Raw genomic sequence first — 44854 nt, 5'->3', positions numbered from 1 at the left:
CACCGCGCGAGGAAGCAGGAATCCACCCGGACGCCGCGTGTTCCACGCGCAGCGTGGAGGGAATCTCCGTCCTTCAGGGCGGAGAGATCGTCAAGGTGGCAGCGTGCGACTTGTGATCACCGCGGACACCCACGTGCCGAAGCGCGCGCGGGATCTGCCGGACCCGCTCTGGGACGCCGTGCGCAGCGCCGACGTGGTGGTGCACGCGGGGGACTGGGTCGACGAGTCACTGCTGGACGCGATGCAGGACCGGGCACGGCGGCTGGTCGGGGTGTACGGCAACAACGACGGGCCCGCGCTGCGCGCCCGGCTGCCCGAGATCGCCCGCGTGGAGCTGGCGGGGCTGCGGATCGCGGTGGTCCACGAGACGGGCCCGGCGGCCGGGCGCGAGGCGCGCTGCGCCGAGCGCTTCGGCGACTGCGACGTGCTGGTCTTCGGCCACTCGCACATCCCGTGGGACACCGTCGCGCCCGGTGGGCTGCGGCTGCTCAACCCCGGCTCGCCGACCGACCGGCGGCGGCAGCCGTACGCCACCTTCCTCACCGCCGAGCTGAGCGACGGCCGGCTCGACGCGCTCACCCTGCACAGGCTGCCCCCACGGACCCCGCGCCGGTAGCGCCCACGGTCACCGCTCGGGTGCCGGCAGTCCGGTCATGGTGCCGTCGGTGCGCCGGTGGGCCCGGTCGAGAACCTGCATCACCGGGGTGCCGAGCACGCCGTGCACCACCACCGACACCAGCACGACGAACCCGCAGCCCGCCCAGACCAGCTCGGCCCCGGGGAAGTGCGCGTGCGACATCGCGTAGGCGACGTAGTAGAGCGTGCCGATGCCGCGGATGCCGAACGCCGCGATCACCCAGTGCTCCTCCCGGTACCCCGGCGCACCCCACATGGTCAGCCACCCGATCAGCGGGCGGACGACCAGCAGCAGCGCGAGCCCGACGGCCGCCACCTTCCAGGTGAGCGGGGCCAGCACGCCGGCCACGATCGACCCACCGAAGAGCACCAGCATGAAGACCGTCAGCAGCCGTTCGATCTGCTCCGAGAAGTCGTGCAGCACCTGGTGGAAGTGGTCCGGACGTTGCGCGGCGCGGATCATCCGGGCGGCGACGAAGACTCCGAGGAACCCGTACCCGCCGACCACCTCCACCAGGCCGAACGTCAGTAGGCTGGAGGCCAGCGCCAGGAACCCCTCGGAGTGCCGGGCCAGCCGCAGCGTCTCGGAGTGCGCCCGGAAGAACAGCCGGCCGAGCGCCCAGCCGACGGCGATGCCGCCGAGGATGCCCATCACGCCCTTGTAGACCATGTCCACCGTCGCCCACCGGGCCAGCCACTCCAGCGACGGCGCCGGCACCGCGACCAACGCGATCGCCAGGTAGACGAACGGGAACGCGGTCCCCTCGGTGAGTCCCGCCTCGGAGGTCAACGCGAACCGCACCTCGTCCTCGGAGTCCGGCACGTCGGTGGGTTCGCCCACCTGCACGTCCGAGGCGAGCACCGGGTCGGTCGGGGCCAGCGCGCCGCCGAACAACAGCGCGGCAGCGGGGGCGAGACCCGCCCATGCCCAGCCGAGCAGCGCGACGGTGGCGACCGTCAGCGGCATCGTGATGAGCACCAGACGCCAGGCCGACATCCACGACCGGAAGCCGAGCGGACGGTCGATCTTCAGCCCGACGCCCATCAGCGCGACGATCACGACGATCTCGGCGAGGTGCGCCGCGAGTTCCGGGTGCGCGCGGGGATCGGGGCGCGGCAGCCCGGTCGGCAGGGCGAACACGATCATGCCGATCCCCAGGAACACGATCGGCATGGAGAACGGGCGCCGCTCCATCACCCGCGGCAGCACGCCGGCGAGCAGCGCGCCGAGGCCGAGCAACGCGTAGGTCAGGTCCACCGGATCCCACGTCACGGCCGCTCCCGCCTGCCTCGTCGCCCCCGCCCAGTTCATCAGCTCCACGCAGGGCCGAGGGCGCAATGCGGCGAACTTGGATCGCCGCGGCGGCGGTCGCGGGCCGGTGGCCGGGAGGCGACGGTCGGCGGTCAGCCCAGCGACGCGATCGGCGAGGTGTCCAGCTCGCTGAGCAGGGCCGCCGGGTCGTCGTAGACCGCCACCGCGCCGGCGTCGGCCAGCTCCGCGTGGCTGGTGCCGCCGCAGGCCACCGCGACGCACGGGATGCTCAGTCGGCCGGCGGCCGCCACGTCCCAGACCGAGTCGCCGACGAACACCACCCGGTCGGCGTCGAGACCCGCGTCGGCCAGCGCCGCCTGCACGATGTCCGGGGCGGGTTTGCTGTGTGCGGCGTCCGAGCCCGACGTCGCGCCGGCGAGCACGTCGTCGACGTCGAGCACGGCGCGCAGCACGTCCACCTCGCGTCCGGTCGCCGACGACGCGAGCACGACCCGCAGCCCCCGCTTCGCGCAGGCGCGCAGCAGGTCGGTGGCGCCGGGCAGCGGGCGCAGCCGGGGCCAGTACTCGGCGTACAGGGCGGAGTGCGCGGCGCGGAGCCGGTCGTCGGCGCCGCGGTCGCGGCCCGCGCCGAGCAGGTGATCGAGCAGGTTGTCCGCGCCCATGCCGATCGCCCGGTGGATCCGCGACATCGGCACCACGTGGTCGGACTGGCGTAGCGCCTCCCACCAGGCGACGGTGTGCAGGTAGGTGGTGTCGACGAGAGTGCCATCGACGTCGAAGAGCACCCCGGCCGGGCGGTTCTGCTGTGTCATGCCGCCGCTACTACCCACCGGAAGGCGGCGCGACGCCCGCCGCGTCGACGGGTTCGTCACCGCCGGGCGGCACCAGGATCTCGAACCACACCGTCGACCCCCGTACCGCCGGGTCCGTGCCCCAGGCGTCGCTGAGCTCCTCGATCAGCCCGAGCCCCCGGCCGCGACTGCTCAACGTGTCGGTGCGGGTCCGGGTGACCGTGCCGCGGGTGCCACTGTCGGCCACGGAGACCAGCAGCCGCTCGGAGCTCAGGTCGAGCTGCACGATCGCCGGCGTGCCGGCGTGCAGCAGCGCGTTGGTGGTCAGCTCACTGGTGCAGAGCACGGCCGGCCCCACCACCGACTCCGGCAACTGCCACGCGGTCAGCTGCGCGGTCATCCAGTGCCGCACCCGTCCGGGCGCCGTCGGCTCGGCCGGCATCTCCATCACCGCCGAGCGGCTGGGCGCGGTCGCGTGCTCGACGGCGAGCACGGCGACGTCGTCCTCGGTCGAGCCCGGCACCGCGGCGCTGGCCAGCGCGCAGAGCGTACGGGGATCGCCCCGGGTCGCCCCGCCGATCACCGTCGCCAGGCCACGCATCCCGGCGTCGATCTCGGCGTCCCGCCGTTCGATCACCCCGTCGCTGAACAGCAGGAGCGTGTCGCCCGGCAGCAGCGGGAACTCGGTCGCGCGGCGCTGGCCGCCCAGCCCCAGCGGCGGCCCGGGCGGCACGTCGACGTAGCGCGCCCCGCCGTGGCCGCGACGCAGCAGCGGCGCCGGATGTCCGGCGCTGGCCAGGCGGAGCCGGCCGGTGCCCGGGTGCAGCATCCCGTAGAGGACGGTGACGAACAGCTCGTCCGTCGGGGTCTCGGCACTGAGGCTGGTCACCAGCGCGTCCAGCCCCCGCAGTACCGCCGCCGGGTCGGGGTCGGCCAGGGCGAGCGCCCGCAGCGCGGCGCGCACCTGCCCCATCAGCGCTGCGGCGCGCACGTCGTGCCCGGCGACGTCGCCGAGGACCACGGCGAGCAGCCCGTCGTGATCGCCCGACGGTGGGAGGGTGAACGCGTCGTAGAAGTCGCCGCCGGCGGAGTTGCCGTCGACGCCGGGGTCGTAGCGGGCGGCGATCCGGAAGCGCGGCACCTCGGGCAGGCGGTGCGGGAGCATGCTGCGTTGCAGCAGCTGCGCCGTACCGTGCTGGGTCTCGAACCGGCGCGCCCGCTCCGCGGCCTGCGCGACCAGCTCGGCCGCGGCGGCCAGCAGCGCCCGCTCCGGCGGTGGCCAACGGTGCGCGACCCGGTAGCCGAAGGTCAGCGCGCCGCGCAGCGACGGCGTGCGCAGCGGCAGCGCGGCCAGCGCGCGGACCTTCTGGTCGTGCCGGTCCAACGCGGTCGCCGCCAGCGGCTGCCCGTCGACGGTGAACTCCGCGACCCCCTCGGTGGCGGCCACGACCAGCGGCGCCGGCGAGCCGGCCGAGAAGCGACGCCAGACCGGCGGCAAGCGCTCGTCGGCGTCGTCCAGCAGTTCCCCGCGGACCCGGCGGACCACCCGCCAGCCGCCGCCGTCGTCCACGCCGAAGGCGACCTGGTCCACATCGAAGGTCGACAGCCCGTAGCGCAGCGCCACCCGGGCCACGTCGTCCAGGGTGAGCGTGCCGGCCAGCGCCGCGGTCAGCTCGCTGAGGCTCTGCAACCGGCGGGTCACCGCGGACTCCGCGGCGACGCTCAGCGTTCCGATGATCCGGCCCGTGCCGTCCCGGACCGGCGAGCAGCCGCGGCTGACCGGACTCGGCTCGCCGCCGTCGCCCGGATCGCGCGGGCCAAGGATCAACCCCTCGGTCTCCAGGTACGGCTCCCCGGTGCGGTACACCCGCTCCACGAACTCGCCGATCCCGGCGTGCCACGCGTCGCCGAAGACCGCCGCGGCGGGTTGCCCGAATGCGGCGGGATGACGGGGGCCGAGCAGCGTCGCGAAGGCGTCGTTGTAGACCATGGTGAAGTCGTCACCGAACGTGAACGCCATGGCGATCGGCGACGCGAGCACGAGATCGATCACCGCGCGCAGCGCCGGGTCCCAGCCCTGCCGCGGTCCCAACGCCGTGTCCTGCCAGGGTCGAGGGGCCCCGGGCGCCGTGCCGCGCCCTTCCCCGTTCCGGGCGGCGGGTACGGCGGAGGGGGTCGTGTGGGTGTGCCCTGCCGTGCCTGGCATAGCAGCAGAGTAACGGGCCAGACCCGACCGTGTGGGATTAGGCCCCATCAAAGCCTTACCGTGGGTGATTGCCGGGCGGATCGGTGCGGCTCCGACGCGCTGACCGGGGCGGGTCCGCGGGCGCGACGGGCATGAATGGTCGCGGCGCGGGGTATGTGGGCGGCCATCGACGACCCCGGAGGGGACGATGACGGAGGGGACGATGGCCCACGTCGAGGACGGTCCGGACGCCGCGCACCAGCGGCCGGCGGGAGTGGACGACGCCACGGTACGCGCGCTGGGCAAGCTCAGCGAGGCGCTGGAGACGGTCGAGCGGGCGCGCGGGCACCTGTACTCGGTGCACCAGCTGATCGGCCACGCCGACCTGATGCTCGACGAGGCCGTCGAGCTGTTCCGGGCGGCCGGCCACTCCGGGTTCGCCGACCGGATCGGGCGCGAGCTGATCGGCCGCAACGTGATCGCCGGACGGTGGACGTTCCAGATCGTCGAGGACTTCGACGACGGCTACTACGGCACGTTCCGGACGCTGGAGACGCAGGCGCGCGACGAACTCGCCGGCGGTCGACGCCACCTCTACGAGGCGGAGATGAAGGAGCGGCGCCGCACCCGGGGCCTGCCCGGGCACGAGGCGCGCCCGGCGTGCTGAGCGGTTCCCCGACGGCGCCGGTCGTTACTCCGGGCTGCTGTCCGTCGCGGGACGACGCCGCATCGCGTCGTCCGCGAGGATGACCGTGGCGACCATCATCGCCACGCAGACGCTGAACAGCCACGACTCGTCGGGCAGCAGCCGGGCGGACACGGGAGCCTGCAGCGCGGTCAGCACGAAGCCGAGCCAGGCCAGGCGGCGCTGGCGCGCGGAGAGGAAACCGGGAGCCTGATGCATCCGGAAAGTCTTGCTCGCGGCTCCGCCTCCGCCGTCAGCCGATCGGCCGATTCTGCCTGACCTGTCCGGTTTAGATGACGTCGCCGCTATCGCGCCGTCCCTCCTGGCGATGGGAAACATGCCGTGCCGACGGCGTTGGCGGGCGGCGCGGGCCATCGGGGATGATCGCCGACTGTGTCCACATCTACCGCGGCCGCTCCCCGGGCGTCGCTGCTCGCCCTCGCATACCTGGCCTTCGTCAGCCTGGGCCTGCCCGACGGCCTGCTCGGGGTCGGCTGGCCCTCGATCCGCGCGGAACTCACGGTGCCGACCGCCGCGGTCGGCCTCCTGCTGACCGCCGGCACCGCCGGCTACCTGACCTCGAGCGTGGCCGCCGGCTTCATGCTCACCCGGCTCGGCGTCGGCGGACTGCTCGCCGCGAGCACCGCGCTGGCCGCGTCCGCGCTGACCGGCTACGCGATCTCGCCGACGCTGGCGCTGATGGTCTGCTGCGCGCTTCTGCTCGGCCTCGGCTCCGGCGCGATCGACTCCGGGCTCAACGCGTACGCCGCCGGCGCCTTCGGACCGCGCCACATGAACTGGATGCACGCCTTCTTCGGGCTGGGCGTCGCGATCGGCCCGCTGATCATGACCGGCGTACTCAACCTCGGGCTCTCCTGGCGCTGGGGGTACGGCATCGTCGCGACCGCGCAGCTCGCACTGGCGGCGGCGTTCGTGCTCACGGTACGGGCGTGGGCGCGCGGCGGCGACGCGGCGCAGCCGGGGGAGCGCGCGCCGGCGGTCGCCCCGGTCCGGGCGACGCTCGCGCTGCCCGCCCTCTGGCTCGGGGTGCTCGCGTTCGCCGTCTACGTCGCGATCGAGGTGGGCGCCGGGCTCTGGGCGTACCTGCTGCTCACGCAGGGACGCGGGATGGGGGCCAGCGCCGCCGGCATCTGCGTCTCCGGCTACTGGGCGAGCCTGTTCGTGGGACGGGTGGTGCAGGGGGTGGTCGCCGAGCGGCTCGGCACCCGCCGGATCCTGGTGGGGAGCCTGGTCGGCATGGCCGTGGGGGCGGGGCTGGTGGCCGTGCCGGGGCCCGCGGCGGTGGCGGTCGCCGGCCTGGCACTGATCGGCTTTGCCGCCGCGCCGGTCTTCCCGCTGCTCACGCTGACCACCGCCGAGCGGGTCGGCGCGGCCCACGCGGACCGGGCGATCGGCCTGCAGATCGCCGGGGCCGGCCTCGGCGGCGCCCTGATCCCCGCCGGCATCGGCGTGCTCCTCGGCACCGACGTCGAACGCCTCGGCCCCGCGCTGCTCGCCCTCGCCGTCCTCCTCCTCGCCCTCTACGCCGCCACCACGAAGATCCGCGTGATCAGGGAGCCCAACGGCGGCGCGCCGACGACACGCCGGAGTTAGTCCCTGATCACGCGGACAGTGGGGTCAGTGGGGGCCGTTGCGGCCGGTGGTGGAGGGGCGGTACGCGCGGTGTTCGTCGGTCTGGCCGCCGGCGCGTTCGCCGTGTGCGCGCCCCACCTCGCTGGCCTCGGCGTTGTGGCCGTACGCCTGCTCCTGGCCGGCGTCGTTCCCCGTCACGTCGTCGAGCTGACCGTCCAGCGCGGGCGCGGACATCGCTCTCTCCAGCTCGTGCACGGGCAGCCGTTCCTCGTCCCGCCAGATGCCACTTCCGGTATCACTCATACCCCGGTTCCTACCCGCCCCCCGGAAGCGCAAACGATCGCCGGGCGGCGCACACGCCGACCGCCCCGGACCGGCGGGGTCCGGGGCGGTCGACGGCGAAGGGGGTTACGGCTGGGGGCGGCTGACCTCGCCGCGCCAGGCGCCGGTCTCCTGTCCGCCGCGGCTCTCGATGAACTCCTTGAACCGCTTCATGTCGCCCTTGACACGCCGGTCGACGATTCCGAGCTTGTCGCCGGCCTGCTCGGCGATGCCGTCCGGCTCGTACTCCAGCTGCGCGGTGACCCGGGTGTGGCTGTCGTCGAGGCGGTGGAACGTGATCACACCGGCCTGCTTGACCCCGCCCGTCGAGGTCCAGGCGACGCGCTCGTCGGGAACCTGCTCAGTGATCTTGGCGTCGAACTCCCGTGCCACGCCGGCGATCTCCGTCTTCCAGTGCGTCATGGTGTCCGAGATCTGCCGGACCTCGGAGACCCCCTCCATGAAGTGGGGGAACTCCTCGAACTGGGTCCACTGGTTGTACGCGGTCCGCACCGGCACCGCGACGTCAACGTGCTCGGTAATCGTTCCCATCCTGGGCATCCTCCTTCGGGGGGTGAGTGACGGTCAGGGGGCCGCCGTCACCACCGTCGTGTCTCGTTCGCGTGCCCCAGCGCGGCCCACACCTCGGACACGGTCTCGAACGTCGTGTTGTCGGGCAGCTGGTCGAGCTGCGCCAGAATCTCGTCGGGCGCGTCGTTCTCCTCGGCGTTGAGCCGCAGCACCGCCCGGTCGCCCGGTAGGGCGGAGAGGCTGATGTAGCGACCCAACTGGCTGCGCTGCTCGACCTCCTCAGTGGTCATCCCCTGAGGAACGCCGGTGCGATGTCCGGGTGGCACCACGTTGGCCGCCGGCTGGTCCTCGCCCGCGGGCTCCGCCTGGTGCCACTCCTCGGCGCGCGATCCGGCACCACCGTGCGTGGTGCCCTGCACCTCGGCGACCATCGCGTCGTCGGTACGCGGCCCGTGTTTGCTGTTGCCCCGCTGCGGTTCCATGCCCTTTTGGCTACCCTGCCCCGGAGTGCCCAAACCTTCCCGGCGGGCCCGGCTGGGCTCAGTCCTCTTCCGGCGCGACCTTCGGCGGCAGCGGCTCGTCCGGCTTCAGCTCGCCGGCCTGCATGGCGCGGCCGCGCTGCAACTCCGCGTTCACCTCCACGCCGAACAGCAGCGCGCAGTTGGACAGGTAGAGCCAGACCAGGAAGGCGATGATCGCGCCCAGGCTGCCGTACGTGGCGTCGTAGGAGCCGAAGTTGGCGACGTAGATCCCGAACGCCACCGAGGCGAGCGCCCAGACGACCAGGGTGACCGCGCCGCCGACCGTCAGCCACCGGAAGCGCGGCGGTTCGACGTTCGGCGCGAACCAGAAGAGCAGCGCCAGCACCAGCATCATCACCGCCACCAGCAGGGGCCACTTGACGATGTTCCAGGCCGTCCGGGGCGCGTCGCCGAGGTGCAGCGCGTCGCCGACCGCGTTGGCGACCGGGCCGCTGACGATGAGCAGGGTCGCGACGACCGCCAGCAGCACCAGCACGAGGGCGGTGACGCCGAGCTGCAGGGCCCGCAGGCGCACGAACGACCGGCCCTCGTCCACTCCGTAGATCCCGTTGGAGGCCCGGCTGAAGGCGCCGACGTAGCCGGAGGCGGACCAGAGCGCGCCGAGTACACCGAAGCTGAGCAGCACGCTCGCCGAGCTCTGCTGGTTGACCACCCCGTTGATCGCGTCCACGACGCCGGGGTTGCCGACCACCGAGCCGGCGCCCATCTCGCGGGCCAGCCCGATGATCGTGCCGACCGTCTTGCTCCCCTCCGAGACCAGCCCGACCAGGGCCACGATCACGATCAGCGCCGGAAAGAGCGCGAGCACCGCGTAGTACGTCAGCGCCGCGGCCCAGTCGGTGCACTTGTCCTTCATGAACTGCTGCGCGCTGCGCACCGCCACGCCGCGCCAGGTCGCGAGGGTCAGCTGTCGCAGGTGCAACGGGCGTCGGCCGGCGGCGTACGGGGCGCCGGAGCGCGTTGTGGTCGTCATGGGTCGCCTCCTGGCTCCGGACGCGGCCGGTGAGAGCGGGCACGCCGATGGCTGGTCAGCACCGGCTACCCGGCGGGGAAATCCCACAAACCCCGACGCGGTTTACGGTCACCGCCGGCGGGCACGCAGTCGGGATAGGCGACGACACGACAGGAGGCGCACCATGCCGCAGGAGCGCGACGACATCCCGAGCACGTTGCAACGGTCGCCGGAGAAGGCGCAGCGCACCTGGAAGAAGACGCACGACTCGGCGGTGGGGACGTACGGCGAGGGGCAGCGGGCGCACCGCACCGCGTTCGCGTCGCTGAAGCACTCGTTCGAGAAGGTCGGTGACCGGTGGGAGCCGAAGGAGCAGAAGGGCCCGAGTGACCCGCAGGCGGAGCGCGGGGCCACGCAGGAGCGCGGTCCGACGGCCGGCGGCGTGGACGTGAACGCGTCCCGGCAGCACCTGGAGGAGGTCGCCGGGCGGCTGAACATCCCCGGCCGCTCGTCGATGAAGAAGGCGGACCTGGTCGACGCGATCGGCAAGGCCAACCGTCGGGAGACGGCCGAGGCCCGCGAGGCGGACAAGGGGCGCGGGCGGTAGCGCCTGGAATGGGCGCGGGCGGTAGCACCTACCAGTGGGGGTGCGGGCCGCCGGGCGGTTCGAGGTGGACGGCCTTCGTCACGGTGAGCTCGTCGAGCAGTTCGGGTCCGTACCCGAAACCCTGGCCGCTGCCGCGCCGCGGATGCGCGGCTCCGCCGGGCGCGCCGCCGAAGACCGCGTTGATCTTGACCGTGCCGACCGGCAGCTCGCGCCACGCGCGCTGCGCGTTGCTCATCGAGGCGGTGAGCACGGAGGCGGCCAGACCGTACGGGGAGGAGCAGGCGCGTGACAGCGCCTCGTCGAAGGAGTCGACGACCATCACCGGAGCGACCGGGCCGAAGGTCTCCTCCCGCATCACCGCCATCGCGTCGGCGCAGTCGGCGAGCACGGTCGGCGGGTAGAACGCGCCTGGCCCGTCCGGCACGGCACCGCCGTGCAGCACCGTCGCGCCGTCGGCGACCGCCGCGGCGACCTGGGCGTGCACGTGCTCCCGGTGTCGCCGGTCCACCAGCGGCCCCAGCTCCGTCCGCGGGTCCCGGCCCGGACCCACCCGCAGGTCCGCGCAACGCTGCACGAGCTCGCCGAGGAACCGGTCGGCCACGGACCGGTGCACGTAGATCCGCTCCACCGCCACGCAGATCTGACCCGAGTTGGCGAACGCGCCGGTCGCGGCCTGCTGCGCGGCCCACACCGGGTCCACCTCCGCGTCGACGATCAGCGGGTCGCTGCCCCCGTTCTCCAGCAGCGCCTTCGCGCCGGTGGCCGCGCAGGCCGCGGCGATCGCCCGTCCGGTCGCCGTGGAGCCGACGTGGGCCACCACATCCACCTCCTGGCCGGTCAGCGCCGCCCCCACCGCGCCGTCGCCGGTCAGCAGCGACAGCACCCCCTCGGGCAGGTGCTCGGCCAGGATCCGGGCCAGCAACCACCCGGTCGCCGGGGTGCGCTCGCTGGGCTTGTAGATCACGGTGTTGCCGGTGACCAGGGCGGCGCCGAGCAGCCCGCAGGAGACCGCGACGGCATCGTTCCACGGGGTGATCGCGGCGACCACGCCGCGCGGCTCGTACGCCATCAGGTCGATCGCGTCGCTCGCTCCGGCCAGCGTCCGGCCGCCGTGCACCGGGCCGAGCTCGGCGTACTGGCGCAGCGTCGCCACCCCGGCCTCGACCCCGCCGCGGGCGCCGCCGACCGGCCGTCCCATCTCCGCCGTCTGAGCCTCGGCGAGCCGGTCCGCCTCCGCCTCCAGCGTGTCGGCCGCGCGCCGCAGCGCCGCGGCCCGCTCGGCGGCCGGGGTACGCGCCCACCGGGGCGCCGCCTGCCGGGCGGCCTTGACGGCGGCGTCGACATCGGCGGCGGTCGCCACCGGCACGTCGCTGACCGGCGTGCCGTCGGCCGGATCCACCACCTCGAACCGACCGTCGCCGCCGGCGACCCACGCTCCGGCGATGAGTTGCTCCACTCGATACATGGGCCGCTGCATCCCCCGGTGACACGACGCCAAACCTGCGATCTTCGTGCCCGGATCGGTGGAGAATCGACACCGTGCACGATGTGGATGCGGTGGTGGTGGGGGCGGGGCACAACGGCCTGGTGGCGGCGAACCTGCTCGCCGACGCCGGCTGGGACGTGGTGGTGCTGGAGGCGACGGGGGCCGCCGGCGGCGCGGTGCGCTCCGCCGAGGTGACCGCCCCGGGCTACCTCAGCGATCTCTACAGCTCGTTCTATCCGCTCTCCGTGGCCTCTCCCGTGCTGCGGGGGCTGCGCCTGGACCGGCACGGTCTGCGCTGGCGGCACGCCCCCGACGTGCTCGCCCACCTGCTGCCCGACGGGCGGGCCGCGGTGCTGAACCGGGATCCGGCGGTGACCGCGGCGAGCCTGGAGGAGTTCGGGGACGGCGACGGCGAGCGGTGGCTGTCGGCGTACGCCGAGTGGCGCGCGTTGTCGCCGCGCCTGATCGACGCGCTGTTCACCCCGTTCCCGCCGGTCCGCGACACCCTGGCGCTGCTGGCGCGGCTGCGCACCGCCGGTGCGCTGCGGCTGGCGCGCCGGATGGTGTTGCCGGTGCGCGCCCTCGGACGGGAGCTCTTCGCCGGTGAGGGCGGGCCGGTGCTGATGGCCGGCTGCGCGTTGCACACGGACCTGTCGCCGGAGGAGGTCGGCTCCGGGGTGTACGGCTGGCTGCTGACGATGCTGGGTCAGGAGCTCGGCTGGCCGGTCCCGGCCGGCGGCGCACAGCGGCTCACCGACGCGCTCGTGGCCCGGCTCACCTCCCGGGGCGGTCGGATCGTCTACGGCGCCCGCGTCGACCGCGTCCTGGTCGCCCGCGGCCGGGCGATGGGGGTACGCACGCTGGGCGGGCAGGACTGGCGGGCGCGCCGGGCCGTCCTCGCCGACGTGCCGGCGCCCGCGCTCTACCTGGACCTGGTCGGCCAGCGATGGCTGCCGCCGCGGCTGGTCGAGGACCTGACGCACTTCCGGTGGGACGGCGCGACGGTCAAGGTCGACTGGGCGCTGTCGGGCCCGATGCCGTGGAAGAACCCGGCGGTGGCCGGCGCCGGCACCGTGCACCTCGGCGCCGACCTGGACGGGCTCACCGGCTACGCCGCCGCGTTGGCCCGCGACGAGATCCCGCGCGACCCGTTTCTGCTGGTGGGGCAGATGACGGTCGCCGATCCGGCGCGGTCGCCGGCGGGGACGGAGTCGCTCTGGGCGTACACGCACCTGCCGTTCCGGCGGCAGTGGCGGGACGAGGAGATCGCCGCGCACGTCGAGCGGATGGAGGCGGTGCTGGAGGAGCACGCGCCGGGCTTCGGCCGGCTGGTGCGCGCCCGGCACGTCGCCGGACCGGCGGACCTGGAGCGGGCGAACCCGAGCCTGGTGGCCGGGGCGCTCGGCGGCGGCACGTCCGCGGCGTACCAGCAGCTCGTCTTCCGGCCGGTGCCCGGGCTCGGCCGCGCGGACACCCCGATCGACCGGCTCTTTCTGGCCAGCGCGTCCGCGCATCCCGGCGGCGGCGTGCACGGCGGCCCGGGATCGAACGCCGCCCGGGCGGCGCTGATCCGCGACCGCGGGCTCGGCGGGGGCGTCTACGCGGGGGTGATCCGGGCGGCGCACCGGGCGGTCTACCGCTGATGCGCGGCGTCACCCGTACGACGGATCGGCGGGTGTTATGGACGCGGCGTGATGTAGGCGGCGTGGAGGGCTGCTGCTAGAAATTCTTCAAGGCCGGCCTTGGTTTAGCAAAAAATCGTCCGTCCCCCCGCGAACGGAGACCACCATGCCAGCACCCCGCCGCCCGCTCCGCCGACGAATCGTCACCGTGTTGCTCGCGGCGTTCGCCGCCACCGTCACCGCTCTCGGCTTCGCGACCCCCGCCTTCGCGGTCAGCCACTCCAGCGCCACCTCGCAGCTGCGCGCCGCGGGGATCACCTGGAGTTCCAGCGGCGGCTGCAGCGACCGCAACACCCCCACCTGCACCTCGTTCGAGGGCATTCGGCAGACCACCATCGACGGGATCATCACGTTCAAACGGGCCAGCGGCTGCGCCGTCAACATCACCGGCGGCACCGAGACGGGCCACGCCAGCGGCACCTACAGCCACTGGAACGGCTACAAGGTCGACACCAGCCTGAGCACCTGCATCGAGAACTACATCAAGGCCCACTACACCTACGTCGGCTACGTGTCCGGCTGGGGCTACCAGTACCGCGCCCCCTCCGGCAACCTCTACACCAAAGAGGGCAGCCACTGGGACGTCCTCTACTACACCTGCGGCTGCTGACCGCCACTGATCCCGGTGCGCCCGCCGACCCGTTCGGCGGGCGCACCCGCGCGTCGGCGCGGCCCGGTTCCACCGCGGCCGGGGCATGAGTTCGGGCGCGTCGGGGCACATGGTGGTCGTGAGTTGCCGAAATCGGGCCGGTGTGGGGTTGCCGGAATAGGGCCGGTGCGAGTTGCCGGAATGGGGCCGGGAGGTGCCGGAATGAACCGCGTGACGAACACGGACGCAGCGGGCCTGGCGGAGATGGCGGGGCTCGATCCCTTCGACGCGCTGGACTGCGAGGCGGCGCGGATCGAGACGTTCTACCGCGGCCTGGCTCCGGCCGACTGGTCGGCCCCGACGCGCTGTGCCGGATGGGACCGGCGTGACCTGCTGGCCCACCTGGCGGCGATCGAGGACTACGTGCGGGCCGGGTTGGACGCCAGCGTCGGGCAGCTGCTGTCCCGGTCCGGCGGCGGCGATCTGGCGCAGCGCAACGCCCGGGGGATCCAGCAGCGCGCCGGGCTCTCCGTCGACGAGCTGCTCGCGCAGTGGCGGGCGGCCTCGGCCGACAACCGGCGGCGGCTGCGCGAGCGCGGCGCGGACGGGCTGATCGAGACGGCCGCGGGCGACTACCCGGTCGGGCGCCAGGTCTTCTACCTCGCCAGCGAGCTGGCCACCCACGCCGACGACGCGGGGGTGCCGGAATCGGAGGGGGAGCGGGAGTTGCGGCTGCAGTGGCGGGTGCGCTTCGCCCGGGTCGCGGTCGCCGAGGCGGAGCGCGGAGTGACCGTCGTGCCGGACGGCGGCGCGCAGCTGGTGCGCTGGTCGGACGGGCAGGCGCGGCTGTCGGAGAGCGACTTCGTGGCCGTCGTCGCGGACCGGCTGGACACCCCGGCGCTGCCGCCCCCGATCCACGACGCGCTGGTCGTGCTGGCCTGAGGCCAGCCCGATCGGCGGCGTCAGCGGCGGGCGCGGGCGACGGTCGCCAGGGTGCGCGCCGCCGCCCCCAGGCCGGCGACCACCATCCCGGCGGTCGGCCTGTGCGTCGCCGCCCACAGCTCGACCGAGCGCGACCGCGCCCGGTCGTCGAAGATGCCGTGCGCCCCCCGGTCCCGCTCCTCGTCCCCGGGCCGGTCGAGGTTGTCGCGCCAGCCGGCGGGGTCGATCGGCGGGTCGGTCTGCTGGGCGTCGAAGCCGACCCGTGCACGCGACAGCAGCCAGTCCAGCAGGCCGGGGGCGAGCACGTCGCCGATCCGGGCCCGCAGCGTCGGCGCGCCGACGTTGAGTTCCCGGACGCCGTGGTCCGCCGCCCAGACGATGGCGTCGGCGGCGACCTCCGGCTGAAAGATCGGCGGCACCGGCTGCGGGTGCCGGGGCAGCCGGGTGCGCACCCAGGAGAACTGCGGGGTGTTGACGGCCGGCAGCTGCACCATCGACAGGGTGATGCCCGGACAGTCGTGCAGCAGCTCGGCGCGGAGCGAGTCGTTGAACCCCTGGATGGCGTGTTTGCTTGCGCAGTACGCCGCCTGCAGGGGGATGCCGCGGTAGGCGAGCGCGGAGCCGATCTGCACGATCGTCCCGCGGCGGCGCGGACGCATGTGTCGCAGCGCCGCGAGGGTGCCGTGCACCGTGCCGAGGTAGACGACCTCGGTGACGCGCCGGAACTCGGTGGCGGTCACCTCCCAGGTGGGGGCGAAGACCGACACCATGGCGCCGTTGATCCAGACGTCGATGTCGCCGAACCGCCCTGCTGTCGCGTCCGCGGCCCGGTCCACCGCCGCCGCGTCGGCCACGTCCACCCGGTGGGTGAGCACGTCCGCCGCGCCCAGGGCGCGGCAGTCCCGTTTGGTCGCCTCGAGTCCGGCGCGGCCGCGCGCGATCAGCCCGAGCCGCGCCCCGCGGCGGGCGTACGCGCAGGCCAGCGCCCGCCCGATGCCGGCGCTCGCGCCGGCGATCACCACTGTCTGCGTCATCAGCGCCCCCACCCGTGCGTCGCCAGGTCCGCCAACCGGCGCAGGGTCTCCCGGTTGCGGTGGTACAGCACGAGGTCGTTGGCGCGGTTCCAGATCGCGCCGAGGGGCCCCGCCGAGAAGTCCTCGGCGAGCGTGACCCGCGTCCCGCCGCCGTCGGTCGGCGCCAGCCGGAATTCCACGGTCGCCTCCCCGGTCGGCCACACCCCGGCGCAGATCGTCAGCTGGTGCGGCTCGTCGCACGACACGACGGTCGACTTGTCCTTCAACGAGAACGGCCACGGGCCGGCCTTGTGGTGCAGGCTCGACCCGGGGCGCGGCCAGTCGGCGTCGACGTCGCGGATGTGTGCCGTCCCGACCACCCAGTCGCCGTACGTCCAGCCGTCCTTCAACACCGCGAACACCCGCGCCGGCGGGACCGGCATGACTTCCTCGACGACTGCCACGAGCCGCCGTTACCCCCGGGCGGCCGCCCCTAACGCGACGCCCCGGACCGCGTCGACGTGAGGTTTACTCTCCGGTGCCCCGGGAACTCGCCACCCGTGCAAAGCGGCCAAATCGGGCGCGGCGGCCCCGACCTCTTCGACGCGGTTCTCTTCGATCGCGACGGCACCCTCGTGCACGACGTGCCGTTCAACGGGGACCCGGCGAAGGTCCGGCCGATGCCCGGCGCCCGGCCGGCGCTCGACCGGCTGCGCGCCGCCGGGCTGCGGCTGGGCGTGGTCACCAACCAGTCCGGCATCGCCCGCGGCCGGTTCACCGCCGACGAGCTGCGCCGCGTGCACGCCCGCGTCGCGGAGCTGCTCGGGCCCTTCGACACGTGGCAGGTGTGTCCGCACGACGACGGCGACGGGTGCGCCTGCCGCAAGCCGGCGCCCGGAATGGTGCTGGCCGCCGCGCGCGCCCTCGGCACCACGCCCGCGCGATGTGTGGTGGTCGGCGACATCGGTCGCGACATGACCGCGGCGGGCGCGGCGGGCGCCGCCGGGATACTCGTGCCGACGCCGGAGACGTCGCCGCGGGAAGTGGCGTCGGCGCCGGCCGTCGCCGGTGACCTGGCCGGCGCGGTCGAGCTGATTCTCCGACGCCAGCGACTGATGAGCGGGGCTCAGGCCGCGGGCGCCCGGGTCGGGCGCCCGCGGCGCGTACTGGTGGCCCGCGCGGACTCCGCCGGCGACGTGCTGGTCACCGGGCCGGCGATCCGGGCCGTCGCCGCCGGCGCCGACCGCGTCGTCATGCTCTGCGGGCCCCGTGGCCGGGCCGCCGCCGAGCTGTTGCCCGGCGTCGACGAGCTGATCGAATGGCCGCTGCCGTGGATCGATCCCGCGCCGGGTCCGGTCGACCGGGACGAGCTGGCGCGCTTGACGGCGCGGCTCGCCGCGGCCCGGCTCGACGAGGCGGTGCTGTTCACCTCGTTCCACCAGTCGCCGCTGCCGCTGGCGCTGCTGCTGCGGATGGCCGGGGTCACCCGGATCGCCGCGATCAGCGACGACTATCCGGGCGCGCTGCTGGACGTGCGGCACCGGGTGCCGCACGGGATCCCGGAGCCGGAACGGGCGCTGTCGCTCGCCGCCGCCGCCGGGTTCGCGTTGCCGCCCGGCGACGACGGGCGGCTGGGGCTGCGCGCCGAGTGCCTGGAGTCGCCGCCGCCGGACGAGGCGGTGGCCGAACCCGGCTACGTCGTGGTGCACCCCGGAACGTCGGTGGAGTCGCGGGCCTGCCCGCCGGCGCGCTGCGAACAGATCGTCGAGGCGCTGGCCGCGGCCGGCCACCGGGTGGTGGTGACCGGCGGACCGGCAGAACGCGAGCTGAGCGCGCGGGTCGCCGGCCGGGCCGGGGTGGACCTGGGCGGCCTGACGTCGCTGACCGGGCTGGCCGCGGTCATCGCCCGGGCCGGCGCGATGGTGGTCGGGAACACCGGTCCCGCGCACCTGGCGGCGGCGGTCGGCACGCCGGTCGTGAGCCTCTTCGCGCCGACCGTCCCGTTCGGACAGTGGGGGCCGTACCGGGTGCCCTGGGTGCGGCTCGGGGACGCCGCGGCGCCCTGCCGGCACACCCGCGCCGCGAGCTGTCCGGTCCCCGGTCATCCGTGCCTGTCCGACGTGGCGCCGAGCAGCGTCGTGGCGGCGGTCCGGCTGATCGGACAGGCGGCGCCGTGAACATCCTGGTCTGGCACGTGCACGGCTCGTGGACCACCGCCTTCGTGCACGGCAAGCACCGGTACCTCGTCCCGGTCACCCCCGACCGCGGCCCGTACGGGCTGGGCCGCGCCCGCACGTACCCGTGGCCGGACACGGTCGAGGAGGTCACGCCCGAACAGCTCGCCACCGCGGACGTCGACCTGGTGGTGCTGCAGCGCCCCGAGGAACTGGCGCTGGCGTCGCGGTGGCTGCGCCGTGAGGTCGGCCGCGACCTGCCCGCCATCTTCGTCGAGCACAACACCCCCAAGCGCGACGTGCCGCATTCCCGGCATCCGCTCGCCGACCGCGAGGACCTGGTGATCGCCCACGTCACGCACTTCAACGAGCTCTTCTGGCACACCGGCGCGACCCGCACCACCGTGGTCGAGCACGGCATCGTCGAGCCGACCGCCACGTACAGCGGCGAGATCGAGCGGCTGGCGGTGGTGACCAACGAACCGGTGCGGCGCGGCCGCGTCACCGGCACCGACCTGATGCCGCGCTTCGCCCGGGTCGCCCCGCTGGACGTCTTCGGGATGGGCGTCGCCGGCCTGCCGCAGTGGCTGGAGCTGCCCGACGGCCAGATCGCCCCCCACGACGACGTACCGCAGGCACGGATGCACGCGGAGGTCGGACGGCGCCGCGTCTATCTGCATCTGTGCCGGTGGACGTCGCTCGGGCTGAGTCTCATCGAGGCGATGGCGATCGGCATGCCGGTCGTCGTGCTGGCCACGACCGAGGCCGTCGCCGCCGTACCGCCGGACGCGGGGGTGCTCTCCACCCGCATCGACACGCTGGTGGACGCGGCCCGGTGGCTCATCGACGAGCCCGCCGCGGCCCACCGGCTCGGGGAACAGGCCCGGGCGGTCGCCCGCGCCCGCTACGGCCTGGACCGGTTCCTCGCGGACTGGGACCGGCTGCTGGAGGAGGAGCTATGCGCATCGCGATGATCTCAGAGCATGCCAGCCCGCTCGCGGCGCTCGGGGGCGAGGACGCCGGCGGGCAGAACACGCACGTGGCGGAGCTGGCCGCCGCGCTGGCCGCCGACGGGCACGACGTGCGGGTCTACACCCGGCGCGACGCCGCCGACGTGCCGGAGCAGGTGCGGCTGACCAATGGTGTGACGGTCGTGCACGTGTCCGCCGGTCCCGCGGAGCCGATCCCGAAGGACGCGCTGCTGCCGTACATGCGGGACTTCGGATTGTGGCTGGCGGGGCAGTGGCGGCGCGACGACTGGGTGCCGGCGGTGGCGCACGCGCACTTCTGGATGAGCGGGCTGGCCGCGCTGGTCGCCGCGCGGCAGACGGAGGTGCCCGTGGTGTTGACGTATCACGCGCTGGGCACGGTGAAGCGTCGGCACCAGGGGACGGCGGACACCAGCCCGCCCCGGCGGATCGGGTACGAACGGGCGCTCGGTCGCGCGGTGGACCGGGTGGTCGCGCAGTCCCAGGACGAGGTCCGCGAGCTGATCGAGATGGGGGTGCCGCGGTCGCGGCTGGTGGTGGTGCCGTCCGGCGTGAACGACGCGGCCTTCACCCCCGAGGGTCCGGCCGCGCCGCGCGAGCCGGACCGACCCCGGATCCTGTCGGTCGGCCGGCTGGTGCCGCGCAAGGGTTTCCAGGACGTGATCAGCGCGCTGCGGCTGGTGCCGGAGGCGGAGTGCGTGGTGGTCGGGGGGCCGCCCGCCCGCCGGCTGGCCGACGACCCGCAGGCGCGGGCGCTGCAGGCGTTGGCGGAGCGGTGCCACGTCGCCGACCGGGTACGGCTGGTCGGCGCGGTGCCCCGCGAGGAGATGCCGCTGTGGTACCGCTCGGCCGACGTGCTGGCCGCGGCGCCCTGGTACGAGCCGTTCGGGCTCACCCCGCTGGAGGCGATGGCCTGCGGGGTGCCGGTGGTCGCCACCGGGGTGGGCGGGCTCAACGACACCGTCATCGACGGGCTCACCGGTGACCTGGTGCCGCCGCGGGATCCGCGCGCGCTGGGGATCGCGCTGCGCCGGCTGCTGGGCGACCGGGTCCGCCGCTTCGCGTACGGCACGGCCGCCCTCGACCGGGCGCGGCAATGCTTCACCTGGCAGCGCGCGGCGGCGCAGCTCGGCGGGGTCTACGCCGCGGTGAGCCAGGTGCGGCACCCGACGGAGGTGGTGGCGTGAACCCGGATCACCTGGAGGTGCTCGACGCGCACCTGGCCGGGCTGACGGCGGCGCTGCTGCCGTACCGGGAGGCGGCCGGCACGCTCGGCCGGTGGGGCAGCGAGCTGGCCTGGACGTTGGCGCACGGGGGTCGGCTGCTGGTGGCCGGCAACGGCGGCAGTGCCGCCGAGGCCCAGCACCTCGCGGCCGAGCTGGTCGGGAAGCTGCGCGAGGACCGTACGCCGCTGTCGGCGATCGCCCTGACCGCGGAGACCTCGTCGTTGACCGCGATCGCGAACGACTTCGGCTACGAGGAGGTCTTCGCGCGGCAGGTGCGCGCGCACGGCCGCCGCGGTGACATCCTGCTGCTGCTGTCGACCAGCGGGGCCAGCCCGAACCTGCTCGCCGCCGCGCGTGCCGCGACCGAGCTCGGGATGCGCTGCTGGGCCTGCACCGGGCCCGCGCCCAACCCACTCGCCGACAGCGGCGCCGACGTGCTGGCGGTGCAGTCGGCCGACCCCCAGGTGGTGCAGGAGCTGCAGCTGGTCTCGGTGCACGTGCTCTGCGAGCACGTCGACCGGAGCCTGCCCGCCGTGCTGGGCGGCAGCGCGCCGCGGCGGCGCCGTCGCGCCGTGGTCGCGGTGCCGGCGCCCGAGGCGGCGTCCCGTCCGGCCGGGGTCGCCGCGAGCGGGGCCGGGGCGTGACCGCGCGCCTCGTGGTCGTCGGTGACGTCCTCCTGGACCGTGACGTGGACGGCGCGGTGCAGCGGGTCTGCCCGGACGCGCCGGCGCCGGTGCTCGACGAGCGGTCCAGTGTGGAGCGTCCGGGCGGCGCGGGGTTGGCGGCGCTGCTCGCCGCCGGGCAGGGTTTCGAGGTGCACCTGGTCACGGCGTTGGCCGATGACGCCGGCGGGGCGCGGCTGAGCGAGATGCTCACCGCGGCCGGCGTGCAGCTGTACGCGCTGCCGCTGACCGGGACGACGCCCGAGAAGATTCGGCTGCGTACCCGCGGGCAGGTGCTGCTGCGGCTGGACCGCGGCGGCCCGCCGACGCCGCCGGGGGAGCCGTCGGAGGCGGTGCTGGAGGCGCTGGCCGGGGCGGCGGCGATCGTGGTCAGCGACTACGGCCGCGGGGTCGCGCGGCAGCCGACGCTGCGCGCCGCGCTCGTCGGCGCCGCCGCGCCGATCGTGTGGGATCCGCACCCGCGCGGCGCGGCCGCGGTGCCGGGGGTACGCCTGGCGACCCCGAACGAGACCGAGGTGCGCCAGCTCACCGGCGAGATCTCCGGGGTGTCCCGGCTCTCCGCGGCGTCGCGGGGAGCGCAGGAGCTGCGGCGCCGCTGGCGGGCGGCGGCGGTCGCGGTGACGATGGGCGGGGAGGGGGCGCTGCTCTGCCATGCCGGGTCGACGCCGCTGGTGGTGGCGACCACCGGGAGCGCGCAGGGGGACACCTGCGGGGCGGGGGACCGGTTCGCCGCGGTCGCGGCGGCCGCGCTGGCCGACGGGGCGGTCGTCTCCGAGGCGGTGCAGGCGGCGGTCGAACAGGCGACGGCGTACGTCGCCGCCGGGGGCGTCACGGCCGCCCTGCGCGCCGGCCCGGGCGTTCACGCGCCCGCGTCCGCTCACGCGCCCGCGCTGGTCCACGGTGGCCGGTCCAGGTCCGCGCCGGTCCACGCGGCCCCGCCCGGCCGGGCGGCGTCGGGGGCGGGGCCGGAGGGCGCACACCGGATCGGTGCGCACGCGGCCGGCGGCGTGGCGGCGGCGGTCCGCGCGCGCGGCGGCACCGTCGTGGCCACCGGCGGCTGCTTCGACCTGCTGCACGCCGGCCACGTCGCCGCGCTGCAGGCCGCCCGCCGCCTCGGCGACTGCCTGGTCGTGTGCCTGAACTCCGACGCCAGCGTGGCGTCGCTGAAGGGTCCGGAGCGGCCGGTGGTGCCGCAGTCCGACCGCGCGCGGCTGCTGGCCGCGCTCGGCTGCGTCGACGCGGTGGTGATCTTCGAGGAGTCGACGCCGCACGCGGTGCTCTCCTGGCTGCGCCCGGACATCTGGGTCAAGGGGGGCGACTACGCGGGCGGCGGGGCGGGGGAGGCGGACCTGCCGGAGGCGGCGCTGGTGCGGCGCTGGGGCGGGCAGACCGCGATCGTGCCGTACCTCGACGGTCACTCGACCACCGGCATGATCGCCGCCGCCCGTTCGGGGCGCGGGCGGGGCGCGAAGGAGCCGCGATGACCGCCGCGCCCGGACCGTCCGTGCTGGTGACCGGCGGGTCGAGCGGGCTGGGGGCCGCGGTCGTGGCGGCGGTGGGCAAGGCCGGCGGCCGGCCGTACGTGCTGGACCGGCGGGCACCGGCCGACGGCGTGCCGTGGCAGGAGTGCGACCTGGCGGACACCCGGGCGGCCGAGGCGGCGACGCGCCGGCTGGCCGAGTCGGCCGGCGGGCTGGACGGGGTGGTCACCGCCGCCGGGGTGGACGTGCCCGGGCGGCTCGCCGACGTGCCGGCGGAGGTCTGGGAGCGGACCGTGGCGATCGATCTGCTCGCCACCGCCGCCGTGATCCGGGCGGCCCTGCCCTATCTGGAGCGCGCGGGGGGCTCGGTGGTCACCGTCGCCTCGACGCTCGGCGTGAAGGCGGTGAGCGACGCGACCGCGTACTGCGCGGCGAAGTTCGGCGTCGTCGGCTTCACCCGCGCGTTGGCGGCCGAGCTGGCCGGAACGGTCGGGGTGACCCTGCTGATCCCCGGCGGCATGCGCACCGCGTTCTTCGACGACCGCGACGAGCAGTACAAGCCGGGCGCGGACGCGGTGCTCAACGATCCCGCGCATGTGGCGGCGGCGGTGCTGTTCGCGCTGCAGCAGCCACCGGGCTGCGCCGTGCGGGAGCTGGTGGTCTGCGCGGACCGGGAGGTCTCCTATCCGTGATCCTGGTGCTGCGGGCGCTGGGGATCGGCGATCTGGCCACCGCCGTTCCGGCGCTGCGCGGGCTGCGGCGGGCGTTCCCGGACCGGACCCTGGCGCTGGCGGCGCCGCAGTGGCTGGCCCCGCTGGTCGAGCTGGTCGGCGGGATCGACCGGCTGGTGCCGGTGGCCGGGCTGGCCCCGTACCGGTGGCCGGTGCCGCCGCCGTACTGGGCGGTCAACCTGCACGGCCGCGGGCCGCAGTCGCACCGGCTGCTGCGCGCGGCCGCCCCGCGGCTGCTGCGGGCCTTCCGGTGTCGCGAGGCGGGACACCTCGACGGTCCGAGGTGGATCGGGGACGAGCACGAGACACGGCGCTGGTGCCGGCTGCTGAGCTGGTACGGCGTCGCGTCGGACCCCGGCGACCTGGCGCTGCGCCGGCCGCCGCCCGGACCGTTGCCCTCCGGGGTCACCGTGCTGCACCCCGGCTGCAAGGAGCCGCAGCGGCGCTGGCCGCCGGCGCGGTTCGCCGCGCTGGCCCGTCGGCTGGTGGCCGACGGCCACCGGGTGGTCGTCAGCGGTTCGGCGGCCGACCGGCCGCTCGCCGCCGGGGTGGCGGCGTTGGCGGGGCTGCCGCCGACGGCGGTGCTGGCCGGCCGTACCCCGATCGCGGAGCTCGCCGACCTGATCTCCCGGGCGCGTCTGCTGATCAGCGCGGACACCGGCGTCGGTCACCTGGCGACCGCCTACCGCACCCCCTCGGTCCTGCTCTTCGGGCCGACCTCCCCGGCGCGCTGGGGCCCGCCGGTCGTGCACCGGTGGCACCGTGTTCTGTGGTGTGAGAATCTCGGTTCCATGAGGTGTGAATCCGGGACACACCCGGCGTTGGCGGCGATCGGCGTGGACGCGGTCCTCGCCGCGGCACAGCAGGTCGACGTGGCCGCTACCCCCCGGCTCCAAGCGGTGTCCGATGCGACTGCGGCGCAGTGATCTCAACAAGCCGGGCTACACCCGGCGGCGGCGCGGACGCGGCGTCACCTTTCTCGATTGCGACGGCCGGCCGATCACCGATCCCGACGAGCTGGCGCGGCTGCGCGGCCTGGTGATCCCGCCCGCCTGGCGGGACGTGTGGATCTGCCCGCGCCCCAACGGCCATATCCAGGCCACCGGCGTCGACGCCGCCGGCCGCAAGCAGTACCTCTACCACCCGGTGTGGCGGACCAGGCGGGACGAGGCGAAGTTCGACCACGTGCTGGAGGTGGCGACCCGGCTGCCGGCGCTGCGCGAGCGGGTCGACCATGACCTGCGCGGTCGCGGGCTGTGCCAGGAGCGGGTGCTCGCGACGGTGACGCGGCTGCTGGACATGGGGATGTTCCGGATCGGCAGCGACCAGTACGCGGCCGGCGACGATCCGACCTTCGGCGTCGCCACGCTGCGCCCGGAGCACGTCCGGGGCCAGCGCGGCTGCATCGTGTTGGAGTTCACCGCCAAGGGCGGGATCGAACAGATGCGGCGCGTCGAGGACGCCGACGTCTGTGCGGTGCTGCGCGAGCTGCGGCGCCGGCGGCGCCGGGCGGAGCGGCTCTTCGGCTACTGGGACGGGCGGTCCTGGCACGACGTGCACAGCGACGAGATCAACGCGTACCTGCGGGAGGCGAGCGGCGGCGAGATGACCGCGAAGGACTTCCGCACCTGGCACGCCACCGTCCGCGCGGCCACGCTGCTGGCCGCGGCCGGTCCGCAACGGGCGGCGGCGAAACGCAAGCGGACGGTCGCCGGGGTGATGCGCGAGGTGGCGGAGCTGCTCGGCAACACCCCGACCGTCGCCCGCGCCTCCTATGTGGACCCGCGGGTGGTCGACCTCTACCAGGACGGGGTGTCCGCCGACATCCCGGACGGCGCCGGTCAGGAAAAGGCGGAACGCGCGGTGCTCGACCTGCTCCGCGAGGAGTAGCCGCTGCGAGGGTCGCATCGACACTCACCGCGGAGCCGGTCGCTGCGTGCGCGCCGCGGTCAGTCGTTGAGCACGTGCGACAGTTCGTCGCGGAAGCGGCGCTCCGAGTCGCTGACGATGTCGCCGCCGATGCCGAGCATTCCGCCGGTCGGCGCCGCGGTGACCACCTGCTCGGCGATGCCGACCAGCCAGTGCTTGTACGCCCCCGCCTCGCCCTCGTCCACCCGCCGGGCGAGCAGGATCGCCGCCGTACGCGCCCGATCGAGCACGTCGCCGATCATCGCCTTCGGGTCCTCCGGCTCGATGACCGGCAGCTCCTCGCCGGTTTCGGGGTCGCCGACGCGCGAGACGACCTCCTGCGCGACCGCGCGCACCAGCGGGCTGCTCTCCTCCCGGCCGGCGGCGATCGCCTCCAGGCCGGCGGCGTTCTCCGCGCGGGTGCGGCGTCCGCCGTCGGACTCGGCCGCGCTGGCGGCGGTGAGCACCGCCTGCGGCAGCCCCACGAGCAGCCCCCACTCGTCGTCGGAGAACCCGAGTTCGGCGAAGACCGGAAGCTCCGTCACTGGTACGCCCCTTTCGGAGAAATTTGACCCGGACAGCCTAGTTCAGCCGGCCTCGACGGCCAGCAGTCCCTGCTCGCTGACGACCGGCACGGACAGCGTCTTGTATCCCACGTCGTCGAAGAGCACCGTCATCCGGTCCTCCTCGTACCCGAGCACCATCCCCGCGCCCCATTCGGCGTGCCGGACCGTGCTGTGCACCGGGAACGGCCCGTCCGCGATGGTCTCGGCGCTGCTGCTGCCGGCGTGGCAGCTGTCGCAGTGCTCGCACACAGTGGACATGTGCTCGCCGAAGTAGGCGAGCAGCGTCTGGCCGCGGCAGGCGCGGGTCTCGGCGAAGGCCCGCATCATGTCCGTACGCGAGCGTTGCACCGCCTGCTGCCGTTCCGCCTCGGCCACGGCCGCCCGGGCCGCGTCCGCGGGCGCGGGGGCGTACCGGCCGACGGAGAGCTTCGTGCCGCGCCGGGTGCACGCGCCGACCTGTTCGAGCAGGGCGAGCAGCTGGCCGAGCTTGCGCGCGGACAGGCCGGTCTGCTCCCGCAGCGCGGTCCGGGTGGTCGGGCCGGTGGCGAGCAGCGCGGCGAGTTCGGTCAGTTCCTTCGCGTCGGGGAGGCCGCCGGTGAAGAACCGCTGGAGCCCGATGTCCTCGGCCCGCCACAGCAGCAGCGCCCGCGCCGGTTCGCCGTCCCGGCCGGCCCGGCCGATCTCCTGCAGGTAGCTGTCGGGCGAGTCGGGCAGCGCCACGTGCGCCACCCAGCGGATGTTGGGCTTGTCGATGCCCATGCCGAACGCCGACGTGGCTACCATGATCGGGACCTGGTCGTCGAGGAACCGCTCGTGCAGCGTCTCGCGGGCGCCCGCCGGCATGCCGCCGTGGTAGAACTCCGCGGGGAAGCCGGCCGCGTCGAGCCGACCGGCGAGCTCCTCGGCGGCGCGCCGGGTCGGCGCGTAGATGATGCCGGGGCGCTGCTCGGATTCCAGCAGCGCGACGAGCCGCCGCCACCGGTACTCCTCGGTGGGGCAGTGCGCGACCTCCAGGAAGAGGTTCGGGCGGTCCAGCCCGGAGATGATGATCTCCGGGTCGTCGAGGCCGAGCCGGTCGAGGATGTCGTCCCGGACCGGTGGGGAGGCGGTGGCGGTCAGCGCCACGACCGGCGGCCGGCCGAGGCCGCGGATCAGATGACCGAGCGCCAGGTAGTCGGGCCGGAAGTCGTGCCCCCACGCCGAGATGCAGTGCGCCTCGTCGACGGCGACCAGCGCGGGACGCAGCGCGCGGACCTCGGCCAGCCGGTCGGGGGAGCTGAGCTGCTCCGGGGTGATGAACAGGAAGCGCGCCCGCCCCTGCCGGATGTCCTCCAGGGCGGCGGCCTGCTGGTTCGGCGTCTCGGCCGAGCTGACCCGCACCGCGCGCAGGTCCGGGTGGCCCCGGTCGTTGAGCGCGCTGATCTGGTCCTGCTGAAGGGCGAGCAGTGGCGAGATGACCACGGTCGGGCCGCGCAGCAGCGTGGCGGGGATCTGGTAGACGGCGGACTTCCCGGCGCCGGTGGGGAGCACCACGAGGGCGTCGCGGCGGCGCATCACCGCCCGCATCGCGGTGAGCTGGTGCGGGCGCAGGGTTCGCCAGCCGAAGCGCTGCCGGGCGGCGAGGCGCAGGCGGGGGGCGTGCAGCGGGTGCTTCATCGGGATGCGTGGTTACCCGGCGTGCGCCCGCCCGAAACGACGCGCCCGCTACGACGCAGACGCTCAGCGCACGTTCGGCAGCACGTGCTCGGCGTACATCTTCATGAAGCCCTCGTAGTGTGGCCCGGTGTTGGCCACGTAGAGCTCGTCGTAGCCGGCCTGCTTGTACGTCTCGATCTGCTTCAGGTGCGCCTCGGGATCGTTGCCGCAGACGAAGAACTTCTTCATCATCTCCGGCTGGACGAGCTGGCTGGCCTGTTCGAAGTGGCGCGGGGACGGCAGCACCTGGGAGAGCTCGCCGGGGAGCCCGGCGTTGGGCCAGCGCTCGTACGCGATCCGCATGCCCTCGTCCTCGCTGTCGGCGAAGGCGGCCTTGAACCCGGCCTGGCACGGCTTCTCGCCGCCGCCGACCCCCCGGAACCGCCGCACCAGCTCGGCGTCGGGCATGGTGCCGATGTAGCCGTCGCCGATCCGGGCGGCGAGGTTGACCGATCGGGGACCGAAGCCGGAGACGTAGATCGGCGGGGGCTTGTCGGGCAGCGTGTAGATCCGGGCGTTCTCCAGGGTGTAGTGCTCGCCGTCGTGGTGAACGAACTCGCCTTTCCAGAGTTCCCGGATGAGTTCGACGGCCTCCTTGAGCATGTCGAGCCGGACGCTGGCCGACGGCCACGCGTCGCCGTAGATGTGCTCGTTGAGCGCCTCGCCGGTGCCGACGCCGAGCACGAAACGCCCCTCGTGCAGGACGGCGGCGGTCGCGGCGGCCTGCGCGATGATCGCCGGGTGGATGCGCATGGTCGGACAGGTCACCGAGGTGGTCACCGGCAGCCGGCAGACCTGGCTCAGCGCGCCGATCATCGACCAGACGAAGGGGCTCTGCCCCTGCGCGTCGTTCCACGGGTGGAAGTGATCGGAGATCCACAAACCCTGGAACCCGGCCCGCTCGGCGGCCCGCGCCTGTGCCAGCAGCTCCGCCGGGCCGAACTCCTCGCTGGACAGCATGTAGCCGATGCGCATCCGATACCCCCGGTGCCGTCGTGTCGCGGATGGGCGGGCAATACCCGATTGTCGCGGCGGCATGCGTGGGTGGACCCGAACGGGTGTCAGCGCCCGCCCTTGCCGAACATCGACCGGAGGGCCGCGACGAGCAGCAGGATCCCGAGCACCCCGCCGAGCAGTTTCACGGCCGGGATGTCGTGCCAACTCACGTCCTGGGCCGCGAGAACCATCTGTCGCATCCCGGCACTGTCGCACGCCCGGCCGGCCGCCGACAGCCCCGCGCGCGGCCTCAGGCTGTCTCGATCTCCAGGAGATCGGCGTAGTGCGGGTTGCGCTCGATGTAGCCGGCGATGAACGGGCACCGTGGGATCACCCGCTCGCCGCGCTCACGCACCTGTTCGAGCGCGCCCTGCGCCAGGTTCGTGCCGATGCCCTGCCCCTGCCGGGCCGCGTCGACCTCGGTGTGCAGGAAGATCACCGTGTCCTGCCGCAGCTCGTAGGAGGCGAAGCCGGCCAGGCTGCCGTCGACCAGGATCTCGAACCGCCGTCGCGCGGGATTGTCTTCGACCAGGACACTCACCGGCCCGACCCCCCTTCCACCGCAGCTCCAGCCTACGGGGCCGCACCCGCGCGCGTGCCAGGAAAGGCGCTGGCAGCCACCCCGTACCCTCGGTGGGGTGTCCATGAGCTCTCGCCCCTCGCCCGCCCCTGTCCGTCGGGTCGCGGCGCTCGCCGCCGGCCTCGCCCTCGCCGCCGCCGTCCTCGCCGGCTGCAGCTCCGAGGGCGCCTCCACCGACTGCGGGCTGGACGCCTGCACCGTCACCTTCAACCGTGGCGTCGAGGCGAGCGCCAACATCCTCGGCGTGGAGGCGAAGCTCGTCGGCGCCGACGGCGACCGGGTGACCGTCGAGGTCGCGGGGGAGCAGTTGGCGCTGACCGTCGGCCAGCAGGCGACCGAGGTGGGCGGCCTGGCGGTGACGCTGGAGAGCGTGACCGCCGACAAGGTGGCGATCCGGGTCGCCCGGAACTGAACGTCACCCGGCGCCGGATCCGGCGCCGCGGCGTTTGAAAATCATCCGGGTCGGTGAATGCACCGGCCATGTCGTTGAGTCTTGATGCACACGCCGGCGCCTCCCGGATGGCGCGCAGTCGCCCGCTCGAGCTGCTCGCCCGCGGCGGGTTCGTCGGCTACGGGATCGTGCACCTGCTCTTCGCCTGGCTGGCGCTGCAGATCGCCTTCGGCACGCCGGCCGGCGAGGGCGACCAGTCCGGGGCGCTGAAGCTGCTCGCCCAGCAACCACTGGGCCGGTTCCTGGTGGTGGCCGTCGCGGTCGGGTTGGCCGCGATGGCGCTGTGGCAGGCGTTCGAGGCGGCGATCGGGCACCGGGCCGACCGCGGGGCGGAGCGCGTCTTCGAGCGCGTCGCCTCGGCCGGCCGTACCGCCGTCTACCTGTACTTCGCGTGGACGGCGTACCAGGTCCACCGGCACGCCGCCGCCAGCAGCGCCGACAAGCAGCAGGCGCTCAGCGAACGGCTGATGGGCTCGGCGGGCGGCCGGTGGCTGGTGGCGCTGCTCGGGCTGGCGCTGGCCGGTCTCGGGGTCGGGCTGGTGGTCTACGGCGTCATCAAGCGCTTCGAGAAGCACCTGGAGACCGGGCGGATGAGCGCCGGCACCCGGCGGCTGGCGCGGCGACTGGGGGTCGCGGGCTACGCCGCGAAGGGCGTCGCGTACGGCGTCGCCGGCGCGCTCGTGATCGGGGCCGCGGTGACGTACGACCCGGACAAGGCGCGCGGGCTGGACGCGGCGCTGCGCGCGCTGCGGGAGCAGCCGTACGGGGCGAGCCTGCTCACGCTCGTGGCGCTCGGGATCGGGGCGTTCGCGGCGTTCTGCCTCGTGCAGGCCAAGTATCGACAGGTTTAATGCGATTGAATCCGGCCGCATCGGGCAAACTAGCGGTTTTTTGATCGAGCCGCTTGTTCAGGGGGTTGCCCGTGCCGACCGTGCTGACCGTGATCGCCGCCGTGCTCGCCGCGGCGGCGATCGCTCTGCTCCTGGTGGAGGTGGTGCACCGAGTCGTCCGCCGGCTCGGTAGACGCTCGCTCCTCCTCTGCGAGCTGGCCGAACACTCGCACCGGCCGTTCCAGGTCGCAGCCACCGTGTTGGCCGTGCAGTTCGCCGTCCGCCTCAGCACCGGCACGGCGGCCCGCGAGCCGTGGCTGGCCGCGGTGCTCCACGTCCTCGTCCTCGCGGTGATCGCCTCGACGGCCTGGCTGGTGGCGTCGCTGCTGCTGGTCACCGAGGACACCGCGCTGGCCCGCTTCCGCATCGACGTGGCCGACAACCGGCACGCGCGGCGGGTCCACACCCAGGTCGTGATGCTGCGCCGGCTGACCGTCGCGGTGATCGCCGTCCTCGCCATCGGCGTGATGCTGATGACCTTCCCGAGCGTGCGCGGCGTGGGGACCAGCGTGCTCGCCTCCGCCGGTGTGATCGGTGTGGTGGCCGCGCTCGCCGCGCAGAGCGTCCTCGGCAACGTCTTCGCCGGCCTGCAGCTGGCGTTCAGCGACGCGGTCCGGATCGACGACGTGGTGGTCGTCGAGGGGGAGTGGGGCCGAATCGAGGAGCTGACCCTGAGCTACGTCGTGGTGCACATCTGGGACGACCGGCGGCTGATCCTGCCCACCTCGTACTTCACCACCAAGCCGTTCCAGAACTGGACCCGCACCCGCGCGGCCGTGCTCGGCACCGCCGAGTTCGACGTCGACTGGTCGGTGCCCGTCCAGACCATGCGCGAGGAGCTTCGTCGGCTGGTCGAGGGGAACGAGCTGTGGGACGGGCGGGTGTGCGTGCTGCAGGTCACCGACGCGACCGGCGGCATGGTGCGGCTGCGGGCGCTGGTCAGCGCCCCCGACGCGGGAAGCCTGTGGGATCTGCGCTGCGTGGTCCGCGAACACATGGTCCAGTGGCTGCGCGAGCAGCGGCCGACCGCGATGCCACGGGTCCGTGCCGAGTTCGGCGACGCGAACAGCAACCTCGACTGGCAGTGGAAGAACTCGGCGCGCCCCCGGCGGCGCACGGCCGGCGCCGCGGCGGCGCCGGAGGTGCCCGACGACGCGCGGGTCTTCGGCGGCAGCGACGACGGCGACGCGCGCAGCGAGGCGTTCGTCGGCCCGGAGGAGCCGGTCGACGCGCTGCGGTAGCGGCCGTTTCCCGCTCGGCGCGCGCCCGCCTCTGGTACGACGGAACTCTGCCGCCCCCGCCAGGACGATCCCGCCAGGGAGGGTTCCGCGCATGCCGACTGAGGTTCCCGCGGTGGTGGCCCGCGCCAAGAACGCCCCCGCGACGGTCGAGACGATCATCGTGCCGGACCCCGGGCCGGGGGAGGTGCTGGTCGCGGTGCAGGCGTGCGGGGTGTGCCACACCGACCTGCACTACCGCGACGGCGCCATCGGCGACGACTACCCGTACCTGCTGGGACACGAGGCGGCGGGCGTCGTCGAGGCGGTCGGCGACGACGTGCACGACCTTGCCCGCGGCGACTTCGTCATCCTCAACTGGCGGGCGTGGTGCGGGCGGTGCCGCTCGTGTCGCCGCGGCCGTCCCTGGTACTGCTTCGCCACCCACAACGCCCGTCAGCCGATGACCCTGCTCGACGGCACGACGCTCACCCCCGCGCTCGGCATCGGCGCGCTCACCCCGACCACGCTGGTCGCGGCCGGGCAGTGCACCAAGGTGGACCCGCACGCCCCCGCCACCTCGGCCGGGCTGCTCGGCTGCGGCGTGATGGCCGGGATCGGCGCGGCGGTGAACACCGGCGCGGTCGGATACGGCGACTCGGTGGCGGTCTTCGGCTGCGGCGGGGTGGGCGACGCGGCGATCGCCGGGGCGGTGCTCGCCGGGGCCACCACGGTGATCGGCATCGACATCGACGAGCGGAAGCTGCGGTGGGCGCGGCAGTTCGGCGCCACCCACACGATCAACTCACGGGAGCGGGACGCGATCGACGCGGTGCGCGCCCTCACCGACGGGCACGGCGTGAACGTCACGATCGACGCCGTCGGCCGCCCCGAGGTGTTCATGCAGGCGTTCTACGCCCGCGACTACGCCGGCACGCTGGTCCTGGTGGGCGTGCCGACCCCGGCCATGCCGTTGTCGCTGCCTCTTCTCGACGTCTTCAGCCGGGGCGGGGCGATCAAACCCTCCTGGTACGGCGACTGCCTGCCGTCGCGGGACTTCCCGATGCTGATCTCGCTCTACCGGCAGGGACGGCTGCCGCTGGACCTGTTCGTCACGGAGACGATCGGGATCGACGACGTCGAGGGCGCCTTCGGGCGGATGCAGCGCGGCGAGGTGCTGCGCAGCGTCGTCGTGCTCGGGTGATCTTCGCGTTCAGGATTGCACGCCGTGGAATGGGGGCATACACCCCGTGTCTCGGAAAGGAGGACACCATGGCCGACGTCCTGAACCGGCCGCCTGCCCAGCAGTCGACCGCTGAGCTGGTGCAGCACGCCAGCGAACAGATATCGCGGCTGGTCCGCGACGAGCTCACGCTGGCGCGGATGGAACTGGCCGAGAAGGGCAAGCACGCGGGTGTCGGCGCCGGGCTGCTCGGTGGCGGCGGCGTCGTCGCGCTCTTCGGCCTCGGCACGCTGATCGCCGCGGTCGTGCTGCTGCTCGCCCTGGCGATGCCGGCCTGGGTGGCGGCGCTGATCGTCGCGGTCGCCCTCTTCGCCGTCGCCGGGGTGCTCGCGCTGGCCGGCAAGAAGCAGGTGACGCAGGCGGTGCCGCCGATGCCGACCGCGGCGGCCGACGGCGTGCGCGCCGATGTGCAGACGGTCAGTGATGCGGTCAGGGCGCGGCGGCGGACATGAGCAGCGGCAACGGAAGCGGAGACGTGGAGGCGCTGCGCGCCGAGATCCGGCAGACCCGGGCCGAGCTCGGCGAGACCGTGCAGGCGCTGGCCGCGAGGGTCGACGTGAAGGCCCGGATGCGGGAATCCGCGGACCGGACGAAACAGCGGATCCAGGACCAGGCCGCGCACACCGCCGACGTGGTACGGGAGTCGGTGCGGGGCACGGGCGAGAAGGCGCGCCGCAACGCGGTGCCCTGGGCGCTCATCGCCGTGGCCGCGACCGCGGCCACGGTTCTGGTGGTGCTGATGCGAGGGAGGCGCAGGTGAGCAACACGGTCAGCAAGATCGCGTACCGGCCGGTCGGGATCGTGCTGGGCATCGCGGCCGGCGCGCTCGCCGGGGCGCTGTTCAAGCAGGTCTGGAAGATGACGGGCGGCGACGGCGAGGCGCCCGACCCGACCGACGAGCACCGCGGGTGGGGCGAGATCGTCGCCGCCGCGGCGGTGCAGGGGGCGATCTTCGGGGCGGTGCGCGCCGCCGTCGACCGCGCCGGCGCGACCGGCGTACGCCGGCTCACCGGCCAGTGGCCGGACTGACCGCGCCCGCGAACCCGATCCGGAAGGACCATTCCCCGCCTCGACGGCGGCGAATGGTCCTTCCGCGCATGGGTAGCATCCGTGCATGCGCCGACTCGCCGCGCTCGCGGCCGTCCTCGTGACCCTGACCGCGCTCGCCGGCTGCACCCGCGGCGACCGCGGGGATGACCGTGCCGCCACCGGCGACCTGCCCCCGGCGGCCGAGCTGCTCTCCGGCTGCGCCACCGAGCTGCGCTCCGTGGGAACCGCCCGGTTCGAGATCACGACCAGCGGGGCGGGGGAGATGCTCGGCATCGCCGGCGCCAAGGGCGTGATCACCCGGGCCGGCGACGCGGAGGGGACCGCGCAGCTGGCCCAGGGCGGCAACCCCGTGGAGCTGAACTTCGTGGTCAAGGGCGACCAGCTGTACGTCAAGGGGCTCACCGGCGGCTGGCAGAAGCTGCCGCTCGCCGCGGCGGCGAGCGTCTACGACCCGTCCGCGCTGCTCGACCCCGACCGCGGCGTCGCCCACGTGGTCGCGACCGCCCGCGACGGCCGTACCGAGGCGCGCGAGTCGGTGGACGGGGTGGACACCTACCGGATCCGGGCCACCTTCGACACCAAAGCGTTGACCACGCTCGTACCGGGACTGAACGAGCAGATCACCGGCACCCTCTGGGTCGGCGCGGACCGGCGGCTGCTGCACCGCATCGAGCTGCCGGTACGCAACCGCACCGGCACGATCACGGTGAACCTCACCGGCTACGACGAGCCCGTCACCATCAATGCCCCCGTCTGACCCTGCCCGCTGCGACACCCGGGTCGCGGCGCTGGCCGGTGGCGGTGCGGCGCGCCGCGGGTTCGCGATCGGCGCCGGTGGGGTGGCGGTGCTGCTCGCCGCGCTCGACGCGTACGTCGTGGTCACCCTGCTCGTGGAGATCCTGCGCGACCTGCGGGTGCCGCTCAACCGCCTGGAGCGGGCCACCCCGATCGTCACCGGTTACCTGCTCGGCTACATCGCCGGGATGCCGCTGCTGGGCCGCCTCTCCGACCGGTACGGCCGGCGGCCGCTGATCCTGGCCTGCCTCGCCGGCTTCGCCGCGGGCTCCGCGCTCGCCGCGTACGCCGACTCGATGCCGGCGCTGGTCGCGGGCCGGGCCCTGCAGGGGCTCGCCGGCGGCGCGCTGCTGCCGGTGACGATGGCGCTGGTCTCCGATGTGGTCTCGGCCCCCCGCCGGCCGGTGGCGCTCGGCCTGGTCGGCGCGGCCCAGGAGCTGGGCAGCGTGCTCGGGCCGCTCTACGGCGCCGGGCTGGCCGTCCTCGTCGGCTGGCGGGGCGTCTTCTGGATCAATCTGCCGCTCGCCGCGCTCGCCGCCGTCGTGGTTCACCGGTCGGTCCCGCCGGGCCGGCCGCGGGTCGGACCGCCGCCCCGGGTGGACGCGGTCGGCGGGGCGCTGCTGGCGGTGGCGCTCGGACTGCTCGTCGTCGGCCTCTACAACCCGGATCCGCAGCGGGCCGTGCTGCCCCCGTGGGGCCCGGCGACCCTGGCCGCGGGGGTCGTGCTGCTGGCCGGCTTCGCCGTCTGGGAGTCCCGGGCCGCCACCCGGCTGCTCGACCCGGCCGGGGTGCGCGCCCGGCCGTTCCTGGCCGCGCTCGGCGCGAGCGGGCTCGCCGGCGCCGCCCTGATGGTGACGCTGGTCGACGTCCAGCTGCTCGCCCAGACCGTGCTCGGGCGCGACGCGGTCGACGCGGCGCTGCTGCTCACCCGGTTCCTGGTCGCGCTGCCGATCGGCGCGGTCGTCGGCGGGTTCCTCGCCCGCCGCGGCGGGGAACGCGCGGTGACCGTCGCCGGCCTGCTGCTGGCCGCCGCGGCGTACCTGGCGATCGCCGGCTGGCCGGCGGACCTGGCCGCCGCCCGGCACGGGTTCGGTCCCCTCAGCCTGCCGCGGGTGGACACCGATCTGGTGCTGGCCGGCGCGGGGCTCGGACTCGTGGTCGCGCCGCTGTCGGCCGCGGTCCTGCGTGCCACCCCGCCGTCGCAGCACGGCATCGCCTCGGCCGCCGTGGTGGTCGCCCGGATGATGGGGATGCTGGTCGGGGTCGCCGCGCTGACCGCCTGGGGGCTGCACCGCTTCCAGCAGCTGACGGCCGACCTCGCCACCCCGCTGCCGTTCGGGGTCTCCCGCGCCGAGTACCAGCGGCAGCTCGACGGGTACGCCGACGCGGTGCGCGCCGCGCTGCGCACCGAGTACGCGGAGATATTCACCGCGACCGCGGTGCTCTGCGCGCTCGGCGCGCTCGTCGCCCTCGCCCTGGACGGACGGCGCGAGGCGGCCTGAACCGCCCTGCGGGGCACATCACGGGGCGGGTTGTCGGGTAGACTGTTCGAAGTTTTTGCGTACGTGGTTTGCTGGACCCCATCGTCACGCGACGGTGCGGGGTGAGAAGTCTCCTTCCGGGGGCCCTCAGGCGCCGCTGCTCGAAAACGGCCAACCGGCCGCATGGCGTGCTCGGCCGCCAGTTTTATGAAGGAGATACACATGGCGCAGGGAACCGTGAAGTGGTTCAACGCTGACAAGGGCTTCGGCTTCATCACCGTCGACGGCGGGGGCGCGGACGTCTTCGTCCACTTCTCGGCGATCCAGTCGAGCGGCTACCGCTCGCTGGAGGAGAACCAGCGGGTTGAGTTCGAGATCGCCCAGGGCCAGAAGGGCCCGCAGGCTGAGCAGGTTCGCCCGCTCTGATCCCGGGTAGGCCGGCACCGGCCTAACCACCGACCGTCCCACGGTCAGGCGAGCCCCGCGCACCCCTCGGTGCGCGGGGCTCAACGCTGTCCGCCGCCACGCCGCCACGCCGCCACGCCGCCACGCCGCCACGCCGCCACGCCGCCACGCCGCCACGCCGCCACGCCGCCACGCCGCCACGCGCCACGCCGCCACGCGCCACGGGCGGCGGCTCGCGGCCGGGGCGCTACGCCGACGGGGTCCGGCGGCGGGCCCGCAGCGCGAGCCAGAGCACGAGCAGCCCGGCCAGCGACACGAGCGGGCCGATCACCGCCCACGCCGTCCGGCCGCTCATCATGCTGCCGTCGAGGTAACCCAGGCCCTGCACCGTCCAGAGCGCGCCGACCACGACGGCCAGCAACCCGAACGCCAGGGCGAGCCAGCCCCGCATCACCGCCTCCTCCTCTCCGCCGTGCCGGGTGCGGGCTACCAGCGGTGGTGCACCTGGGGACGGATCAGTTCGTCGTAGACGGCCGCGATCGTCGCGGTCGCCTCCGCGGACAACGGCGGCAGATCGGCGGCGGCCACGTTGGCCCGAGCCTGCTCGGGATTGCGCGCGCCCGGGATCACCACGGTCACCGCGGGCTGGTCGACGAGCCACCGGAGCGCGAACTGCGCCATCGTGGCACCGGCGGGCACCAGCGGCAGCAGCCGCCGCACCGCCTCCAGCCCGGTCCGGAAGTCCACACCGGAGAACGTCTCGCCGACGTCGAACGCCTCTCCGTTGCGGTTGTAGCTGCGGTGGTCGTCGGCGGCGAACCGGGTGTTCTCGTCGTACCGGCCGGAGAGCAGCCCGCTGGCGAGCGGAACCCGCGCGATGATGCCGACCCCGGCGGCGCCCGCCGCCGGGAGCACCCGCTCCAGCGGCTTGTGCCGCAGCGCGTTCAGAATGATCTGCACGCTGGCCACGTGCGGCCGGGCGATCGCGGCCAGCGCCTCGTCGACGGTCTCGACGCTGACGCCGTACGCGGCGATCCGCTTCTCCTGCACGAGCGTGTCGAGGGCGTCGAAGACGGCGTCGCTGTGCACCACCGGGGTGGGCGGACAGTGCAGCTGGACCAGGTCGAGGGTCTCGACGCCCAGGTTGGCCCGGGAACGGTCGGTCCAGGCCCGGAAGTTGTCCAGGGTGTAGTTACCGGGCTCCTGCGGCACCCGCCGACCCATCTTCGTCGCGACGGTGAGCCCGGCGCCGGGGCGGTCGCGGAGGAAGCGGCCGATGAGGCGCTCGCTGCGGCCGTCGCCGTACACGTCTGCGGTGTCCAGGAACGTCACGCCGGCGTCGACGGCGGCGGTCAGCGTCGCCAGCGCGTCGTCCTCGCTCACGTCGCCCCAGTCGGCGCCGAGCTGCCAGGCGCCGAGACCGATCACGCCGACGTCGCGGCCCAGGCGGGGAAAGGTGCGGATCTCCACGCGCTGAGCCTAACGCCGGGGTGGCGGGGGGCGCACGGCGGCCGTCGCGCGGCCCCGCGCTGAGGTCCGCGATAACCTCGGGTCCTTCCCGTTCCGCGGGGTCTTCCTCGTCGCCCGCGCGGGCGCCCGTCCCCGACCGTCGCCCGCCGGGCCCGTCTTCTCAGGAGCAGTGGTGACCGACCTGACGTCCTTCATCGCCGGACTGCCCAAGGTGGAGCTGCACGTGCACCACGTCGGCTCGGCCTCGCCGCGCATCGTCGCGGAGCTGGCGGCCCGGCACGAGGGAAGCACGCCGGTCCCCGCCGACCCGGCCGCCCTCGCCGACTACTTCGCGTTCCGGGACTTCGCGCACTTCATCGAGATCTACCTCAGCGTCGTCGACCTCGTCCGCGATCCCGAGGACGTCCGGATCCTCACCTACGAGGTGGCCCGCGAGCTGGCCCGCCAGCAGGTCCGGTACGCGGAGCTGACCCTCACGCCGTACTCGCACGTGAAGCGGGGCATCCCCGCGCCGGCGTTCTGCGAGGCGATCGAGGACGCCCGGATGCGCGCCGAGGCCGAGCTGGGCATCGTGCTGCGCTGGTGCTTCGACATCCCCGGCGAGGCCGGACTGCCGGCCGCCGAGGAGACGCTGCGGATCGCGCTCGACGAGCGCCCCGACGGGCTGATCAGCTTCGGTCTCGGCGGACCGGAGATCGGGGTGCCGAGGCCGCAGTTCAAGCCGTACTTCGACGCGGCGCGGGCGGCCGGGCTGCGCTCGGTGCCGCACGCGGGGGAGACCACGGGCGCGGAGACGATCTGGGACGCGCTACGGGAGCTCGGCGCGGAGCGGATCGGGCACGGCATCTCCTGCGTCAACGACCCGGCGCTGATGGCGCACCTGGCGGAGCGGCGGATCGGCATGGAGGTCTGCCCGACCTCCAACGTGCGCACCCGGGCCGTGGCCACCATCGACGAGCACCCGTTGCGGCAGATGGTCGACGCCGGCCTGCTGGTCACGGTCAACAGCGACGACCCGCCGATGTTCGGCACCACGCTCAACGACGAGTACGCGGTCGCGGCGCGGCTGCTGGACTGCGGGCCGGACGGGCTGGCGGCGCTCGCGCGCAACGCCGTCACCGCCTCGTTCCTCCCCGATCCGGAGAAGTCCCGCCTCACCGCCGAGATCGACGCCTACACCGCCACCAACGCGTAGCCGGGTGGGCGCGCGGCGGGGCCGGCTGATGAGGGGGGACCGGGCCCCGCCGCGCGCGACGCTTCCCGGACCAGGGTGTGGGATGAGATTGCGGGCATTGGTCCGGGAACCGGATGGGATCGTCATCGATGCTGCCACCGCGAGGGCGGGCCCCGGAACGGCGTTAACCGAGACCTAAGGAAGACCTCAGGAACGCCTGTCGATGCCTACGCTCAGTCCGTTGCGCGTTGCCGCGGCCAGCGCCGCTGCCCGGGGTCGCGCTCCCGCGCGCGCCGGCCGACGAGCCCGAAACGGCTGACCTGACGCGGCGTGGCGTCGGCGTCCGCGAGCAGCATCACCACGCTGGCGCCGCCGAGCCCGGCGCGGTCGATGCTGACCGACCCGTTGGCCTGCTGCGCGACCCGGCGGGCGATGTCCAGGCCGAGCCCCGTCGAACCCTGGTCGCTGGCGCCGCGCCGCAGCGCCCGGTCCGGGTTCGCGATGCCGGGGCCCGCGTCGTCGACCCGGATCGCGACGTAGCCGTCCCGCCGGGAGACCGCCACCTCGAAGGCGGTGCCCTGCGGCGTGTAGCGGAAGACGTTGCCGAGCACGGCGTCGAGGGCGGCGGCCAGCTCGGCGCGCTGCACCGCCACCGGGATGCGCAGGTGCGCCCCCACCACCTTGTGCGGGCGGTTCTGGTCGCCGGCGAGCGCGGCCCAGAACTTCATCCGCTCGCGTACGACCTCGCTCGCGTCGCACATCCCGGGCGCGGCCTCGTGCGCGACCGCCTTGCGGGTCGTGTTGATCAGGACGTCGATCTCGCCCTCGAGCGTGACGATCGCCTGGCGGATCCGCCGGATGGTGCGGCGGCGATCCAGCTCCGCGGCCGAGAAGGTGCCGACGCTGGTGTCGTCCGAGTCCAGCGCGTCGGCGTCGAGACGGAGGACGGTCAGCGGGGTCCGCAGCCGGTGCGACAGGTCGGCGACGAGCTCGCGCTCGTTGGTGCGGGAGGTGACCAGCCGGTCGGCCATCCGATTGAAGGCGTAACCCGCCTCGGCCAGCTCACGCGGCCCGCTGGGCTGGGTCCGTACCGCGAGGTCACCGTCGCCGACGGCCATGGCCGCCTCGACCAGCCCGCGCGCGGACGCGACGGTGCGGGCGGCGAGCCGGTCGACGACGACCACCGCGGCCACGACCAGCCCGAGTGCGATGCCGGCGAGCAGCAGCCAGTGACCGCCGCTCCCGGCGGTGAGCGCGGCCTCGGTGACGAAGACCTCGACCACGACGACGGAGCGCCCGACGGTGACCGGCTCGAGCCGGACCACGCCACCGGAGACGTCGGCGACCACGACGGTCCGCTCCCGCGTGGCCCGCGCGACGTCCGCGGCGCCGGCGCGCGGCTGCCCGCCGGCGTTCACCCCGTGCACCACGGGTCGCCCGGCCGGGTCCGCGCTGGCCGCGGTGGCGGCCCGGGTCACGGCCGCGGGGTCGGCGGTGACGGCGAGCGCGCCGGCCACGACGCCGCTGCGCCGGGCCGCGTCGGCCAGGGCCGCGGCGCGGGTGCCGCGGTCGAGCAGCACGCCGAGGGGTACGAGGAAGGCCAGCGCCACGAGGGCGGTCATGCCGGCCGTGAGGTAGGCCAGCGCGGGCCTCAGTCCGGTACCACCAACCTGAAGCCGACCCCCCGCACGGTGCGCAGGTAGCGCGGCTTCGCCGCGGACTCGCCCAACTTGCGGCGCAGCCAGTACAGATGAACGTCGATGGTCTGGTCCTCGCCGACCGATGGCTGTCGCCATACCTCCTCCAAGAGCTCCCGGCGGGACACTACGCGGCCGGGTCGGGCGGCGAGATAGGCCAGGAGGTCGAACTCCTTGCGGGTCAGCGACAGCGGGACCCCGTCGAGGTGCGCCGTGCGCTCGCCGACATCGACGCGCAGGCCCCCCACCTCGTGCACCGCCGGCTGAACCGTACGGCTGGCGCGCCCGACCCGGCGCAGCACGGTGGTGATCCGGGCGTCCAGGTGGGCGCCGGTGAAGGGCTTGACCATGTAGTCGTCGGCGCCGGCCCGCAACAGCCGCACCACCGACTGTTCGTCGTCGCGGGCCGTCGCGATGATGATCGGAATGTCCGTGATGCCCCGCAGCATCCGCAACGCGTCGGCCCCGTCGAGATCGGGCAACCCGAGGTCGAGCACGACCAGGTCGGGGGTCTCGGCGGCGACCCGGCGCAACGCGTCGAGGGCGGTGCCGACGGCGTGCACGGCGTGCCCGCGGTCGGCCAGCGACCGCAGCATCGCGCCGCGCACGACATGGTCGTCCTCGACGAGAAGTACCGTGGCCATGCGAAGACGGTACTGCCCTTGGCAAGTCTGCGGCGTTGCGCCGGTGCGCCGGGGTCGGAGATGATCGATAGGACATGACGTTCACGCTGTACGACGACGCCCGTCTCGGCCTGGCACGCGACAGCCTGACGGGCCTGTCGGTGGCCGACGCGCTCGGGGCGCAGTACTTCGTGCCCGGGATTCCGCGCGACGCCGCACCGCCGGATCCCGTCTGGGAGTGGACCGACGACAGCGAAATGGCGTGCTCGATCTTCGCCATGCTCGCGGCGCGCGGCACGATCGACCGCGACGAGCTGGCGATGTCGTTCGCGCGGCGGTGCGAGCCCTATCGCGGGTACGGGCCGGGCGCGGTGACGATCCTGCGGCTGATCCGCTCCGGCACGCCGTGGCCGATCGCCGCGTCGACCGCCTTCGACGGGCAGGGCTCGTGCGGCAACGGCGCGGCGATGCGCGTCGCGCCGCTGGGCGCGTACTTCGCCGACTCCACCGCGCACGCCGCGGCCGAGGCCGTCGCGGCCTCGGAGGTGACGCACGCCCACCCCGAGGGCATCGCCGGCGCGGTGGCGGTCGCGGTCGCCGCGTCGCTCGCCGCCAAGGCCCGGCTCTCCGGCCACCGGCCGGCCCCGCCCGAGCTGCTGGAGGTGGTCGCCGGCGTGCTCGAGGCGGGGGGTCGGGTGCGGCGCGGCCTGGAACGGGCGCTGGGCCTGCTCGGACGCCCGCCCACCGAGGCGGCGTACGAGCTGGGCAACGGGTCCGCGGCGACCGCGCAGGACACGGTGCCGTTCACGCTCTGGGCGGCCGCCACCTTCCTCGACGACTACCCGGCCGCGGTCCGGGCGTGCGTGGCGGCCGGCGGCGACATGGACACCACCGCGGCGATCGTGGGCGGCATCGTCGCGGCCCACACGGGCGTCGGCGCCGACGGCGGGGTGCCGCGGGAGTGGATCGCGGCGCGCGAGCCTCTCCCGGCCTGGGTGCGCTGACCGCCCGCGCGGACGCCGACGGTTCCCCTCCCCACGCGATGACAACCGGTTCAGGGCAGCCGGAGCACCCAGCGGTAGGCCTGGACCAGGCCGGTGTCGAAGCCCGCCGCCGAGCCCCACAGGAACAGCCGGAACCGCCGGTAGAGCGGCTCGCCCCAGCGTCGCACGATGTCGTCGCGCGCCGCGTCCAACCGGCGCGCCCACTCCCGGCAGGTCAGGTAGTAGTTGTGCCGGTCATCGGTGACGCTGAGCAGCTCGAACGGCGAGCGCGCGACCTGGCGCAGATACTGGTGCAGCAGCAGCGGCGCGGAACGGCCGGGGTAGACGTACCGCTTCATGAACGTCGACGCGATGTGCTTACGGCGCATCGCCAGCGCGTCGAGGTAGACGTGCCCGCCGGGGCGCAGCAGCTCCGCGTACTTGCGCAGCGTGGTGCGGTAGTCGGGCAGATGCTCGGTGACGCCCATGTTGACGATCGCGTCGTAGGGCCGGTCGGCGGTGTAGCCGAAGATGTGCTGCCGGACCACCCGCACCGGCAGCTGCTCGCGGGCGAACAGCTCGGTCAGGTAGCGCTCCGACTCCGTCGACAGCGTGGTCGTGGTCACCTCGATGCCGCGCCGCGCCGCGTGCTCGGCGAACGCGCCCCATCCGCCGCCGACCTCCAGCACCCGGTCGCCCGGCTTGACCCCGATCGCGTCCAGCGCGAGATCCATCTTGCGGGTCATCGCGTCTTCCAGCGGCTCGTCGTCGGCGGCGAAGACCCCCTCGGTGTAGCAGCGGTGCCGGGTGTCGAGGAAGGTCAGGAAGAACTCGGACTCCTCGTCGTAGTGGTGCGAGATGGCGCGCCGGTCGTCCTCGCGACCGCCGCGCAGCAACGCGGGCACGAAGCGGGAGAACCAGGCGACCGGGTGGAAGTCGGTGAAGAAGGCGCGCATCCGCAGCGCGGCGGCGAGATCGCCGTCGACGTCGAGCCAGCCCTGCAGGTACGCGACCGCGACCGCGAACTGGTCGAGAGCGGCGAGCGCCCGGGCGCCGCGCGCGTCGGTGACGCGGATGGTGAACTGCGGGTCGCCCGCGCCGAAGACGTGCGTGCCCCCGCCGGCCGGCGCGACCGCGAAGGGCACCGCGGGGCGTCCGGCGAAAAACGTGTCGTACCTGCGCTGCAGGACGGTGACCATGTCCGAAGGACCCACAGCGTCAATGTAACGCCGTCGTCGCGTCCCCGCCGGCAGTAGAAACCAGGACCGATAGCATCGGGGAGCCGAAAACCCCGGGTCCACCCGGATCGCCTGAATCGAAGGAGTCACCGTGTCCGAACCCCGTACCCCCGCTGTGGCCGACTCCGTCGTCGTCCCGGCCGGGACGACGGCGGCCGACGCGGTGGCCGCCGCCGGCCTGCCGGCCAACGGGCCGAAGGCGATCGTCGTGGTCCGCGACCCCGAGGGCCGGCTGCGCGACCTCGACTGGGCGCCGGAGTCCGAGGTGACCGTCGAGGCCGTCCCGATGGACTCGCCCGACGGGCTCAACGTGCTGCGACACTCGACCGCCCACGTGCTCGCCCAGGCCGTGCAGGACGTCTTTCCCGAGGCCAAGCTCGGCATCGGCCCGCCGATCGAGAACGGCTTCTACTACGACTTCGACGTGGCCTCGCCGATCACCCCGGACGACCTGGGCAAGCTCGAGAAGCGGATGCAGGAGATCATCAAGTCCGGGCAGCGCTTCCGCCGCCGCCGCTTCGCGTCGTTGGACGAGGCGAAGGCGGAGCTCGCCGACGAGCCGTACAAGCTGGAGCTCGTCGACATCAAGGGCGACGTGGACTCCGCCGAGGTGATGGAGGTCGGCGGCGGCGAGCTGACGATCTACGACAACCTCGACGCGGAGTCCGGCAAGACCTGCTGGTCGGACCTGTGCCGGGGCCCGCACCTGCCGTCCACCCGGCTGATCGGCGCGTTCAAGCTGATGCGCTCCGCCGCGGCGTACTGGCGGGGCTCGGAGAAGAACCCGCAGCTGCAGCGCGTGTACGGCACCGCCTGGCCCACCCGGGACGCGCTCAAGGCGTACCTGAAGCTGCTGGAGGAGGCGGCGCGCCGCGACCACCGCAAGCTCGGCGCGGACCTGGACCTGTTCAGCTTCCCCGACGAGCTGGGCTCGGGGCTGGCGGTCTTCCACCCCAAGGGCGGGATCATCCGCCGGGAGATGGAGAACTACTCGCGCATCAAGCACGAGCAGGCCGGCTACTCGTTCGTCAACACGCCGCACATCACCAAGGGCAATCTGTACGAGGTCTCCGGCCACCTCGGCTGGTACGCCGACGGCATGTTCCCGCCCATGGAGATGGAGGGCGCGAAGTACTACCTGAAGCCGATGAACTGCCCGATGCACGACCTGATCTTCCGGTCGCGCGGGCGGTCCTACCGCGAGCTGCCGCTGCGGATGTTCGAGTTCGGCACGGTCTACCGGTACGAGAAGTCCGGCGTGGTGCACGGCCTGACCCGGG

Annotated in this window: 49 protein-coding genes (1 of these 49 cut by a window edge); 28 read left to right on the top strand and 21 right to left on the bottom strand. The window is 74.3% G+C overall.

The window, feature by feature from the left end:
- The first annotated feature begins 103 nt into the window (after nt 1–103).
- On the top strand, nt 104–616 hold the full coding sequence (locus BLW47_RS21100; RefSeq protein WP_091560902.1) for a metallophosphoesterase family protein: 513 nt from the start codon (nt 104–106) through the stop codon (nt 614–616).
- Between the two features lie 9 nt (nt 617–625).
- On the opposite strand, the gene BLW47_RS21095 is transcribed toward BLW47_RS21100, so the two are convergent.
- The 3 genes from BLW47_RS21095 to BLW47_RS21085 all read right to left on the bottom strand — a co-directional run bounded on the left by BLW47_RS21095 (nt 626) and on the right by BLW47_RS21085 (nt 4906).
- Nucleotides 626–1909: a cation:proton antiporter gene (locus BLW47_RS21095; RefSeq protein WP_245736859.1), complete on the bottom strand. Its 1284-nt coding sequence runs from the start codon at nt 1907–1909 to the stop codon at nt 626–628.
- 131 nt (nt 1910–2040) lie between these two features.
- A complete protein-coding gene (locus BLW47_RS21090; RefSeq protein WP_091560957.1) occupies nt 2041–2721 on the bottom strand; it encodes an HAD family hydrolase in 681 nt (226 codons plus the stop codon).
- Nucleotides 2722–2731: 10 nt separating this feature from the next.
- A complete protein-coding gene (locus tag BLW47_RS21085) occupies nt 2732–4906 on the bottom strand; it encodes an ATP-binding SpoIIE family protein phosphatase (protein ID WP_091560899.1) in 2175 nt (724 codons plus the stop codon).
- Between the two features lie 202 nt (nt 4907–5108).
- Here BLW47_RS21085 and BLW47_RS21080 point away from each other — a divergent pair, with 202 nt between their 5' ends.
- Nucleotides 5109–5552: a hypothetical protein gene (locus tag BLW47_RS21080; RefSeq protein ID WP_091560953.1), complete on the top strand. Its 444-nt coding sequence runs from the start codon at nt 5109–5111 to the stop codon at nt 5550–5552.
- A gap of 24 nt (nt 5553–5576) precedes the next feature.
- Here BLW47_RS21080 and BLW47_RS21075 read toward each other — a convergent pair whose 3' ends face one another.
- A complete protein-coding gene (locus BLW47_RS21075) occupies nt 5577–5789 on the bottom strand; it encodes a hypothetical protein (protein ID WP_091560896.1) in 213 nt (70 codons plus the stop codon).
- Nucleotides 5790–5963: 174 nt separating this feature from the next.
- On the opposite strand from BLW47_RS21075, the gene BLW47_RS21070 reads away from it, so the two are divergent.
- Nucleotides 5964–7184: an MFS transporter gene (locus BLW47_RS21070; RefSeq protein ID WP_091560892.1), complete on the top strand. Its 1221-nt coding sequence runs from the start codon at nt 5964–5966 to the stop codon at nt 7182–7184.
- Nucleotides 7185–7208: 24 nt separating this feature from the next.
- On the opposite strand, the gene BLW47_RS21065 is transcribed toward BLW47_RS21070, so the two are convergent.
- The 4 genes from BLW47_RS21065 to BLW47_RS21050 all read right to left on the bottom strand — a co-directional run bounded on the left by BLW47_RS21065 (nt 7209) and on the right by BLW47_RS21050 (nt 9530).
- Nucleotides 7209–7466, bottom strand: a complete 258-nt coding sequence (locus tag BLW47_RS21065; protein WP_091560889.1) for a hypothetical protein — start codon at nt 7464–7466, stop codon at nt 7209–7211.
- A 105-nt stretch (nt 7467–7571) separates the two neighbouring features.
- Nucleotides 7572–8036: an SRPBCC family protein gene (locus BLW47_RS21060; RefSeq protein WP_091560885.1), complete on the bottom strand. Its 465-nt coding sequence runs from the start codon at nt 8034–8036 to the stop codon at nt 7572–7574.
- A gap of 47 nt (nt 8037–8083) precedes the next feature.
- Nucleotides 8084–8497 carry a DUF2795 domain-containing protein gene (locus BLW47_RS21055; RefSeq protein ID WP_091560882.1) on the bottom strand — a complete coding sequence of 138 codons (414 nt, stop codon included), beginning with the start codon at nt 8495–8497 and terminating at the stop codon, nt 8084–8086.
- Between the two features lie 58 nt (nt 8498–8555).
- Nucleotides 8556–9530, bottom strand: a complete 975-nt coding sequence (locus tag BLW47_RS21050) for a YihY/virulence factor BrkB family protein (RefSeq protein WP_091560879.1) — start codon at nt 9528–9530, stop codon at nt 8556–8558.
- Nucleotides 9531–9693: 163 nt separating this feature from the next.
- Between BLW47_RS21050 and BLW47_RS21045 the strand changes: the two genes are divergently transcribed.
- Complete coding sequence (locus tag BLW47_RS21045) at nt 9694–10116, top strand: ChaB family protein (RefSeq protein WP_091560875.1); 423 nt, start codon at nt 9694–9696, stop codon at nt 10114–10116.
- A 28-nt stretch (nt 10117–10144) separates the two neighbouring features.
- Here the strand turns inward: BLW47_RS21045 and BLW47_RS21040 are convergent, their stop codons facing one another.
- Nucleotides 10145–11581 carry an aldehyde dehydrogenase family protein gene (locus BLW47_RS21040; protein ID WP_091560950.1) on the bottom strand — a complete coding sequence of 479 codons (1437 nt, stop codon included), beginning with the start codon at nt 11579–11581 and terminating at the stop codon, nt 10145–10147.
- Between the two features lie 74 nt (nt 11582–11655).
- On the opposite strand from BLW47_RS21040, the gene BLW47_RS21035 reads away from it, so the two are divergent.
- The 3 genes from BLW47_RS21035 to BLW47_RS21025 all read left to right on the top strand — a co-directional run bounded on the left by BLW47_RS21035 (nt 11656) and on the right by BLW47_RS21025 (nt 14815).
- On the top strand, nt 11656–13245 hold the full coding sequence (locus BLW47_RS21035) for a phytoene desaturase family protein (protein ID WP_091560872.1): 1590 nt from the start codon (nt 11656–11658) through the stop codon (nt 13243–13245).
- A 145-nt stretch (nt 13246–13390) separates the two neighbouring features.
- Nucleotides 13391–13894 (top strand): hypothetical protein, encoded by a 504-nt coding sequence (locus BLW47_RS21030; RefSeq protein WP_091560868.1) that lies wholly within the window; start codon nt 13391–13393, stop codon nt 13892–13894.
- A gap of 201 nt (nt 13895–14095) precedes the next feature.
- Nucleotides 14096–14815: a maleylpyruvate isomerase family mycothiol-dependent enzyme gene (locus tag BLW47_RS21025; protein WP_175543739.1), complete on the top strand. Its 720-nt coding sequence runs from the start codon at nt 14096–14098 to the stop codon at nt 14813–14815.
- Nucleotides 14816–14835: 20 nt separating this feature from the next.
- Here the strand turns inward: BLW47_RS21025 and BLW47_RS21020 are convergent, their stop codons facing one another.
- Nucleotides 14836–15849, bottom strand: a complete 1014-nt coding sequence (locus tag BLW47_RS21020; protein ID WP_091560944.1) for an SDR family oxidoreductase — start codon at nt 15847–15849, stop codon at nt 14836–14838.
- Nucleotides 15849–16292 (bottom strand): SRPBCC family protein, encoded by a 444-nt coding sequence (locus BLW47_RS21015; protein ID WP_091560861.1) that lies wholly within the window; start codon nt 16290–16292, stop codon nt 15849–15851. Before BLW47_RS21015 ends, BLW47_RS21020 begins: the two co-directional genes overlap by 1 nt.
- A 96-nt stretch (nt 16293–16388) precedes the next feature.
- Between BLW47_RS21015 and BLW47_RS21010 the strand changes: the two genes are divergently transcribed.
- Genes BLW47_RS21010 through BLW47_RS20975 form a run of 8 tightly spaced genes read left to right on the top strand, consistent with a single transcriptional unit; the run spans nt 16389 to nt 25002 of the window.
- Nucleotides 16389–18005 (top strand): HAD-IIIA family hydrolase, encoded by a 1617-nt coding sequence (locus tag BLW47_RS21010; protein WP_091560857.1) that lies wholly within the window; start codon nt 16389–16391, stop codon nt 18003–18005.
- The gene (locus BLW47_RS21005; RefSeq protein WP_091560854.1) at nt 18002–18976 is read left to right on the top strand and encodes a glycosyltransferase; all 975 of its coding nucleotides are present in this window, start codon (nt 18002–18004) and stop codon (nt 18974–18976) included. Before BLW47_RS21010 ends, BLW47_RS21005 begins: the two co-directional genes overlap by 4 nt.
- Nucleotides 18961–20178 carry a glycosyltransferase gene (locus tag BLW47_RS21000; RefSeq protein ID WP_091560851.1) on the top strand — a complete coding sequence of 406 codons (1218 nt, stop codon included), beginning with the start codon at nt 18961–18963 and terminating at the stop codon, nt 20176–20178. Before BLW47_RS21005 ends, BLW47_RS21000 begins: the two co-directional genes overlap by 16 nt.
- Nucleotides 20175–20861: a D-sedoheptulose-7-phosphate isomerase gene (locus tag BLW47_RS20995; protein ID WP_245736846.1), complete on the top strand. Its 687-nt coding sequence runs from the start codon at nt 20175–20177 to the stop codon at nt 20859–20861. Before BLW47_RS21000 ends, BLW47_RS20995 begins: the two co-directional genes overlap by 4 nt.
- Complete coding sequence (locus BLW47_RS20990; RefSeq protein ID WP_091560846.1) at nt 20858–22384, top strand: PfkB family carbohydrate kinase; 1527 nt, start codon at nt 20858–20860, stop codon at nt 22382–22384. The genes BLW47_RS20995 and BLW47_RS20990 overlap by 4 nt, the downstream gene beginning before the upstream one ends.
- The gene (locus tag BLW47_RS20985; RefSeq protein WP_091560843.1) at nt 22381–23073 is read left to right on the top strand and encodes an SDR family oxidoreductase; all 693 of its coding nucleotides are present in this window, start codon (nt 22381–22383) and stop codon (nt 23071–23073) included. Before BLW47_RS20990 ends, BLW47_RS20985 begins: the two co-directional genes overlap by 4 nt.
- A complete protein-coding gene (locus tag BLW47_RS20980; protein ID WP_091560840.1) occupies nt 23070–24038 on the top strand; it encodes a glycosyltransferase family 9 protein in 969 nt (322 codons plus the stop codon). The genes BLW47_RS20985 and BLW47_RS20980 overlap by 4 nt, the downstream gene beginning before the upstream one ends.
- Nucleotides 24019–25002, top strand: coding sequence for a DNA topoisomerase IB (locus BLW47_RS20975; protein WP_091560837.1), 984 nt, complete (start codon nt 24019–24021; stop codon nt 25000–25002). Before BLW47_RS20980 ends, BLW47_RS20975 begins: the two co-directional genes overlap by 20 nt.
- 59 nt (nt 25003–25061) lie before the next feature.
- On the opposite strand, the gene BLW47_RS20970 is transcribed toward BLW47_RS20975, so the two are convergent.
- From BLW47_RS20970 to BLW47_RS20955, 5 genes are all read right to left on the bottom strand, one after another.
- The gene (locus BLW47_RS20970; RefSeq protein ID WP_091560833.1) at nt 25062–25565 is read right to left on the bottom strand and encodes a hypothetical protein; all 504 of its coding nucleotides are present in this window, start codon (nt 25563–25565) and stop codon (nt 25062–25064) included.
- A 42-nt stretch (nt 25566–25607) separates the two neighbouring features.
- Nucleotides 25608–27242, bottom strand: a complete 1635-nt coding sequence (locus BLW47_RS20965) for a RecQ family ATP-dependent DNA helicase (RefSeq protein ID WP_091560828.1) — start codon at nt 27240–27242, stop codon at nt 25608–25610.
- 63 nt (nt 27243–27305) lie between these two features.
- On the bottom strand, nt 27306–28256 hold the full coding sequence (locus tag BLW47_RS20960) for a TIGR03557 family F420-dependent LLM class oxidoreductase (RefSeq protein ID WP_091560824.1): 951 nt from the start codon (nt 28254–28256) through the stop codon (nt 27306–27308).
- Nucleotides 28257–28342: 86 nt separating this feature from the next.
- The gene (locus BLW47_RS25845) at nt 28343–28477 is read right to left on the bottom strand and encodes a hypothetical protein (RefSeq protein ID WP_281247296.1); all 135 of its coding nucleotides are present in this window, start codon (nt 28475–28477) and stop codon (nt 28343–28345) included.
- Nucleotides 28478–28527: 50 nt separating this feature from the next.
- Nucleotides 28528–28818, bottom strand: coding sequence for a GNAT family N-acetyltransferase (locus tag BLW47_RS20955; RefSeq protein WP_091560820.1), 291 nt, complete (start codon nt 28816–28818; stop codon nt 28528–28530).
- A gap of 103 nt (nt 28819–28921) precedes the next feature.
- On the opposite strand from BLW47_RS20955, the gene BLW47_RS20950 reads away from it, so the two are divergent.
- From BLW47_RS20950 to BLW47_RS20905, 10 genes are all read left to right on the top strand, one after another.
- Nucleotides 28922–29269 carry a hypothetical protein gene (locus tag BLW47_RS20950; protein WP_091560817.1) on the top strand — a complete coding sequence of 116 codons (348 nt, stop codon included), beginning with the start codon at nt 28922–28924 and terminating at the stop codon, nt 29267–29269.
- Between the two features lie 68 nt (nt 29270–29337).
- Nucleotides 29338–30159, top strand: a complete 822-nt coding sequence (locus BLW47_RS20945) for a DUF1206 domain-containing protein (protein ID WP_091560814.1) — start codon at nt 29338–29340, stop codon at nt 30157–30159.
- 71 nt (nt 30160–30230) lie between these two features.
- Nucleotides 30231–31439, top strand: coding sequence for a mechanosensitive ion channel family protein (locus tag BLW47_RS20940; protein ID WP_091560810.1), 1209 nt, complete (start codon nt 30231–30233; stop codon nt 31437–31439).
- A gap of 91 nt (nt 31440–31530) precedes the next feature.
- Entirely contained in the window at nt 31531–32619 is a 1089-nt protein-coding gene (locus BLW47_RS20935) for an S-(hydroxymethyl)mycothiol dehydrogenase (protein ID WP_091560805.1), read from the top strand.
- A 68-nt stretch (nt 32620–32687) separates the two neighbouring features.
- Nucleotides 32688–33110, top strand: coding sequence for a phage holin family protein (locus BLW47_RS20930; protein ID WP_091560941.1), 423 nt, complete (start codon nt 32688–32690; stop codon nt 33108–33110).
- Entirely contained in the window at nt 33107–33418 is a 312-nt protein-coding gene (locus BLW47_RS20925; protein ID WP_091560802.1) for a DUF3618 domain-containing protein, read from the top strand. Before BLW47_RS20930 ends, BLW47_RS20925 begins: the two co-directional genes overlap by 4 nt.
- Nucleotides 33415–33687 carry a DUF4235 domain-containing protein gene (locus BLW47_RS20920; RefSeq protein ID WP_091560798.1) on the top strand — a complete coding sequence of 91 codons (273 nt, stop codon included), beginning with the start codon at nt 33415–33417 and terminating at the stop codon, nt 33685–33687. The genes BLW47_RS20925 and BLW47_RS20920 overlap by 4 nt, the downstream gene beginning before the upstream one ends.
- 85 nt (nt 33688–33772) lie before the next feature.
- Nucleotides 33773–34465, top strand: a complete 693-nt coding sequence (locus tag BLW47_RS20915; RefSeq protein WP_091560796.1) for an LppX_LprAFG lipoprotein — start codon at nt 33773–33775, stop codon at nt 34463–34465.
- Nucleotides 34452–36005: an MFS transporter gene (locus BLW47_RS20910; protein WP_091560793.1), complete on the top strand. Its 1554-nt coding sequence runs from the start codon at nt 34452–34454 to the stop codon at nt 36003–36005. Before BLW47_RS20915 ends, BLW47_RS20910 begins: the two co-directional genes overlap by 14 nt.
- Before the next feature lie 201 nt (nt 36006–36206).
- Nucleotides 36207–36410, top strand: coding sequence for a cold-shock protein (locus tag BLW47_RS20905; RefSeq protein WP_067306996.1), 204 nt, complete (start codon nt 36207–36209; stop codon nt 36408–36410).
- Between the two features lie 226 nt (nt 36411–36636).
- Here BLW47_RS20905 and BLW47_RS20900 read toward each other — a convergent pair whose 3' ends face one another.
- Both BLW47_RS20900 and BLW47_RS20895 read right to left on the bottom strand, forming a co-directional pair.
- On the bottom strand, nt 36637–36840 hold the full coding sequence (locus BLW47_RS20900; protein ID WP_091560789.1) for a hypothetical protein: 204 nt from the start codon (nt 36838–36840) through the stop codon (nt 36637–36639).
- Nucleotides 36841–36875: 35 nt separating this feature from the next.
- Complete coding sequence (locus BLW47_RS20895; RefSeq protein ID WP_091560785.1) at nt 36876–37859, bottom strand: aldo/keto reductase; 984 nt, start codon at nt 37857–37859, stop codon at nt 36876–36878.
- A gap of 172 nt (nt 37860–38031) precedes the next feature.
- Here BLW47_RS20895 and BLW47_RS20890 point away from each other — a divergent pair, with 172 nt between their 5' ends.
- Complete coding sequence (locus BLW47_RS20890; protein WP_091560938.1) at nt 38032–39054, top strand: adenosine deaminase; 1023 nt, start codon at nt 38032–38034, stop codon at nt 39052–39054.
- A 212-nt stretch (nt 39055–39266) separates the two neighbouring features.
- Here BLW47_RS20890 and BLW47_RS20885 read toward each other — a convergent pair whose 3' ends face one another.
- Together BLW47_RS20885 and BLW47_RS20880 are read right to left on the bottom strand one after the other, a co-directional pair.
- Nucleotides 39267–40655, bottom strand: coding sequence for a HAMP domain-containing sensor histidine kinase (locus BLW47_RS20885; RefSeq protein WP_091560781.1), 1389 nt, complete (start codon nt 40653–40655; stop codon nt 39267–39269).
- A gap of 29 nt (nt 40656–40684) precedes the next feature.
- Nucleotides 40685–41374 (bottom strand): response regulator transcription factor, encoded by a 690-nt coding sequence (locus BLW47_RS20880; protein ID WP_091560778.1) that lies wholly within the window; start codon nt 41372–41374, stop codon nt 40685–40687.
- Nucleotides 41375–41448: 74 nt separating this feature from the next.
- Between BLW47_RS20880 and BLW47_RS20875 the strand changes: the two genes are divergently transcribed.
- Nucleotides 41449–42357 (top strand): ADP-ribosylglycohydrolase family protein, encoded by a 909-nt coding sequence (locus BLW47_RS20875; RefSeq protein WP_091560775.1) that lies wholly within the window; start codon nt 41449–41451, stop codon nt 42355–42357.
- Between the two features lie 50 nt (nt 42358–42407).
- Here the strand turns inward: BLW47_RS20875 and BLW47_RS20870 are convergent, their stop codons facing one another.
- Nucleotides 42408–43550 (bottom strand): class I SAM-dependent methyltransferase, encoded by a 1143-nt coding sequence (locus BLW47_RS20870; protein ID WP_245736838.1) that lies wholly within the window; start codon nt 43548–43550, stop codon nt 42408–42410.
- A gap of 115 nt (nt 43551–43665) precedes the next feature.
- On the opposite strand from BLW47_RS20870, the gene thrS reads away from it, so the two are divergent.
- Nucleotides 43666–44854, top strand: partial view of a threonine--tRNA ligase gene (thrS, locus tag BLW47_RS20865; RefSeq protein WP_091560768.1) — the 5' portion only. 809 nt of this gene lie beyond the right edge of the window; only the first 1189 of its 1998 coding nucleotides appear in the window; the start codon lies at nt 43666–43668; its stop codon lies beyond the right edge, outside the window.

This window comes from Micromonospora pattaloongensis (assembly GCF_900107255.1).
Classification (GTDB): domain Bacteria; phylum Actinomycetota; class Actinomycetes; order Mycobacteriales; family Micromonosporaceae; genus Micromonospora_I; species Micromonospora_I pattaloongensis.
The sequence above is the reverse complement of the archived record's forward strand: the minus strand, read 5'-3'. Positions and strand labels throughout refer to the sequence as shown.

Excerpts from the sequence above, each read along its gene's own strand:
- BLW47_RS21045 (WP_091560875.1), top strand. The coding sequence starts at position 9,694 with ATGCCGCAGGAGCGCGACGACATCCCGAGCACGTTGCAACGGTCGCCG.
- BLW47_RS20945 (WP_091560814.1), top strand. The coding sequence starts at position 29,338 with ATGTCGTTGAGTCTTGATGCACACGCCGGCGCCTCCCGGATGGCGCGC.
- BLW47_RS20950 (WP_091560817.1), top strand. The coding sequence starts at position 28,922 with ATGAGCTCTCGCCCCTCGCCCGCCCCTGTCCGTCGGGTCGCGGCGCTC.
- BLW47_RS20880 (WP_091560778.1), bottom strand. The coding sequence starts at position 41,374 with ATGGCCACGGTACTTCTCGTCGAGGACGACCATGTCGTGCGCGGCGCG.
- BLW47_RS21090 (WP_091560957.1), bottom strand. The coding sequence starts at position 2,721 with ATGACACAGCAGAACCGCCCGGCCGGGGTGCTCTTCGACGTCGATGGC.
- BLW47_RS21065 (WP_091560889.1), bottom strand. The coding sequence starts at position 7,466 with ATGAGTGATACCGGAAGTGGCATCTGGCGGGACGAGGAACGGCTGCCC.
- BLW47_RS21060 (WP_091560885.1), bottom strand. The coding sequence starts at position 8,036 with ATGGGAACGATTACCGAGCACGTTGACGTCGCGGTGCCGGTGCGGACC.
- BLW47_RS21055 (WP_091560882.1), bottom strand. The coding sequence starts at position 8,497 with ATGGAACCGCAGCGGGGCAACAGCAAACACGGGCCGCGTACCGACGAC.
- BLW47_RS21050 (WP_091560879.1), bottom strand. The coding sequence starts at position 9,530 with ATGACGACCACAACGCGCTCCGGCGCCCCGTACGCCGCCGGCCGACGC.
- BLW47_RS20960 (WP_091560824.1), bottom strand. The coding sequence starts at position 28,256 with ATGCGCATCGGCTACATGCTGTCCAGCGAGGAGTTCGGCCCGGCGGAG.
- BLW47_RS20910 (WP_091560793.1), top strand. The coding sequence starts at position 34,452 with ATGCCCCCGTCTGACCCTGCCCGCTGCGACACCCGGGTCGCGGCGCTG.
- BLW47_RS21080 (WP_091560953.1), top strand. The coding sequence starts at position 5,109 with ATGGCCCACGTCGAGGACGGTCCGGACGCCGCGCACCAGCGGCCGGCG.
- BLW47_RS20885 (WP_091560781.1), bottom strand. The coding sequence starts at position 40,655 with ATGACCGCCCTCGTGGCGCTGGCCTTCCTCGTACCCCTCGGCGTGCTG.
- BLW47_RS20930 (WP_091560941.1), top strand. The coding sequence starts at position 32,688 with ATGGCCGACGTCCTGAACCGGCCGCCTGCCCAGCAGTCGACCGCTGAG.
- BLW47_RS21020 (WP_091560944.1), bottom strand. The coding sequence starts at position 15,849 with ATGACGCAGACAGTGGTGATCGCCGGCGCGAGCGCCGGCATCGGGCGG.
- BLW47_RS20905 (WP_067306996.1), top strand. The coding sequence starts at position 36,207 with ATGGCGCAGGGAACCGTGAAGTGGTTCAACGCTGACAAGGGCTTCGGC.
- BLW47_RS20915 (WP_091560796.1), top strand. The coding sequence starts at position 33,773 with ATGCGCCGACTCGCCGCGCTCGCGGCCGTCCTCGTGACCCTGACCGCG.
- BLW47_RS21085 (WP_091560899.1), bottom strand. The coding sequence starts at position 4,906 with ATGCCAGGCACGGCAGGGCACACCCACACGACCCCCTCCGCCGTACCC.
- BLW47_RS20965 (WP_091560828.1), bottom strand. The coding sequence starts at position 27,242 with ATGAAGCACCCGCTGCACGCCCCCCGCCTGCGCCTCGCCGCCCGGCAG.
- BLW47_RS20935 (WP_091560805.1), top strand. The coding sequence starts at position 31,531 with ATGCCGACTGAGGTTCCCGCGGTGGTGGCCCGCGCCAAGAACGCCCCC.
- BLW47_RS20900 (WP_091560789.1), bottom strand. The coding sequence starts at position 36,840 with ATGCGGGGCTGGCTCGCCCTGGCGTTCGGGTTGCTGGCCGTCGTGGTC.
- BLW47_RS20975 (WP_091560837.1), top strand. The coding sequence starts at position 24,019 with ATGCGACTGCGGCGCAGTGATCTCAACAAGCCGGGCTACACCCGGCGG.
- BLW47_RS20985 (WP_091560843.1), top strand. The coding sequence starts at position 22,381 with ATGACCGCCGCGCCCGGACCGTCCGTGCTGGTGACCGGCGGGTCGAGC.
- BLW47_RS20875 (WP_091560775.1), top strand. The coding sequence starts at position 41,449 with ATGACGTTCACGCTGTACGACGACGCCCGTCTCGGCCTGGCACGCGAC.
- BLW47_RS21030 (WP_091560868.1), top strand. The coding sequence starts at position 13,391 with ATGCCAGCACCCCGCCGCCCGCTCCGCCGACGAATCGTCACCGTGTTG.
- BLW47_RS21075 (WP_091560896.1), bottom strand. The coding sequence starts at position 5,789 with ATGCATCAGGCTCCCGGTTTCCTCTCCGCGCGCCAGCGCCGCCTGGCC.
- BLW47_RS21025 (WP_175543739.1), top strand. The coding sequence starts at position 14,096 with ATGAACCGCGTGACGAACACGGACGCAGCGGGCCTGGCGGAGATGGCG.
- BLW47_RS25845 (WP_281247296.1), bottom strand. The coding sequence starts at position 28,477 with ATGCGACAGATGGTTCTCGCGGCCCAGGACGTGAGTTGGCACGACATC.
- BLW47_RS21000 (WP_091560851.1), top strand. The coding sequence starts at position 18,961 with ATGCGCATCGCGATGATCTCAGAGCATGCCAGCCCGCTCGCGGCGCTC.
- BLW47_RS20925 (WP_091560802.1), top strand. The coding sequence starts at position 33,107 with ATGAGCAGCGGCAACGGAAGCGGAGACGTGGAGGCGCTGCGCGCCGAG.
- BLW47_RS21040 (WP_091560950.1), bottom strand. The coding sequence starts at position 11,581 with ATGTATCGAGTGGAGCAACTCATCGCCGGAGCGTGGGTCGCCGGCGGC.